Source organism: Patescibacteria group bacterium, from assembly GCA_035549555.1.
Lineage (GTDB): Bacteria > Patescibacteriota > Microgenomatia > UBA8517 > UBA8517 > Co84-156.
The window spans coordinates 1-57,671 of the sequence record DASZQR010000004.1; the positions used below are offsets into that span (position 1 = coordinate 1).

General features: G+C 36.5%; 51 protein-coding genes and 1 tRNA gene (1 of these 52 running past the window's edge). 22 read left to right on the plus strand and 30 right to left on the minus strand.

Translation table 11 applies throughout. The features are described from left to right. Positions 1 to 328: hypothetical protein (locus tag VG895_00170; protein HWA51457.1), on the minus strand; the 328-nt coding region annotated here is incomplete at its 3' end. Positions 329 to 666: 338 nt separating this feature from the next. Between VG895_00170 and VG895_00175 the strand changes: the two genes are divergently transcribed. Together VG895_00175 and VG895_00180 are read left to right on the plus strand one after the other, a co-directional pair. Beyond that, positions 667 to 1,950 (plus strand): MFS transporter, encoded by a 1,284-nt coding sequence (locus tag VG895_00175; GenBank protein HWA51458.1) that lies wholly within the window; start codon positions 667 to 669, stop codon positions 1,948 to 1,950. Positions 1,951 to 2,282: 332 nt separating this feature from the next. After that, positions 2,283 to 3,632: a hypothetical protein gene (locus VG895_00180; protein ID HWA51459.1), complete on the plus strand. Its 1,350-nt coding sequence runs from the start codon at positions 2,283 to 2,285 to the stop codon at positions 3,630 to 3,632. 108 nt (positions 3,633 to 3,740) lie between these two features. On the opposite strand, the gene VG895_00185 is transcribed toward VG895_00180, so the two are convergent. Continuing rightward, positions 3,741 to 6,170 (minus strand): hypothetical protein, encoded by a 2,430-nt coding sequence (locus VG895_00185; GenBank protein HWA51460.1) that lies wholly within the window; start codon positions 6,168 to 6,170, stop codon positions 3,741 to 3,743. Positions 6,171 to 6,358: 188 nt separating this feature from the next. Between VG895_00185 and VG895_00190 the strand changes: the two genes are divergently transcribed. From VG895_00190 to VG895_00215, 6 genes are all read left to right on the plus strand, one after another. Next, a complete protein-coding gene (locus VG895_00190) occupies positions 6,359 to 8,500 on the plus strand; it encodes an ABC transporter substrate-binding protein (protein ID HWA51461.1) in 2,142 nt (713 codons plus the stop codon). A 24-nt stretch (positions 8,501 to 8,524) separates the two neighbouring features. Next, the gene (locus tag VG895_00195; protein HWA51462.1) at positions 8,525 to 9,499 is read left to right on the plus strand and encodes an ABC transporter permease; all 975 of its coding nucleotides are present in this window, start codon (positions 8,525 to 8,527) and stop codon (positions 9,497 to 9,499) included. Between the two features lie 10 nt (positions 9,500 to 9,509). Further along, the gene (locus VG895_00200; protein HWA51463.1) at positions 9,510 to 10,853 is read left to right on the plus strand and encodes an ABC transporter permease; all 1,344 of its coding nucleotides are present in this window, start codon (positions 9,510 to 9,512) and stop codon (positions 10,851 to 10,853) included. A gap of 1 nt (position 10,854) precedes the next feature. Further along, positions 10,855 to 12,537, plus strand: a complete 1,683-nt coding sequence (locus tag VG895_00205) for an ABC transporter ATP-binding protein (GenBank protein ID HWA51464.1) — start codon at positions 10,855 to 10,857, stop codon at positions 12,535 to 12,537. A gap of 181 nt (positions 12,538 to 12,718) precedes the next feature. Next, a complete protein-coding gene (locus VG895_00210) occupies positions 12,719 to 12,973 on the plus strand; it encodes a DUF4351 domain-containing protein (GenBank protein HWA51465.1) in 255 nt (84 codons plus the stop codon). A 142-nt stretch (positions 12,974 to 13,115) separates the two neighbouring features. Continuing rightward, on the plus strand, positions 13,116 to 14,180 hold the full coding sequence (locus tag VG895_00215; protein HWA51466.1) for an enoyl-CoA hydratase/isomerase family protein: 1,065 nt from the start codon (positions 13,116 to 13,118) through the stop codon (positions 14,178 to 14,180). Here the strand turns inward: VG895_00215 and VG895_00220 are convergent. Further along, a complete protein-coding gene (locus VG895_00220) occupies positions 14,173 to 14,877 on the minus strand; it encodes a hypothetical protein (protein ID HWA51467.1) in 705 nt (234 codons plus the stop codon). The genes VG895_00215 and VG895_00220 overlap by 8 nt on opposite strands. 31 nt (positions 14,878 to 14,908) lie before the next feature. Continuing rightward, positions 14,909 to 16,312, minus strand: a complete 1,404-nt coding sequence (gltX, locus tag VG895_00225; protein HWA51468.1) for a glutamate--tRNA ligase — start codon at positions 16,310 to 16,312, stop codon at positions 14,909 to 14,911. A 52-nt stretch (positions 16,313 to 16,364) separates the two neighbouring features. Between gltX and VG895_00230 the strand changes: the two genes are divergently transcribed. Next, the gene (locus tag VG895_00230; GenBank protein HWA51469.1) at positions 16,365 to 16,739 is read left to right on the plus strand and encodes a diacylglycerol kinase; all 375 of its coding nucleotides are present in this window, start codon (positions 16,365 to 16,367) and stop codon (positions 16,737 to 16,739) included. A gap of 45 nt (positions 16,740 to 16,784) precedes the next feature. Here the strand turns inward: VG895_00230 and VG895_00235 are convergent, their stop codons facing one another. Next, positions 16,785 to 17,330: a hypothetical protein gene (locus tag VG895_00235; protein ID HWA51470.1), complete on the minus strand. Its 546-nt coding sequence runs from the start codon at positions 17,328 to 17,330 to the stop codon at positions 16,785 to 16,787. 175 nt (positions 17,331 to 17,505) lie between these two features. Then, entirely contained in the window at positions 17,506 to 17,913 is a 408-nt protein-coding gene (locus tag VG895_00240) for a cytidine deaminase (protein ID HWA51471.1), read from the minus strand. Positions 17,914 to 18,020: 107 nt separating this feature from the next. On the opposite strand from VG895_00240, the gene VG895_00245 reads away from it, so the two are divergent. After that, a tRNA-Val gene (locus VG895_00245) sits at positions 18,021 to 18,095 on the plus strand. Between the two features lie 40 nt (positions 18,096 to 18,135). On the opposite strand, the gene VG895_00250 is transcribed toward VG895_00245, so the two are convergent. The 5 genes from VG895_00250 to VG895_00270 all read right to left on the minus strand — a co-directional run bounded on the left by VG895_00250 (position 18,136) and on the right by VG895_00270 (position 22,840). Continuing rightward, a complete protein-coding gene (locus VG895_00250; GenBank protein HWA51472.1) occupies positions 18,136 to 19,119 on the minus strand; it encodes an IS30 family transposase in 984 nt (327 codons plus the stop codon). Between the two features lie 234 nt (positions 19,120 to 19,353). Next, positions 19,354 to 20,706, minus strand: coding sequence for a fatty acid--CoA ligase family protein (locus VG895_00255; GenBank protein ID HWA51473.1), 1,353 nt, complete (start codon positions 20,704 to 20,706; stop codon positions 19,354 to 19,356). After that, positions 20,703 to 21,404, minus strand: a complete 702-nt coding sequence (locus VG895_00260; GenBank protein HWA51474.1) for an SDR family oxidoreductase — start codon at positions 21,402 to 21,404, stop codon at positions 20,703 to 20,705. Before VG895_00260 ends, VG895_00255 begins: the two co-directional genes overlap by 4 nt. Further along, positions 21,397 to 21,699 carry an acyl carrier protein gene (locus VG895_00265; GenBank protein HWA51475.1) on the minus strand — a complete coding sequence of 101 codons (303 nt, stop codon included), beginning with the start codon at positions 21,697 to 21,699 and terminating at the stop codon, positions 21,397 to 21,399. Before VG895_00265 ends, VG895_00260 begins: the two co-directional genes overlap by 8 nt. A 22-nt stretch (positions 21,700 to 21,721) precedes the next feature. Continuing rightward, on the minus strand, positions 21,722 to 22,840 hold the full coding sequence (locus VG895_00270; protein ID HWA51476.1) for a hypothetical protein: 1,119 nt from the start codon (positions 22,838 to 22,840) through the stop codon (positions 21,722 to 21,724). Between the two features lie 379 nt (positions 22,841 to 23,219). Here VG895_00270 and VG895_00275 point away from each other — a divergent pair, with 379 nt between their 5' ends. From VG895_00275 to VG895_00300, 6 genes are all read left to right on the plus strand, one after another. Continuing rightward, on the plus strand, positions 23,220 to 24,089 hold the full coding sequence (locus VG895_00275) for a polysaccharide deacetylase family protein (GenBank protein HWA51477.1): 870 nt from the start codon (positions 23,220 to 23,222) through the stop codon (positions 24,087 to 24,089). A 34-nt stretch (positions 24,090 to 24,123) separates the two neighbouring features. Next, positions 24,124 to 24,405: a hypothetical protein gene (locus VG895_00280; GenBank protein ID HWA51478.1), complete on the plus strand. Its 282-nt coding sequence runs from the start codon at positions 24,124 to 24,126 to the stop codon at positions 24,403 to 24,405. Between the two features lie 221 nt (positions 24,406 to 24,626). Further along, on the plus strand, positions 24,627 to 25,877 hold the full coding sequence (locus VG895_00285) for a 2-isopropylmalate synthase (protein HWA51479.1): 1,251 nt from the start codon (positions 24,627 to 24,629) through the stop codon (positions 25,875 to 25,877). A gap of 88 nt (positions 25,878 to 25,965) precedes the next feature. Beyond that, positions 25,966 to 27,489, plus strand: a complete 1,524-nt coding sequence (locus tag VG895_00290; GenBank protein HWA51480.1) for a radical SAM protein — start codon at positions 25,966 to 25,968, stop codon at positions 27,487 to 27,489. A 72-nt stretch (positions 27,490 to 27,561) separates the two neighbouring features. Continuing rightward, positions 27,562 to 28,965: an MFS transporter gene (locus VG895_00295; GenBank protein HWA51481.1), complete on the plus strand. Its 1,404-nt coding sequence runs from the start codon at positions 27,562 to 27,564 to the stop codon at positions 28,963 to 28,965. Next, positions 28,962 to 30,029: a DUF1611 domain-containing protein gene (locus VG895_00300; protein HWA51482.1), complete on the plus strand. Its 1,068-nt coding sequence runs from the start codon at positions 28,962 to 28,964 to the stop codon at positions 30,027 to 30,029. Before VG895_00295 ends, VG895_00300 begins: the two co-directional genes overlap by 4 nt. A 6-nt stretch (positions 30,030 to 30,035) precedes the next feature. Here the strand turns inward: VG895_00300 and VG895_00305 are convergent, their stop codons facing one another. Genes VG895_00305 through VG895_00335 form a run of 7 tightly spaced genes read right to left on the minus strand, consistent with a single transcriptional unit; the run spans position 30,036 to position 38,611 of the window. Then, complete coding sequence (locus VG895_00305) at positions 30,036 to 30,698, minus strand: isoprenylcysteine carboxylmethyltransferase family protein (GenBank protein ID HWA51483.1); 663 nt, start codon at positions 30,696 to 30,698, stop codon at positions 30,036 to 30,038. Continuing rightward, positions 30,695 to 31,378 (minus strand): amino acid racemase, encoded by a 684-nt coding sequence (locus VG895_00310; GenBank protein ID HWA51484.1) that lies wholly within the window; start codon positions 31,376 to 31,378, stop codon positions 30,695 to 30,697. The genes VG895_00305 and VG895_00310 overlap by 4 nt, the downstream gene beginning before the upstream one ends. Beyond that, positions 31,375 to 32,649, minus strand: coding sequence for a hypothetical protein (locus tag VG895_00315; protein HWA51485.1), 1,275 nt, complete (start codon positions 32,647 to 32,649; stop codon positions 31,375 to 31,377). Before VG895_00315 ends, VG895_00310 begins: the two co-directional genes overlap by 4 nt. A gap of 8 nt (positions 32,650 to 32,657) precedes the next feature. Next, positions 32,658 to 35,174, minus strand: a complete 2,517-nt coding sequence (locus VG895_00320) for a pyridoxal-phosphate dependent enzyme (protein ID HWA51486.1) — start codon at positions 35,172 to 35,174, stop codon at positions 32,658 to 32,660. Further along, positions 35,164 to 35,673 carry a 3-isopropylmalate dehydratase gene (locus tag VG895_00325; GenBank protein HWA51487.1) on the minus strand — a complete coding sequence of 170 codons (510 nt, stop codon included), beginning with the start codon at positions 35,671 to 35,673 and terminating at the stop codon, positions 35,164 to 35,166. Before VG895_00325 ends, VG895_00320 begins: the two co-directional genes overlap by 11 nt. Then, positions 35,673 to 36,890 carry a 3-isopropylmalate dehydratase/homoaconitate hydratase family large subunit gene (locus VG895_00330; GenBank protein HWA51488.1) on the minus strand — a complete coding sequence of 406 codons (1,218 nt, stop codon included), beginning with the start codon at positions 36,888 to 36,890 and terminating at the stop codon, positions 35,673 to 35,675. The genes VG895_00325 and VG895_00330 overlap by 1 nt, the downstream gene beginning before the upstream one ends. After that, complete coding sequence (locus VG895_00335; protein ID HWA51489.1) at positions 36,887 to 38,611, minus strand: carbamoyltransferase C-terminal domain-containing protein; 1,725 nt, start codon at positions 38,609 to 38,611, stop codon at positions 36,887 to 36,889. The genes VG895_00330 and VG895_00335 overlap by 4 nt, the downstream gene beginning before the upstream one ends. Before the next feature lie 150 nt (positions 38,612 to 38,761). Between VG895_00335 and VG895_00340 the strand changes: the two genes are divergently transcribed. Genes VG895_00340 through VG895_00350 form a run of 3 tightly spaced genes read left to right on the plus strand, consistent with a single transcriptional unit; the run spans position 38,762 to position 41,633 of the window. Then, a complete protein-coding gene (locus VG895_00340; protein HWA51490.1) occupies positions 38,762 to 39,601 on the plus strand; it encodes a 6-carboxyhexanoate--CoA ligase in 840 nt (279 codons plus the stop codon). Positions 39,602 to 39,625: 24 nt separating this feature from the next. Then, complete coding sequence (locus tag VG895_00345; GenBank protein ID HWA51491.1) at positions 39,626 to 40,603, plus strand: NAD(P)-dependent oxidoreductase; 978 nt, start codon at positions 39,626 to 39,628, stop codon at positions 40,601 to 40,603. 13 nt (positions 40,604 to 40,616) lie between these two features. After that, a complete protein-coding gene (locus tag VG895_00350; protein ID HWA51492.1) occupies positions 40,617 to 41,633 on the plus strand; it encodes an isocitrate/isopropylmalate family dehydrogenase in 1,017 nt (338 codons plus the stop codon). Here the strand turns inward: VG895_00350 and VG895_00355 are convergent. From VG895_00355 to VG895_00370, 4 genes are all read right to left on the minus strand, one after another. Beyond that, a complete protein-coding gene (locus VG895_00355) occupies positions 41,626 to 42,579 on the minus strand; it encodes an N-acetylmuramoyl-L-alanine amidase-like domain-containing protein (protein HWA51493.1) in 954 nt (317 codons plus the stop codon). The genes VG895_00350 and VG895_00355 overlap by 8 nt on opposite strands. A 74-nt stretch (positions 42,580 to 42,653) precedes the next feature. After that, positions 42,654 to 43,931 (minus strand): MFS transporter, encoded by a 1,278-nt coding sequence (locus VG895_00360; protein ID HWA51494.1) that lies wholly within the window; start codon positions 43,929 to 43,931, stop codon positions 42,654 to 42,656. Positions 43,932 to 44,413: 482 nt separating this feature from the next. After that, the gene (locus VG895_00365) at positions 44,414 to 44,908 is read right to left on the minus strand and encodes a MaoC family dehydratase (protein ID HWA51495.1); all 495 of its coding nucleotides are present in this window, start codon (positions 44,906 to 44,908) and stop codon (positions 44,414 to 44,416) included. Further along, positions 44,901 to 46,367, minus strand: a complete 1,467-nt coding sequence (locus VG895_00370; GenBank protein HWA51496.1) for a serine hydrolase domain-containing protein — start codon at positions 46,365 to 46,367, stop codon at positions 44,901 to 44,903. Before VG895_00370 ends, VG895_00365 begins: the two co-directional genes overlap by 8 nt. 505 nt (positions 46,368 to 46,872) lie before the next feature. On the opposite strand from VG895_00370, the gene VG895_00375 reads away from it, so the two are divergent. Together VG895_00375 and VG895_00380 are read left to right on the plus strand one after the other, a co-directional pair. Further along, complete coding sequence (locus VG895_00375; GenBank protein ID HWA51497.1) at positions 46,873 to 47,637, plus strand: class I SAM-dependent methyltransferase; 765 nt, start codon at positions 46,873 to 46,875, stop codon at positions 47,635 to 47,637. A gap of 9 nt (positions 47,638 to 47,646) precedes the next feature. Beyond that, the gene (locus tag VG895_00380) at positions 47,647 to 48,414 is read left to right on the plus strand and encodes a glucose 1-dehydrogenase (GenBank protein HWA51498.1); all 768 of its coding nucleotides are present in this window, start codon (positions 47,647 to 47,649) and stop codon (positions 48,412 to 48,414) included. A gap of 233 nt (positions 48,415 to 48,647) precedes the next feature. Here the strand turns inward: VG895_00380 and VG895_00385 are convergent, their stop codons facing one another. The 8 genes from VG895_00385 to ccrA form a co-directional block, all read right to left on the minus strand. Next, positions 48,648 to 49,937 (minus strand): MFS transporter, encoded by a 1,290-nt coding sequence (locus tag VG895_00385; protein HWA51499.1) that lies wholly within the window; start codon positions 49,935 to 49,937, stop codon positions 48,648 to 48,650. A 1-nt stretch (position 49,938) separates the two neighbouring features. Continuing rightward, the gene (locus tag VG895_00390; GenBank protein HWA51500.1) at positions 49,939 to 50,934 is read right to left on the minus strand and encodes a ketoacyl-ACP synthase III; all 996 of its coding nucleotides are present in this window, start codon (positions 50,932 to 50,934) and stop codon (positions 49,939 to 49,941) included. Beyond that, positions 50,931 to 51,707, minus strand: coding sequence for an SDR family oxidoreductase (locus VG895_00395; GenBank protein HWA51501.1), 777 nt, complete (start codon positions 51,705 to 51,707; stop codon positions 50,931 to 50,933). The genes VG895_00390 and VG895_00395 overlap by 4 nt, the downstream gene beginning before the upstream one ends. Next, on the minus strand, positions 51,707 to 51,943 hold the full coding sequence (locus VG895_00400; GenBank protein HWA51502.1) for a phosphopantetheine-binding protein: 237 nt from the start codon (positions 51,941 to 51,943) through the stop codon (positions 51,707 to 51,709). Before VG895_00400 ends, VG895_00395 begins: the two co-directional genes overlap by 1 nt. Next, positions 51,936 to 53,279: an acyltransferase domain-containing protein gene (locus VG895_00405; protein ID HWA51503.1), complete on the minus strand. Its 1,344-nt coding sequence runs from the start codon at positions 53,277 to 53,279 to the stop codon at positions 51,936 to 51,938. The genes VG895_00400 and VG895_00405 overlap by 8 nt, the downstream gene beginning before the upstream one ends. 83 nt (positions 53,280 to 53,362) lie before the next feature. Next, positions 53,363 to 54,145: a helix-turn-helix transcriptional regulator gene (locus VG895_00410; GenBank protein HWA51504.1), complete on the minus strand. Its 783-nt coding sequence runs from the start codon at positions 54,143 to 54,145 to the stop codon at positions 53,363 to 53,365. An 87-nt stretch (positions 54,146 to 54,232) separates the two neighbouring features. Beyond that, positions 54,233 to 55,450, minus strand: a complete 1,218-nt coding sequence (locus tag VG895_00415; protein HWA51505.1) for a multidrug effflux MFS transporter — start codon at positions 55,448 to 55,450, stop codon at positions 54,233 to 54,235. A gap of 23 nt (positions 55,451 to 55,473) precedes the next feature. Next, complete coding sequence (gene ccrA, locus VG895_00420) at positions 55,474 to 56,658, minus strand: crotonyl-CoA carboxylase/reductase (protein ID HWA51506.1); 1,185 nt, start codon at positions 56,656 to 56,658, stop codon at positions 55,474 to 55,476. 73 nt (positions 56,659 to 56,731) lie between these two features. Between ccrA and VG895_00425 the strand changes: the two genes are divergently transcribed. Continuing rightward, a protein-coding gene (locus VG895_00425; protein HWA51507.1) for a non-ribosomal peptide synthetase crosses the window boundary here: on the plus strand, positions 56,732 to 57,671 show its 5' end (the start). 995 nt of this gene lie beyond the right edge of the window; the window shows 940 of its 1,935 coding nt (coding positions 1–940); it begins with the start codon at positions 56,732 to 56,734; its stop codon lies off the right edge, out of view.

Sequence of the window (57,671 nt, forward strand, 5' to 3'; positions counted from 1 at the left end):
TGCGGCTGCCTGGGTTGATGGTGAGGGTGGTAGGTTTGGCTAGGACGTGTTTGGGCTCGATAGCGGTATCATCGGAAACCAGTTGTAAGGTGAAGTTAAAAGGCTGGGATAGGGTTTCTGTGCCGGAAAAACTTAAGGGTATTAGTTGGTCTTCTGGTAGTAAATCCGATTGTAGGAAACGTTGGGTTTGGGTTAGCCAGGACATGGTAAACTTCCCTTTGAGATTTAAATTCTGGAGTGATGAATGATAATGGCATAACAATGTTGAACATGATTTAAAATTACATATTTTATTATTAACAATGCGAATATTAAATAATAAAAACATTAGAGCATAGAATTTAATTTGTCGCAATACAGGTTTTGAAATATTTATTCTGGCGGTGATTAAGGTGGCGACGTATCATCCAAATTGATGGCAAAGTCCTAGTTAAATAAAAAATATGACTATTTTTGTTCTGTGGTTATTTTTATTTAAACAATGAAAGAGGGGGTTACAGTGCTTAGGTCAGGGGCTATGTCATGCTATGCTAGTGCCCACCTAAGGAGATCATTCGCTACGCTCAGGATGACAGAGTATAAAGATGGCGGAGTCAGATGACAGAGCCTGGTGGTTCAAACTTCAAATCAAAAGCGTGATAAAAAAAATAACTAAGGAAAACCCCTATGAGCAGCTCACAATTTCCCCTACTTAAAACCCGGCGGTTTTTGCCGCTGTTCCTTACCCAGTTCTGGGGAGCCTTCAACGATAATGCGTTTAAATCGACGATGGCGGTACTAATTACCTACGAATTAATCACTAATATCAGTCATGCACAGTTATTGGTTAATTTAGGCGGAGGTGTGTTCATTCTGCCATTTTTTTTACTATCGACTCTGGCAGGTGAACTGTCAGATAAATACGATCGGGCATTGTTGGTGCGTATTTTGAAGTTGCTGGAAATTCTATTTATGGCTTTGGGTTTGCTGGGTTTTTATCTTGGTAATGTAGCAATATTAATGGTGACTTTATTTTTAATGGGTGTGCATTCCACTTTTTTTGGTCCAATTAAATATTCCGCATTGCCGGATTTATTACAGCCGCATGAATTGCTGGCAGGTAATGGTTTGGTAGAGGGTAGTACCTTTATTGCCATTCTAATTGGTACGATTTTAGGAACGCAGTTGGGAGTAACCAGGACAGGGGCATTATTGGCATCTAGCATTTGCATTGGTGTAGCGGTGTTGGGTTGGATCAGTAGCTTATTTGTACCGCGTGTGCCTTTGGGAGATCCTGGATTAAAAATCCACGCAAATATTTTTAAGGCCATATGGCGCTTGGTGCGTTTTACAGCCGAGAATCGTCCTGTTTATCTTTCTATTTTAGCTATGTCGTGGTTTTGGTTTATGGGGTTTATATTTATCACGCAATTTCCAGTTTATTCTAGGGCGATTATTGGCGGTGATGAGCATGTGGTGACTTTATTTCTGGTGATGTTCTCAGTAGGTATCGCGGTAGGTTCTTTATTGTGCAACCAATTTTTACGTGGGACGGTACATGCAAGATATGTCCCAATTTGCATGTTGTTGATGACGGTATTTACTTTAGATTTGTGTTGGGCAAGTCACGGGCAGGTGCCGCTTTTACCACATGGTGGCGGTGTAATGGCTTTTTTATCAGGATTGACCGGCTGGCGCATTGCCCTAGATTTATTTTTACTTTCAGTGGCCGGTGGTTTTTATATCGTACCGCTTTATGCTTTGATGCAAGTGAAAAGTTCAGCGGCACACCGATCGCGGATTGTGTCATGCAATAATATTATTGGTGCCTTATTTATGTTTGCGGCAGCATTGATGGCTATGGGATTGACGGAAATTGGTTTTTCTAGTGTACAACTATTTTTAGTGATTGGCATAGCTAATGCGTTGGTTGCATTTTATGCTTGGAAAAAATTGCTGCAAATAGTTTAAGGGCACCTCTAGAAATTCAGATTTTTGTTCAAGTCAAGGCGGATTTGATTTTAAAACCGGAGTTTACATGCGAGTAAATGAGGATTTTAAAATCAAATCCAACGCGGAATTGAACAAAAAGATAATTTCTAGAGGTGCCCTTAAGATTAATTTCGGGTATTTTTCTAATGTATTATGTAGGACGATACCATTTATCTTTAAAGCTAAAATTTTTCTTGATTTTTAATATTCTCTTAAAATTAACTTGTTACTTTTCTGTTGATAGAAGTTGATAAAACAGAAATAACATTAATAAATACTTAACAGTTTTATAAGTTAATTAAGAGAAAATTATGCGAGAAATAGACGAAATCCCAACTAAATCTAGTAACATACTTAAAGAGTTAAGTGTTATAAAATTAAAATTATATCCTCCTAAAAAGAAAGATCATCATTTTGGAACTAGATATACACTTAATGAACTGCCTAAATTATTAGAAAAATTAAATCTAAGTGCAATTGAAGATGAATTCGCATCTCTAAATCGTGCTCGGTTTGTTTTAACAAAAAACTTTGAGATATTTTTTTCACCAGAGGGTGAGCCAGATACCAATATTTCTTCGCATGCTGGTTTGTCTCGCAATGATTCTGTTTTATCAGCAGGAACAGTATATTTTCAAAAAAACCAAGAAGGTGTTGTCAAGATTTACCAAATTGATAATAAGAGTGGTCACTTTTATCCTGATTTTAGATCGCTAAACCTGGTTCTTCCTATTTTGATAGAAAATAATCTTCTGGATGAGAATATCGCGCTTGAAGAATATTCAGATAAAAAATATATCGCAAGTCAATCTGTTCCTCTGAAAGATTTAACAAAACTATTAAGTCATGCTAAATTATCTGAAAAATTATTAAAAAGTATTTCCATTCAAACTCAATCTTCAAATGGAGCTACCAGCAGAAAGGAAAGTGTACAAGATATATGGACATTAACTGCATTAAAGCCAGAGTTATTGGTAAAAGAAAGCAAGCAAACCAGCCCAACATTAAAGTATGATACATATTCTCCACCTTTGCATGTTCAAGATACGTGGTTTAGTGATTCTCCCAAAAGGAATTTAGTTAGCCCACAAAAATCCCCACCTCCAGCAACCAAAATGGGTGCGGCGCTAAAATTAGCATCTGCTTTGGTAAAAAAGCGAAAGGCAAAAGAGTTGCAACTACCTTCTCCTTCTCCAACTGATAAGACTCCTCGAAAAATTTTAACGCCTAAAAAGAGCATCAGCAAAATTAAAGTCTCTGATCCTGCTCTAGAAAACTTTGATCCGAATAAGAGAAGAACCAAACAAAATTCCGAAGAAGTAATCACTGTGCCATCATCGAGGCTAAGAGCCCGGTCTTTAATAAAAGCGATGAATACTTTTGATCCATTAAAACTTACCTCAATACCGTCAGCACCTAAGAAAAGTCCAGCTAAGGAAAGTACGCCGCTTGGATTATTAGATGAAGAGGAGAAAAGAAAGCCATATAGGAGATTGGATTTTTCTAGAAATTATGCACAATACAAAGCAGAGGCATGTACTTCCACTTTTTTTAATCATTCTAATTCCCCAGAAATTCCAGTTCCTTTGAAACAAGAAGAGATTGGAAAGATAAATAAGCAAAAGGACATAACTGCTAAGATTACAAGCTTAGCATTCTGATGAATACTTGAAGTGGAATAATACCTAGAACGTAACTTTCACAAGTGGAGAGGGTCACCGTAGTTAACCGGACCACTAGTGAGTTTTTTGCTGTCATGACAGAATATTTTATCCGTTCGATTCTACTGATATTGATTGAGAAGGGGGGCGCGGTATAAAACGGATATCCTCATCGCTGCTGGTGGATAGACTACTGCCTAAGAAGCTGTGGCTGTCTCGACGTTTGAACTCCCTCTTTGCTTTTTTCTCAGGAGAAAATGAAAAATGCTTGAAATCTAAATTTTCAGTCATGGGGCCAGAATTAGAACGTTTTGCCGAGCTTAAGGGTGATGGAGCTTGGCGCGCAAATAAATAATAATTCTCTAATTCAGTTTGAGAAGCTTTGGCTAGAGAGGGTTTGGTCTGTTGCTCTTGGTTATCTAAATGTTGTAATAATCGCATGGTGGCAGATTCGCTATCATCTTTTCCGGGAGATAAATTATCCTTGGAGGTAATTGCCGCGACACTACTAGTGAAATATTTTATTGCCAATCCTGCACCCACCGTGGTGTCAATTTTATCACCTACGTTTTCATAGGTTCCGAGTTTAGTCGTAATGGTCTCATCAAGTTTATGTTTAAATTTTTCAGCTTTATCTGCTAATGAGCCGAAAAAGTCTTTAACTTTTGTAAACACACCTGTAGTGGGTTTGGTTTTCTTATCCTGTAATGCGGCTAATTTTGCTGTTGTGACTTTTAGGGCTTGCGTCTGAGCTGAAAGCTCCTCTTCTGCTTGCGTGGCACGTTTTTTTGCCTGGTCAGCAACTTCTTTAAGCTTAGTGAGCTCAGGGCTTTTACTAATTAAATCACTTATAAATACTTCTTTGTCAGGGCTTCTTGATGAAATATATCTTTTATAAGCGCGTGATTTCTGAACTTTAGACGAAAGAGCGCTTTGTTCTTTCTTGGCTTTTTTGGCTAATTTGCTATTAGCAGTGGTTTTTTCCTGCAGTGTTTTGGTTTGTCGTTTAACCAATGCTTGTAAGCGCGGTTCTTCTGCGGCAGTCTGGGCATCATTCACCATGGCGAGAATTTCTTCACGTTTAGCAAGTGTCAGCAGTATGGCGAACTTTTCCAGCCAGGCCTGGTTTTTAATATGTTTAGACCAATTTAGCATTTTTCCAAATTTTTCTTCCTTGAGTACATCGCAGACATATTCTTTGATGCTATCTATAAAAGAACAGGCTGAAGTGATTCCTGGAATAAAATCCAGTTGCCCCACAGCTGCGATCACATAATCTGCATAAGTTTCTTCATCACTGGGTGTTGTCGCCAACAATTTTGATTTTGCGCCTTCTGCGCCGGTAATTAGGCAACTAAAGGAGCTGATGATTTCTTCATAAAAAGCTTCCAGTGCAGGATTTAGCCTTATTAGGTTGAGCGCTTCAGCGTGACGCACATTCTTTGCATCTTTTGCACCTTGCTTGAGTTTAACCTTCGGCAAAATATCGCGATAATCGGCAGTGAGTTTGCCAACTTCACCGGCAATGGCTGAGTAAGCAGGATTGCTGGGTAAAGTTTGCAATATCGCTAAAGTAGTTTGATAGGTATCGTCAATTTCATTAATCAAATTATCTTCTGCATCTGGGTCATCTGAAATTTCATGGGAGCATTTGTATTCAGGGATGTCAGTTATGCCCAGGGCATTGAACATAGAACGCAATTGATTTTGCAAATCACGGAATTCTTGGCTGCGTTGTGCTAAATATTGCTTAGGATCATTGTGGGCTGATAATTCCGGCAGCTGCGTATTATCATATGGTTTTGTGTCATCTGCTTCACCAGTAAGTACTTTGCCTTTTTTTAATGCGTTGCTTTTAAGCTCGGCTAATTTTAGGGCGACGCTATCTAGTGCTTTTTGTGGCTTGCGTAATTGCTCTTCTAAAGCAGGTTGATGTTGTTTGAAAATTAATTTAGTGCGTAATTGGCTATAATTCGCTTGGAGTATACGGAGTTGTTCTGTGAGTTTAACTGCTTTGCTATTGCTTTCAATCATCTTCAGCATTTCATTGTGCACTTTTTCCATAAAATTCAGCTGATGAGTTAGGCTATCTTCGCCTTGGCTGGCGCAGGTTACGTATTTTTCAGTTATTTCTTTCAAGAATTCAAGATTTCTACATTGGGATAAAAATGCATTAAAATTGGCGTTAACTCTGGATAAATCAGTTAAATTCTGGGATTTTAAAGCAGTTTCTACCTCTGAGCCGAGTAACGTTAATTTTGCAGAAACATAATCCCAGGCATCCATGTCTGAATTAGAAACTTTGACCTCTTTTGGTTCAAGCGAGAATTTTCGACTGATAGGGGGCGGTGTAAAGTGTTGTGCTGGTGGTTCTTGTGCTTGCTTGCCGCGTACGACGCAAAAATAGTAAATACCAAAAGAAGCTATGCTTTTAGCCCAGTCCCAACCAGTCATTTTATAGGCGCTAGGTTTCACTTGAGGGTTTTTGCTTGTAGGAGCAGTATCATTGGATTTTTTGCGGAAGAAGGTAAATGCCATAACGCCTCACTATCACCTGATTTTATCTATGGGATTCTAGTTTTTTATAAGATATAGTATAAATCTTAGACATTAAGGGACTATTAAGGATTTTATAAAACATGGGTAATTCGCGGCATTTAGATAGAAATGAGGTAGATTTCCACCTTTCGCAGAGATCAAGAGTAAGGAATGGTTTAATACTGCTGATGCTGCTGCTATCTGGTTGCAGGGATCAAGTATGGAATAATCCTCACCCCCTTAAGGAATATGGCGAAAATGTGCGTTTTGGTTCTTTTGACGCGCCTCCAAAAACCTTAGATCCCGCACAATCCTACTCTGTAGATGAACAGATGTTTATTGCTCAGGTTTATGAGCCACCGCTGCAATACCATTATTTGAAGCGTCCCTACACTTTGATTCCACTTACGGCACGCAGCATGCCGGTAGTGCGTTATTGGGACACCAATCATCAGCCTTTGCCGTCAAATGCGTTGCCTCAGCAGGTTGCTTTTACTACTTACGATATCACAATCCAGCCAGGGGTGTTTTATCAGCCGCATCCGGCTTTTGCCAAGGATGCTCAGGGCAACTATCGTTACCACCATCTGAGTGAGCATCAATTACGTGGCATCTCGCAACTCGGCGATTTTCCTTATAGCGGAACCCGCGAATTAACAGCGGATGACTATGTTTACGAAATAAAGCGCCTAGCATTGCCGGATGTAAATTCGCCAATTTTGGGATTGATGTCCGGGCATATTCTGGGTCTTACTGATTATGCTGCTACATTGCGTGCCGCCTATGATAAACAGCGAGCAGAAAAAGTGATGGCACCTTGGCTGGATTTAAGAAACTATCCGTTGGCTGGGGCGCAAGTACTGGATAAATATACTTACCGTATCACGCTCATAGGCCAGTACCGGCAGTTTATCTATTGGTTAGCTTTGTCCTTTTTTGCACCTGTGCCATGGGAAGCGGATTATTTTTATTCTCAACCGGGGATGGCGAGAAGGAATATTAATTTTAGTTGGTACCCCATTGGTACCGGCGCTTATATGTTGACCGAAAATAACCCGAATAAACAGATGGTGCTGGAACGCAACCCCAATTTTCATGCGGAATACTATCCAACCGAAGGGGAACCTGGCGATAAGGCAGCTGGATATTTAACCGATGCAGGGAAGCGGTTGCCCTTTGTGGATAAATATGTTTTTAGTTTGGAGAAAGAACCGACACCGCGTTGGAATAAATTTTTGCAGGGCTATTACGATCAGTCGGCTATCGGTTCTGATAATTTCGGCGAAGCTATCGCGATGGATGCATATGACAAGCCGCGGCTTACTTCTCAATTGTTAAATAAAGGTATTCAGCTACGCACCAGTGTGGAGCCTAGTAGTTTTTATTATGCTTTTAATATGCTAGATGATACGGTGGGTGGCTATAGTAAGCGGGCGAAAAAATTACGTCTGGCTATTTCTATTGCCTTAAATGAAGAAGAGTTAATTAGTATTTTTCTAAATGGCCGGGGAATTGCTGCCCAGGGTCCTATTCCTCCGGGTATTTTTGGTTACATCAGTGGTGCCGCTGGGATTAATCCTTATGTCTATGATGAGGTCAATGGCGAGCCGGTGCGTAAGTCTCTTGAAACTGCGAAAAAATTATTGGCAGAAGCCGGATATCCCAATGGTCGAGATGCACAAACCGGAAAGCCGCTGATTTTGCGTTATGACACAACCTCAACTTCGCCGGTCGATAAAGATCAGTTTGACTGGATGCGCAAGCAATTCGCGCGTTTAGGCTTAGAATTGAATATTGAAGCAATAGATTATAACCGCTTTCAGGATAAAGTGCGGGGCGGTGATGTGCAGTTCTTTCCTTTTGGCTGGATAGCCGATTACCCTGACCCGGAAAATTTCTTATTTTTGCTGTATGGTCCAAACAGCATAGTCAAGAATAATGGCGTCAATAATGCGAATTATGCCAATCCGCAGTTTGATGCGTTATTTAACCAAATGAAAGGCCTGGAAAATACGCCTCAGCGTTTAGAGATTATTCAAAATATGGTGGGCATAGCGCAGGCAGATAGTCCCTGGGTGTGGGGAGTTTTTCCTAAGACTTATATTTTATCACAGGCTTGGATAGCACCGATTAAACCTAATCCGGTGGCGAATAATATTTTAAAATATCAGCGTGTGGATCCGGCATTGCGAGTTAAATTGATTGTCAGTTGGAATAGGCCTGTTGTTTGGCCGTTTCTGTTGTTGGTGTTGGTAGTTTTGGCATTAGTGTTGCCGGTAGGTATTGGCTATTGGCGTAAGATACACAGGCCGGTTAAGTTGTTACCCTAATTACTTAATTAAAGGACGCCTATCATGTTTGCCTACATAATACGTCGCATTTTATATGCCATCCCGATCTTAATCGGTGTGAATTTAATTACCTTTATACTATTTTTTATGGTCAATAGCCCGGATGATATGGCTCGCTTTCAGTTGGGACAAAAATATGTCACACCGGCCGCCATTGCACAATGGAAGCATGCCAATGGCTATGACCAACCTTTGTTTTTTAATGCACAAGCGGCTGGTGTTGGCCACTTGACCCAGACTTTGTTTTTTAAAAAATCATTGGGACTGTTTGCCTTTAATTTTGGTGTATCACAACGTGGTCGTGATATTGGTCAGGATATTCGCCAGCGCATGTGGCCAAGTCTGGCTTTAGCCATTCCCAGTCTATTCATTGGATTGATAGTTAATATCACTCTGGCGTTGTTCATCACATTTTTTCGCGGTAGTTACTTGGATATCTGGGGAGTCGGCGCTTGTGTACTGTTAATGTCTATATCTGGGCTATTTTATATTATTGGCGGGCAGTATCTATTTGCTAAAGTACTAAAAATAACCCCAATTTCTGGCTACTTGGGAGGGCTTTCAGCGATTAAATTTTTGCTACTTCCGGTGGCGGTCAGTGTCATAGCGGGTATAGGCGCAGGTGTACGCTGGTATCGCACGATTTTTTTAGAAGAAATTGGCAAAGATTATGTGCGGACGGCACGTGCTAAAGGCTTGGGAGAAAATGTTGTGTTATTTCGACATGTGCTGAAAAATGGCATGATCCCCATATTAACTGGCGTAGTCGTGATTATTCCAACATTGTTTATGGGTAGTTTAATCATGGAGTCTTTTTTTGGTATTCCAGGGTTAGGGAGTTATACCATTGACGCCATTTCCCAACAGGATTTTGAGATTGTGCGGGTGATGGTATTTTTAGGAACTTTGTTTTATGTGGTGGGATTAATATTGACGGATATTTCTTATACTTTGGTAGACCCGCGGGTGAAGTTTTAAGGATTAATACATGCATTTCCAACTTGCACTTTTATGGACTGACATACTTATTTATATCCTGGCGTTAGCTTGCATGTTGTTTGGTATTTTCGCTTGGCGAAATCCTTTGCTGCGTGAATCCTGGCGGATTGTATTGCAGAGGCCTTTGGCCATGGTGGCGCTGGTGGTTTTAATCGCCTATAGCCTAATTGGGTTATTGGATTCTGTGCACTTTCATCCAGCATTGCCGGTGGTATCTCTTGGTCAGGTCTTTTATTCCAGTCGTGTAGAAAGTCTATTCGACGTGTTAATCAGTCCGTTGGGTCAGCGAGAGGAGCAAACTTATACTGCGCCATTTGCCATTGCTGCGGTGCATCCGTCTGGGTATTTGATTAAGGCATTGTTTGCAGCTGTTTTAAAGGCACTGGTCATTTGGGTGTTGTTGGCGCAATTTTTCGTACTGTGCTCAGCAGTAGGTGCAAAGCAAAAAGTCAGCAAACAATTCGTTTTGATGTTACGTGGTAAGACAGTTATCGCCTGGCGGAGTATTTTTATCACAATGGCACTGGTGCTGTTGGTGGTATTTATTAGTTTAGCATTATCTACGATCTATCATGTCATGGGTACAGACAAAGTAGGGCAGGATGTTTTTTATCAAACACTGAAAAGTATTCGTACGGGTTTATTGATAGGGACATTGACAACATTATTTATGCTGCCGTTTTCTATTTTTTTTGGCACGATAGCGGGCTATTTCGGCGGTTGGATTGATGATGCGGTGCAGTATATTTATATTACGTTAAGTTCCATTCCCGGAGTGTTGTTGATTACTGCGGCGATACTATCATTGCAGATTTTTATTAAAGATCATCCGAGCTTATTTCCTAATTTGGCGGTGCGTGCGGATGCACGCTTGCTGATTTTGTGCGCTATTTTGGGTGTTACCAGCTGGACAGATCTCTGTCGGTTGTTACGTGGTGAAACCTTAAAATTGCGGCAAATAGATTTTTCGCAAGCGGCGGTGGTGATGGGAGTGTCGCATTATAAAATTATTCTCAAACATATTCTGCCGAACGTGATGCATATCATTTTAATTACCGTGGTTTTGAATTTTAGTGCATTGGTGCTGGCTGAGGCGGTTTTATCTTATGTTGGCGTGGGTGTAGATCCATCGACGATCAGTTGGGGTAATATGATTAATAGTGCGCGTTTGGAGTTGGCGCGCGAGCCGGTGGTGTGGTGGCCGTTGTGTGCAGCGTTTATTTTTATGTTTATGCTGGTGTTTTGTGCGAATATTTTTGCAGATGCGGTGCGGGATGCGTTTGATCCGAGATTGCGTGGTGTTTTAAAAAGAAGTATCAGCTTGAGGATTTAAAGTGGATTTTCAAAAAACCCACGAATTAAAAACAGAAAATTTACTGACCGTAAAAAACTTAACGATTCGTTTTTCTACGACATCAGAAGAATTTGTTGCGGTAGATAATGCCAGTTTTTCTTTGAGGCGTGGTGAAACCTTGGCATTAGTTGGCGAATCTGGCAGTGGTAAATCGTTAACAGCGCTAGCTATTTTGCAACTGCTGCCGGGTAACGCACGAATGACGATGCATAGTCAAATTTTTTTAGCGGGGCAAAAAACATTAAACGCACCAATCCAAGATTTGCTCTCGTTACCGGAAGTGGCATTGCGTAAAATTCGTGGTCGGCGTGTAGGAATTATTTTTCAAGAAGCCAGCACTGCGTTAAATCCAGTACTGACCATTGGTGAGCAGATCAATGAAGTATTGCGTCGTCATTTTAAATTACCGCGTGGTGTACGCCGTCAGCGTATGCTCACCTTGCTGGCGAAAGTAGGTATTACTGATCCTGTGCGTTGTTCTGCATCCTACAGTTATGAACTGTCTGGTGGACAGCGGCAACGTGCCATGATTGCCATGGCATTGGCTGGCGAGCCGGATTTATTAATTGCCGATGAGCCGACCACGGCATTAGATGTGACCTTGCAAGCGCAGGTGCTGCAATTGTTGCGAGAAATACAGCGCAATACGGGTATGGGATTGTTATTTATTACGCATGATCTGGGGATTGTTTACCAGATTGCCGATCAGGTTGCAGTGATTCATGCCGGCAAAATTGTCGAGCAGGCGAGCGTGGCGACTTTTTTTAAAGCACCCCAGCATCCTTATAGTCGACGGTTATTTGCAGCCTTGCCGAGTTGGGAAAATCGTGTAGATAAAAACGTATTTTTGACTGCTGAGAAAGCGAACCCCTTATTATCTATTCATAGTTTAAAAGTTTATTTCCCGATTAAAAAAGGGATTTTTCAGCGAACGGTGGATTATGTGAAGGCAGTGCAGGACGTTAGTTTTAATGTGCGAGGCGCAGAGACTTTTGCTTTAGTGGGAGAATCGGGTTGCGGTAAGACCACGATTGCTAAAGCCGTGTCACGTTTGGTGCAGCCTATGGCGGGGCAAGTGATGTTTCTTAATCAAGATTTAGTGCATTTGCAGCACGCCTCTTTGAATCAATTGCGCGGTGATTTGCAGATGATTTTTCAGGATCCTTATGCTTCGATGGATCCGCGTATGCATATTGGCGGAATCATTGCAGAAGGTATGTTGGCGAGAAAAATGGCTAGCAGTTTGGCTGAATGTTATCCTGTTATTAGAGAATTGTTACAGCGTGTCGGTTTGGCACCTGATTGTATTGAACGTTTTCCACATGAATTTTCCGGTGGGCAGCGCCAGCGAATTTGTATTGCGCGTGCCTTGGCAATGCGTCCTAAGCTGATTATTTGTGATGAACCGACGAGTGCCTTGGATGTGGTGGTGCAGATGGATATTTTAAAATTATTGCAAAGCCTGCAGCAGGAGTTAGGATTATCATATTTGTTGATTACGCATAATTTTGCGGTGGTGGCTTATCTGGCACATCATGTGGCGGTGATGCATCAAGGTAGGATTATTGAACAAGGGGGAGTGGAGCAGGTGTTGTTTCAGCCTAAAGAAGATTATACGCGGCAGTTATTGGCTGCTGTTCCTCGGGTGGGTAGTGTGATTTAAGGTTTTGTTCTTAGACAAGCTCTAAGTATCCTGTCATTACGGTATTGTTGTTTTGTAAATTATAATTTAGTTTGTAGATCATCGAGATAACAAACTTTTATTTATGACTACAATAATGCCGTAAAACAAATTGAGGAGGAAGATAAGATGAAAATTAATTATGTGACCACCGCTGAGCAGATTGGCAGACGAGAAGGTTACCAGGAAGGGTTGGCAACAGGGTTTGCAAGAGGGTTTGCAGGAGGGATTGCAGGAAGGATTACAAACAGGATTCTTACAAGGAGAGGTTGCTTTATTAATCCGTATACTAGAACATCGTTTTCACATTATCCCTCCAGAATATTTAATCCGTATTAATCAAGCTCATGCAAATACGCTACTGCTTTGGGCTGAACGTGTACTTGATGTTGCTACTTTAACTGAAGTGTTTGCCTAGGGTCTGTTGTCAATTAGGCGCAAAACGACGTAACAGGGCTAATTGACAAAACATTTAGCACTATAAAATTTTATCTAATTCTTTTTTTCAAAAATCTAGGAATTTACAAATTAGGCTTATTTCTTCAAGGGCTAAACCCATCATGGAACCAGAAATTTTATTCACCGAACTTGCTGGCCGGCATGGCCATATGGGTGAAATTATTCTTAACCGTCCCAAAATGTTAAATGCATTGACTGAGAGCATGTGCATTGCTATGCATGCGAAGTTGCACGAGTGGGAGCAGGCTAGTCATATTAAAGCCATTGTGATTCGTGGCGCGGGAGAGCGAGCATTTTGTGCCGGTGGTGATATTCGTGCTGTCTACGCGTTGCGGGAGCAACCGGAATTGGCACAGCAATTTTTCTGGCATGAATACCGATTGAATCATTGCATTTATCATTTGCAAAAACCGTATATCGCTTTGCTCGATGGTCTGACGATGGGCGGTGGTGCTGGTTTGTCTATCAATGGCCGCTTTCGTATTGCTACTGAAAAATTAACATTCGCTATGCCGGAAACGGGCATAGGATTTTTTCCTGATGTCGGCGGCAGTTATTTTTTACCACGTTGCCGTGATTACATCGGTTGGTATTTGGCGTTGACTGGAACTGTGATTACTGCTGTGGATGCACTTTTTGCTGGCATAGTTGATATTAGAATTGAAAGCAAGCATCTGTCTGAATTATTGCAAGAGTTGCTTGCTGTGCCATGGGATGACGCTGATCTGAATGCAACTGTACAGCAGGTGATTAAGCTTTTTGCTTTACCATTTAGTCCATCTGAATTATCAGAATATGCCCCGATTATTAAGCAATGTTTCTCGCAATCTTCAATTGAAGCGATACTCGTCGCTCTGAAGCAATATCACGAACCTTGGGCGCATGAAACGATGCAAATTTTGGCTACACGTTCGCCATTGAGTTTAAAAGTCGTGATGGAGCAATTACGTCGTGGTGCGCAATTGGATTTTGATGAGTGTATGCGTATGGAATACCGCATAACTCAACATTTTTTGCAAACAGCGGATTTTTTTGAAGGCGTGCGGGCAGCGGTGATTGATAAAGATCGCAAGCCGCATTGGCAGCCAGGTGATTTGGCTGCGGTGACGGCAGAGCAGGTGGCAGGATTTTTTACAACATTAAAGAAAGAATTGAATTTTAAGTAAATTGATGAAAATCTTCTTCTGTTGTTGTAGATATTGCCTCTTTAGGTTTTTCTAATGCATCATCATCATCGTCCAAAACTAGAACAGATTTACCAAAAAAATCAGATAAGCTGGCAGGACTGCGTGGGAAATTTTTGCGAGATAATGTTGTATAATCGCGAGTAAGCATAGTTTCAAGTTCTGTGATCCTACTCTGTTCTAAAGCAAGATTTTTTAAAACATCGTTACTTTGTCTAACGATTTCTTTAGCTATTTTTCCTAATTCTCGATTTTTAATAGATAAATCACTAATGCTTTTTCTTAGAGCATAAATTTGCTTTACTAAATAATTTTGCAAGGATCTTAAATTTTTAATTTTATTTAAACTGTTATCCATGTCATTGAGATTTTTACTCGTGTCTTCGTTTTGAGTAGTAACTCTTTGAGTAACAAATTTTTTGTAATCAGATGTTAATAATTCTTGAAGTTTCTTGATTCTAGTTAGCATAAATTCCAGAAATTGGAAATAAAATAATACCCCATCTTCGTAACTGAGTTCAGTTGATTCAGTATTTGTGGTATCGGGTTTGATATCATGATTATTTTTTGATGAATTTGATTTATTTTGTAATCCTTCTAGAATAGAGCCAATATGCGCTATTTGTAGTTCTTTTATATATTGAGAGCTCTCTGCTTGTTTTTTTTCTTCGCCAGCCATGTTACATACTCCAGAAATTTTATGTTTATAATTATTTTTTATTAATGAATGTAGCTGCTTTGTCAAGTCGTTCCAAAACTTTGGTTTTTCCAAGTAATTCTAATGTGGTATCAATCGGTGGTGAGACTGTGTCGCCGGTTACTGCCACGCGTAATGGTTGTGCGACTTTACCCAACGCTGATCCGGTTAAGTTATCAGCGACTTTTTGCACGGCAACGTGTAGAGAAATTTTATCCCAAGTAGTGAGGTTTTTAAATTGTTCTGACAATGCTGCCAGAATTGGTGCAGTTTCAGAAGTGAGATTTTTTGCTGCTGCCTGAGGTGCGTAATTTTCAAAATTTTGATAAAAAAATCGGCTCTTAGCAGCTATTTCTGCCAGGGTTTTGCAACGCTCGCTCTGTGATGTGACTAAGACACTTAATGCGGGTCCTTGCGACACATCAATTCCGAGTTTTTCCATATGCCAGGCTAAATGTTCTGCTACGTATTCTGGATTCAACGTTTTTATATAATATTGATTTAACCATAATAGTTTTTCTGGATTGAAAGCGCCGGGGGCGCGATTGATATCATGCAGATCAAATAATTCGACCATTTCTGGGCGTGAAAAAATTTCCTGGTCACCGTGTGACCAACCCAGGCGTACTAAGTAATTGAGCAGTGCTTCTGGCAGATAGCCTTCATCGCGGTACTGCATCACGCTGACAGCGCCATGCCGTTTAGATAGTCTTTTACCGTCAGCGCCCAAAATCATAGGCACATGCGCATATAATGGCACAGTGGCGCCTAGTGCTTTGAGAATGTTAATTTGTCGGGGCGTATTATTGATATGATCGTCACCGCGGATCACATGAGTAATGGCCATATCCCAGTCATCGACCACTACTGTGAAATTGTAAGTTGGGGTACCGTCAGTTCGAGAAATGATTAGGTCATCGAGTTCACGATTGTTAAAACTGAGCAAGCCGCGTACCTGATCGTCAAAAGTGACAGTGCCATCATCAGGATTGCGAAAACGCACGACAAAAGGCTGATTGCTTGACGCGGACGTCAATTCACGGCAATGGCCATCGTAGCGAGGTTTTTCTTTATTGGCGAGCTGGGTTTCGCGCAGTGTTTCCAGGCGTTCTTTAGTGCAATAGCAACGGTAAGCCTTGCCTTCAGCTAAGAGTTGTTGTATCACAGCGTGATAGCGATCAAAACGTTGGGTTTGATAGAATGGACCTTCTTGGTAGTCGAGATTTAGCCAGGACATGGCGTCGAGGATGGCCGTAACGGATTCTGGGGTAGAGCGTTCTAGGTCGGTGTCTTCTATGCGTAAAATGAAAGTACCTTGATGTTTATGAGCATATAGCCAGCAATATAGGGCGGTGCGTGCCCCGCCAATATGGAGATAACCGGTAGGGCTGGGGGCGAATCGGGTGCGGACAGTCATAGTTTTTTCTCTTTAATTGAAGAATGTATATAATAACATAATCAAATAATGGATGATTAAGACCATGCTATTTAGATTTATTGTTAAGGATATTAAACGCACGTGGCTGGCCGTTCAGTACTCATTTGCTGGGTTCCGGTCAGTTTGGCAAGCGCAGTGGGCATTTCGCTGGGAATTGTTGTTATGCGTTATTGGTATGCCAATGGCATTCTGTTTTGGTAAAACAGCAATAAATAAGGCGGTATTAATCGCGGTATTGATTCTGTTATTGATTGTAGAAATTCTGAATTCAGCGCTGGAAACGGTGGTAGATCGGATTGGCTTTGAGCATCACACATTATCAGGACGTGCTAAGGATTTGGGATCGGCAGCAGTATTTTTAGCGGCGGTGAATGTTGTAGTCGTCTGGTTGATTGTTCTAATATAATCGTAAATTTTAGTCCTGATTTGTTTGTAGTGCTGTTTTGTGCTTTTAAACCATGGTAGGGGAGTTGGAAAGTGGATCTGAGTTTGCTATATGAGAAATAATCTCATATTGATTCTGTTCAATATTGGAATTTATAGCTACCGGTTTTTCATCCGTTGGCGGTACAAAAAACGAAATAGAATTCTGTCTACTTCGGGCTTTAGTTTCTTTTAAATCTTGTAGGTCTACTAGTATGCAATCTTCATCTGGATGTTCTATAGCTGTTTCATTGGTTCCTATGGAAAAATCTTCTTTTGCATCCAAAGGAATATTCTCAATCCCGTTATCCGAGGGGGTAGCTACAGAAGTTGGAGGATCAATCACTAAATGCTGAATACCGGCAGGACGAGTAGCTCTAATTATTTTAATGCCACAAAATGCCAAGCATAACATAACACCTCCTGCTGCAATTTCAAGGCCTGCGCTCAGTTTGTTGGTTTCGCCTAGCTGAGGATGATTCCGCATTGCCATCGAGCCGGTTATGACAAGGATGGCTCCCAGTGGAAATGTTAATGCCACGCCTAACTTTATTTTCTCTCGAACTCTTTGCATTTTGCGCTACCTTTATGGGTGTATGAATTTTACGTTTCATATATTTCCAATAGAGTAGCTGGGCAAAATTAACCGAATATTAACATGTCTATAAAAATTTTTTAATTCTAGTAGTGCGAGGAATTTTTTCAGAATTACTTCTTCATGATGTGTTTCATGTGTAAGGTTCACGAAGTCATTTTTTCGAGGTATCAGTCAGATGAAATGGATAAGGTAAAAATTCACGTAACGGGGCAGACAGTTGAATGCCCTGAGTTGTTGCCAGATGAATCATAGTATGCTCTGTTGCAAATTCATAAATCAGTTGTCTGCAAGCACCGCAGGGAGTGCAAAGATTGTCTGTTGGACTTAAAATCAGGATTTCCTGAATGTGACGTTCACCGCCAGCAACCATAGTGCCAATGGCATTGGCTTCAGCGCATTGAGTAAGTCCATAAGCTGCGTTTTCCACATTGCATCCGCTAAAGTACTGCTCTGTATCCGTTCTGATAACAGCTGCGACTTGGAAATGACTATAAGGGGCATAAGCGTTTTGAATCACCGCTTTGGCATGATTGAGCAGGATTTGGGTGGTGTCAGACATACGGTGTTTCCGAGTAGAGTGTTAAAGTATTTAGTTTATCAGAAAATATGCGAGGTGGCATTGACCTGTTTAGATTAAAATTTTAACATACTCACCCATCTTTAAATGGGCGATTAGCTCAGCGGGAGAGCACTGCCTTCACACGGCAGGGGTCAGTGGTTCGATCCCACTATCGCCCACCAATAAAATCAATGACTTATGTCTAAAAAGCCTTGGCGCATTCTAGCTCCAAATGCGACAATCATTTTTATATTGCTGTATAAACATCTCATATGGCGTTTTATAGCCAATACATTTTCTAGGGCAATGGTTCATTTTACTGGCTAATTGATCTAGCTCCTCCTGGGTAGTATTGGCAATATCTGTTGACCTAGGTAAATACCATCTCAAACGACCATTCATATTTTCATTGCTTCCTTTTTGCCAAGGAGAATGAGCTTCACAGTAATACACTTTGCATTTAATTTCTCGTTCAAGATGCCGGTAATCCGCAAATTCACTACCTTGATCAAACGTAATCGTTTTACACATCTTTTTGGGCAGTATCTCAAATTTTCCTTTTATCTTATCCATAACGCCACGAGAATATTTGCGATCATTCTTTATCAGATAGACCAGTCTGGATTTGCGTTCTACTAGCGTAGTGACTGCTCTTTCTCTTGTGCCGCTAAATGCAATCGTATCCCCTTCCCAATGACCAAAGCGTTTTCTTGTTATTATATCCTCTGGCCTTTGCGTAATTAATCTAATCTTTCCATAGCGGCAAGGCTGCTTTTTCCTACCATAACGCTTCCGTCTCTTCGGTTTTTTATAGGCTAAATAATGATATAGCTCTTTTTCTTTGGAAGCATAAATAAATTGATAAATCGTTTCATGGCATACATTGAAACTTAGCTGTTGATGCTTCATTCGTCCTGCAATTTGTTCTGGGCTCCAGCCTTTCTTCAAACCCTTAATGACATAATCTCGTAAAATCCCATTCCTTTGTAATTTCTTTAGATAACTTCGCTTTCGCCTTTCTTGTCTTTTTTCCTCAGCCAATACTGGAAAATAGCCTTCTGGCTCTCGGTTGCGATTTAGTTCTCGGTAAACAGTTGACCTATGTTTTCCTACTTTTTGACAGATTTCTGATACAGGCATACCCATTTCTAGATATACGTATATACGACGTCGATCTGTAACTGATAATTGAGTATACTTCCCCATGCGGCAGTCTCCTTGCTATTTTTATTCATGTTTTCGTAGAACATTGAATATACAGCAGTTTTGACTGTCGCACTTCTAATTAGAATTCGGCCTTCGGTTTCCAAAATGACAGATTCAGTGAAGTGCAAATGAAGTGTAAATGAAATGAGTCCTTTCCAATGCTCTGCATAATGCATGGCGAAGCCGTACCCAACTAATCGCACTTTATTAGTTTGATTCATATAGATTTTGATATCAGTTTGTTACTTTTCGAACATTTTTAAATCTTTCGTTATGAAAAAATTTTTTGGATATCTCAATTTTTTGAGGAATTTTATAGGGCGCCAATTTATTTTTACAAAATTCTTTTATTTCTCGATGAAAATACTTAATATTGTTTATTGAATCGTCTAATACAATGCGTGCTTTTACAATTTGTCCTAGTATTTGGTTGGGCTCTGATACAACAACAACATCTAAAACACCGTTCATCATTCGAATAACATTTTCAATTTCAGAAGGATAAACTTTTTTACCTCCTACATTAATGATTTCAGATACTCGTCCCAAAATACGTAAGTAATCACCCTCAACTGTTACTTTATCTTCTGTTTTAAACCAGCCATCTTCAGTAAATGGACTTTCTGCATTAAGATATCCTAGCATTGCAGATTCTGCTTTTATTTCAAGCATTCCATTGATTATTCGAGTTTGGTAGTTTTCTCCTTCTATTTTCATATAAAGAGAATTAGAAGATTTGGATTTGGTATTTAAGATACCAACTTCGGAAAGACCATAGTTTTGTGATAGTCGTATTTGAGGAAAAAGTTGATTAAATCGTGTTAATACACTTTCCGACATAGGTTCAGCGCTGTAAGTTACTATTTCAAGGCTACTTAAATCATATTGGGTATGTGCAGCACTTAGTAAAAATAAATTAATAAAGGTGGGTGTTGTCGGTAAAGCTTGAGCTTTATATTGCTCGATACAATAACAAATATGCTGTGGGGTGCGATTTTTTACAGTAATCACACAGCCGCCATTTGATAGGGTTTGCAAAAGTGTATTCAGTCCTCCGATGTGATCAAATAATAAAAAGCAGATAGTTTTTTTGGCAATACGAGGTTTTTTAAACTTTTCTAATAGTTTTGCAAAATTGTGAACCACTCCTTTTGGATTGCCGGTTGAACCTGAAGAAAAGAGGATTAGACCAGGTACTTGTAATTCGCGAAGCTGGGTAATTAATGGATGTTTTGTTTTTGTTACTTTGTCAATTAGAAAAAAATTATCATGTTCATCCAGCTGGATACAAAACTCAACTTCGGTTAGTTGCAAAGGGTGTTTCTGTTCTTCTTTTGAAGATGAAGTTGTAAGGATAAGGATACATTGATGCTGTATTAAAGCTAGTAATAAAGCAATCGTAGCGGGTGAAAAATCTGAACATAACTCTACTACACTGCCTTTTTTTATCGGACTATTTTTTAACCAGGTTAAATAAGTTAAAGTTGTTTTATGTAGGTGTGCATAATTATAGGATTCTCCATTCCATATCATGGCTTCTTGATTACTATTATTTTCAAATTGCTCTAAAAGAAAAGTTATGCTCATGATATACCACCCAAATAAATTATTTGTCCAGTAATGAAAGAGCTTGATTCAAGTAAAAAAAAATCAACTACATTTGTAATATCTTCAAATTCAGCAAAACGTTTGATGGCTTGCCGCTGTAGTACAGCATCCAGCTTTTCTTTGGGTACATTACGAATCATGTCTGTATAAATAGGATTTGCACCAACAGCGTTAATGGTAATGCCAATATCAGCTAATTCATAAGCCAATATTTGTGTCAGTGAATTAACGGAGGCTTTAGATGCAGCATATATTGCTTCACCACTAATCTTCAACGGAGTTGCAATGGATGTAAAATTAACAATTCGGCCAAATTTATTTCTTGCCATAAGCCTTGTTGCTTCGCAACAAAGTAAAAATGTACCTAGTATATTCGTATTTAAAATATTACGAACAGAACTCATAGGAGTTAATAAACTATGATTCATAGCGGCAATACCAGCATTGTTAAGTAGGTAATCCAAACGACCATATTCTTTCTTAACGACCTGGAACATCTTTTGTATGTCTATTTCGTTACTGACATCTGCAAGAAAATGTTGGTAGTTGTTCAGTTCCCATTCGGGTTGCTTTTTACTGCAACCAATGACTTGATGGCCTTTTTGAACATAATAGTGTGCTAGAAATTTTCCTATCCCTTTACGTGTGCCGGTAATTAGTGTCACAGGTTTACTCATGGAGTAACTCCATTTCACTCATGACATAATCTGCTAAAGTTCCGACAGTTGAAAAAGGGCTGTGTTTAGCGGAAAAAGCTTTTTCACTTGCAAGAGTTAAATTTCGATTAAACTCTTCCTCGATACCTCGTTCAACATGCATTATTAGATTTACTAATGATATCGAGTCTAATAAACTTTCTTGGGCATACAAAATAATGCTTTCGCCTTCGGATAAATCAATTTTGTTAACTAATGAAACATTAGCTTCTATTATAGCGTCATGAATTATACTAATAACTTTATCTCTAGACATGCTTTCTCCTAAAAGATTAATATCATGATGCCCAATATGGTGGGGATAAACTGCCTGTAATTACCATGTCACGCTGATTTAAAACGAAATTAGGAACTGTTTTTGTAACGATGGGTGAAAGAAAGGATTCTTGTTGAAAACCACTTTCTAAAAAATAAGTTGTTAAATTTTTAAGATACATATTGTCTGAATTAAAACAAAACAACTTGATTTTTTTCGCCTCCATTTTTTTAACAAAGGAGATTAAAGTAGGTAATATTATGTTCATGTCGGTTGGGTCAGATAACATTATGTCATCTATGTTAATATCGCCAAGTTTATTTTTTCTTATAATGGCATATCCAACGAAGATATCAGCCTTATAAAAGCTTATAAATTTTCTAAAAATAAATGGATTGTCATCAGCAATCCAGTTGGCTATTTCTTGGTTATAGAAAATAAAATAATCGGTGGGGTTTTCTTGAGAAATTTTGCAGATTAGTTTTTGTATATTATCTGAATAACCGAATTCAATATTAATTTCTCCGGAAGGCTTGAAAATAAATTTGTCTATGTCATCCAGAACAAGGGTAGATAAGGCATCATATCGTTCATATCCAATGATTGTAAAAGGGTTGGTTTTTGGGGTTAGTCCACAGATAAATTTAACTTCATTGTTAACGGTCATTTTTTCAAAAACTAAGGATTCTAAAGTAGGAAATATTTCTTTTCCCCAAAATCGAAAGTTAACTAGTAATCGTTCTAGTAATGCAGCTTTAATAATAACGTTATTCTTTATGAAAAAAAATCCTATGGTACCTAATGCACCAATAATTTCATTATTAGATGAAGCAGTAAATATTCCGCCAATATTGGTTGGATTCTTTGCGTATTCATAATATAGTACCTTACCAGTTAAAAGAGGATTTCCCCCCGTGACTGAATAAAAATTAGCCAGATTTTTAAATTTATCTTCAGGGTCATTATTTGAAAACTGGTAATCAATATTGCTTTGCATGGGAAATTGTTCCTCGATGTTCCTACATTTTGCCGCCAAAGTCAGCATAGCAGCATGCGGCACAAACACATGCTCTGGTTGCTCTAGCTTAACCACAAAATACGAATGTACTGATGATAACATAACAACTAGCATTATTGGCATAATTTCCCAGCCGCTTCGCTAATGTTAACTCTATTTCTAAAAGCTTGAAAATAGTTTTTTGCTAATGTATCCTTGCTCTATAATACTAACATACTAACCTCTTCGCAAAGACTTTAAAATGGATTCACTGGCTTTAGCATCATTAGCGTTATCACGAGTTAGTTTAAATGCTACTAACTCGCTGCGTTCATAATATCAAGTTGAAGTTTAAAGCCAAAAAACTAGCAAGTTGAGATTCATCCATCATCCATGCTTAGCAATAGCCTCGAAAATTTGGTGCCTTGTAAATTGTTTTATATGGCAGTGTGTAGCAGCTGGATTTGTGCAGATAAAATGGTTTTTTTTAAATTCTAATCAAAAATAAAAGAGTGTTCCAGGTATGAACATAGAATTGGCATTGACGATAGATGATATTCCAAGAAATGGCCACACTATAATCCCAAATAGTAATTTGAATGTTGTTCAAGGCTTAACGAATATTTTTAAACTATACAAACTACCTCCAGTTTATGGCTTTGCGAATTGTAGTTTAGCTGAGAGTAGTTCAGGCTATGAATTATTACAGCATTGGTTAGAAACAGGTAATAAGCTAGGTAATCATACCTATAGTCATCTTGATTTAAGAAATGTGAGCTTAGAAGAGTATTTAAATGATATTGAAAAAAATGATATTTTTCTGTCTAAGATTTCAGGTAATAAAGATTATAACTACTGTAAATATTTCCGTTACCCCTATCTACTCGAAGGTGAAACTAAAGAAAAGTATCGCGGGATAAAAAAGTATTTAAATGATAATAATTATAAAATCACCCAGGTTACGATTGATTTTCTTGACTTTGCATGGGAGCAACCACTATTAAACTGTCTTAGAGCAAATAATGCCGAACTGCTTGATGAGTTAAAAAAACTCTATGTTGATACAGCAATTAGTAAACTTCTAACAGCACACAAAGCCGCGAATGAAATATTTCAAAGAAATATTAAACATGTTTTAGTGGTTCATTCCTGCTTAGCAACAGCCATGTTTTTAGAAAAAGTTATTCAGGAATATAAAGAGAATGGCGTTAAATTTATATCATTATCTGAAGCGATAATGGATCCTGTGTATGAAACAGAGATAAATGTTATTAGCGATATTGGGCCAAATTTTTTAAGAAAAATTGTGATAGAAAGAAAGCTTGACCTGCTCAATAAGCCAACAGTGCCCACAAAACGACTAAAAGAGATAGAACAATACTCTTCTGTTTAGGAGGTTGAAAGATAATGCTGTCATCAAGCACTAAATGAAATTGAAGCATAAAGTTTATGGAAGAACAAAAATTTTGGAGGCTGTCATGGTAAAATCAGTTGAGCTTGATGTGTTTGGACGTCGGATGGTGGTGAAATTTGTAGATTCACACTGGGAGCTTTATACCTCTTCAGTAGAAGGTAGACAGCGTAGAATTGATGATGTTATTATTCCTGACTTTATTGAGATTGATGAACTCCCAACTTATTTGGGGGATATTTTTCATGAAGCGGCAACTCACTTACACCCCGACGTTAAAATCATAAAAACAAACTAATAATTTTTTAGATTATCTTTGCTTTTCCAGCTAAATTACTACCTTCAACCAATTATTTGGGAGGGGCTTTTCTCAGTGAATCGTGCAATAGTAATTACTATTGATCATTTTCCGCAGCCTAATTAATTGATAGCATTTCTTTAGAATTTGTTTTTGCTAGTTACTCAGCTTCCAAAAATTTTCATTTTCTGGCATATACGGATTTATAAAATTGCAATATATTGAAGATATTACCTGTTAAACATGTAGAAGAAATTTGTTTAATTGCAAAAGCAAGCCGAGGATTCAAAATGTTTGAACAAAATCTCATTAAACGGCAAAACCCTTTAAAACTTTTACCAGGCATCAAAATTTTAGATAATACTTTAAGAGACGGCGAGCAAACTCCCGGTATTAGCTTTTCATATCAGGATAAATTAGATATTCTAAAAGCTTTATGTGAGTGTGGTGTTAAGGAGGTTGAAGTTGGGTTTCCCGCTAGTGCTGAATCGGAAAGGACAGCCATAAAAAATCTAGTTTCCCATGATTTACCCGCCAATCTACATGGCTTATGCAGATTATCGAAAGAAGATATTGATTACGCCAGCCAATGTGGATTGAAAAATATTACTCTTTTTCTTCCAGGTTCAAAAAGATACATAGAACAAAACCTTAAGTTAAATCTCAACCAACTGACTGAAACTATTAAATCAATGGTTTCCTACGCAACTGAGAAAAATATTTCTGTTAAGTTTAGTTGTGAAAATGCTTCTCGTATGGATTTAGAAACTTTAATTAATTATTACCAAGCTGCCATCAGTGCAGGGGCTTCAACTATTTCATTTCCTGACACATCAGGTGTAATGACTCCATTTGATACTTATCGATGTGTAAAAATCTTGAAACAAGAATTACAGGCCAATATTTCTATACATTGTCACAATGATTTAGGCTTAGCAACAGCAAATACCCTTGCAGCAGCTGAAGCAGGAGCTATTGAACTTCAAGTGTGTGTTAATGGTCTTGGTGAAAGAGCTGGTAATGCTGCTCTTGAGGAAGTTGTTTTAGCTCTTGTCAGCCAATATAACTACAATCTCGGTATAGATCTTACAAAATTACACCTACTGTCTGAATTGGTTTATGAAAGATCTGGTCTTTGTGCGTCTTTTAATAAGCCAATTTTTGGCCAAAATGTTTTCAGACATGAATCTGCCATACATGCTACCAGTATCTTAAGAGGAGAAAATCTCTATGAACCTTTTTCTCCATCATTGGTAGGCAGATCTCATGAAATTATACTTGGAAAACACTGCGGATTGCCAAGTTTGGAGTATTATTTAACCCAGGTAATGAACATAAAGCTGTCATATGATGATACCAAAAAATTATTGTCTTATATTAAAGAGCATAGTGAACAAAAAGAATTGATAGATTTAAATAAATTTATAAAAAAACTAGGCTTATCTGTTCTCAATGCAGAAGCGGTATGTTAAACAGACCCTAGTGAACAACCTCTTTTTTGTATAGTATAAAGGAAAAGGAAAGAGTACCTCATTTAATTTTATTAAAAGGAGAAGGCGCATGAATAAAGTAAATATTTCTAGATTATTTTTTAATAATCGGCATGCTGCTTTATTTGAGATTGAGCAGCAGAAGCCAGTTTTATTCGATGTTGTAACCTCATCCACTTATGAACTAACTCTAGATGAAGCAGAAAAAATCAAGCAAATGAATAATCTTGAGGAAACTCTGAAACAATCTTTTGTGGAAAAACACTTATCTCGCTTAAATGGTTTTATTTCACAAGGGTTGCTTTTTGGGCCAGATTATCGCAGGCAAAGACCCAAATATGAAAAACGATTAATGTTGCAGGATGTTGTTGTGCAAATAGCATACACTTGTAATTTTGCTTGTACATACTGTTATGCTGATGAAGGTGAATATGGAGGCGGGAAAGCCTATACCATGACAGAACAGGTTGCTCGAGATCTGGTGGATTTTTCGTTTAAAAATAGAGCTACCAATTCGCTGGGTTTTTGCTTACTAGGTGGTGAACCTTTATTAAATATGAAGGCAGTTAAAGCCTTGGTTTCCTATGCTCGCGAAAAAGGGCAACAAGAAGGAGTTATTGTTGAATTTCTTTTAACTACAAATGGCACTCCTGTATCCCCCAATACTATGCAGTATTTTAAAGATAATGATGTTGCAATTAGATTAAGTGTTGATGGAACAAGAGAAATTCATGATCATTATAGACCTACCAAAAAAGGAAAACCCACATTTGACATGGTTAATAATACCTTTGGTAAGAGTATGAAAGATAGTGGTGTTGATTACTCGGTACGTGCGACTCTTTTTGGTCCATATGGCGAGTCCATTCAAGAACAAGTAAGAACATTATTTGAAGATTATAACTATGAAAATGTAAAGGTTGACTTTATTTGGGGAGTTGAGGGTACCCCTGGATTAATTACAGAGCAGAATATTGATTCAGTGTATAAAGGTATTGATACCCTTGGGAGTTGGTTTAAAGATAAGGTGATGAATAAGGAATTAAATTGGTATGATTTAGAACCTTTTTCAAAGTATATTGGTCGCATCAGAAAAGTACCTAAAGTATCTCCTCTATTTAACACTGATGACATTAAAAGCAACTATGTGGGTGGCTCAATACTAGAAAATAATGGAGTTGAATGTGGTGCAGGTATTAATGTTATCTCCATCTCGGCAAATGGCGATATTTATTCCTGCCATCGTACTGAGGGCAAAAAAGAATTTAAAATGGGCTCTATTTATGAAGGCGTATCTATGCAACACTTAGATTATTGGGGTACGCATTGGCGCCTTGAAGATGAAAATGCAGATTGTAGTAAATGTTGGGCGCGTTATATCTGCATTGGTGGCTGCCCAGCATTTGGATTTGATAAACACAAGGATCCTATGAAGTGTGATAGAGTCAAGTGTAATGTACGACGTCAATTTATTGCAAACTCCGTGATTTTAAATCATGAGATGAAAAAGATCGAGAAAGAGCAAGGCATATCACTAGACCCACCCGCAAAAAGTTGTAATGTTAACAAGAACTGTAAAAATTGCACGGAATGAAAAAAATCGTCAGGGGGGAAGCACTTGGAAGAGATTGCAGCTTCAAGTAATCGATTGGGTTATGTATGGGTATTGTTTACAGGTGAGTTTTTATTAAGGTTTGCATTTTGGACTATACAATCCACAATAATACTTTATTTCTCACGGATTAGTGGCATTAATTTGAATTCAGCTTATGCAATATTTGGCTCGTTTACAGCGTTATCATTCATAATGCCTATATTAGGGGGATTGTTTAGGAATATCACCGGGATTGGTTTTAGAATATTGGTTATATCAGGGCTATGGGTTGTCTTGCTGGGTGCAATTCTTTTAGTCCTACAACTGAATATGGGTTTAACCTATTTAGGTTTAACAGCAATAGCGGTAGGTGCTGGTTTATACCTGCCCAATGCGACTTTATATTTAGGGGAATTATTTACTGATCAAGATAAGAAAAAAATTCGTGGCTTTGCCTTCATTTATTTAAGCAGCAATATCGCAGGCGTTACTGCTCCAATTATAAGCGGAATTATCATCCAGCATTATAATTGGGCTTTTATTTTTATTCCTACTGTTCTTGGAATTTTGGTGTGGTTAGGGCTAGTATCTTTTACAAATTTTTTTCCTAAAAAAGATGATACATTGAAAATTAATTTGAGAAGCAAGATTTTGTTTTTAGGTCTTTTATTGTCCATGTTTGTATTTTGCTATTGTGATCTTGTATTCGCTAAATTAATGTCTTCATCAATACCCTTCATAGTTATTTTTTTTATCATATTACTCATATATATCATCTCAAAATCTCAAACTAAGCATAAAATTAACCTTATTAGGTTATTATTATTGAGTCTGTTAGTGATCGTCTATTATGCATTTCTTTATCAATTACAGAGCTCGTTGTTAGTTTTTATCAAAAACTATGTTAATTTGGATTTTTATTCTTATTCCTTACCGGCTAATGTATTTGTTTCGTTTGAGCCAGCTATTATTATTTTAATATTCCCTATTGTGATGAGATTTCTTAACAAAATAGTAAGGCAAGATCATTACCTTAGTAATCCAACTGGAATTATAGTTGTGGGTGGAATGACAGGGGCAATCAGTTTTCTTGTTTTTTACTTAATCATTACTTTTAATATTTACACCTTACATTCTGCTCTTGGGATTTTATTTGTCGGGACCATAGGTTTAGCGATAGGAGATTTAATGATCCTACCCGCTTTTAATGTTGCTATTGTTACTTATTCGCCACTAGAATTAAAAGGTCTCATTGTTGGCTTGTCTTCACTTCCTTTTGCCTTCTCTGGTTATCTATCTTCACAAATAGCCAGGATAATCCAACTAGAACCGCACAGCACTGTTTCTAATCTTAGCAAATTTTCTGTAGCCTATTTGTATATGTTTTTATTTTTAATAGTATTTTCGTCCATGATAGGATTTATAGTTTTTTCAATAAAGCAAAAGTTTAACAGAATAGAACAGGTGTTAATATGAAAATTATCGCTTACTTTGAGGGGGAATATAATCCATATAGAGGTAAATTCCTAAATGCGATCAGGCGCTATAAAAAAGACTGCTTGATAGGAGTTGTATCCTATATGCCCTCTAACACATTACAAAATTACCTTCATGAACATAACATTAATTTATTTACATCGTTAGAACAAATTAAGGATAGTTTTACACATTTTGTGATCACCTTATTAGATTTTAATCATCTAACTGAAATGTATAACATATGTAACGGGATAGAGAATTTACTGGCCTTTAGTAGAAATAAACATATCAGAATTGTAAACGGCACTTTTAGATATTTAGGAGATTATTTTCCTGGCTATGCTGATCTTATATGGGATATTAGAAAAATTGATCCAGAATACCAACCAGAATATTTTAAAGATGAATTAAGGCATAAAAACGCTCAATTAAGAATTTTGACGGTTGGTACTGACAGTAATATAGGGAAAATGACAGTTGGCTTAGAGTTAGAAAGAGTGCTTTGTAAGAAAAATTATGATGTGAAATTCATTGCAACCGGACAAATAGGTATTTTTCTTAAAGGAGAAGGCATTTCCTTAGATTCAACTATCATTGATTTCTCAAGAGGTATGTTAGAGGAGCATATTCTTAATTACGATAACGAAATTTTGATTATTGAAGGTCAGGGAAGTATTTTTCATCCCGTTTTTTTTGGTACTGCAACGACCTTATTAAATGGGGCAGCTCCTCATTTAATGATCATGTGCTCGCGAATGGGCCAAAAATATAATAGGACGGTTCCAGATTGGCCTATCCCAGTCTATCCGGAAGCCATTAAAAAAACCGAAGAGGTTGCAAGAAAGGTAATTCCCGATTCAAAAATTATCGCAATGACAGTGAATACATCGGAAATCAACCACGACGAGGCCGCTTTATTTGAATTACAACAGCTGGAATATCAATTAGAACTACCTGTGTCAGATGCGGTTAGATTCGGTGTAGATAAGCTAACCTTAGCAATAGAAAAAGTTTTTGAAAACAAAATAAGGTCTGTTTACAATTCTACTTTGCCTACATAGAAATCATTAGTAGATAAAAGGTATTAGTTTGTAGGTTTTCTTCATGTAGGCTTCGTAATCATCATTTTTTAAGTTTTTTAGAAGCGATTCTTCCAGCTTAACTCGATAGAAAACAGCTGCACTTGTCAGAAATAATATGATAATAGCTAACCACCATGAACCAGCAACGAGCGGAAAGCCAGTGAAAAGCAGTATAACACCCGTATAGCTTGGGTGACGTATATAGTGATATAAACCATCTTGTATCAGGTATTGTTTATCATCGATATTAAGTGTCATTGTAAAAAATTTTTTCAATTTCACAATAGCCGAAAATCTTAACATACTTCCGCACAAAATAAGCAGAAAACCAACCAATAGCAAAAGAAGATTTTCATTATTTTTTGTATGGAATAAAATGTAAGCTGTGCTTGACCATAAACAAAAGTGACGACATAAAATTATGTAGGCACGAGAATGCTTATCAAAAGGTTTTTGTGCTGCGACAAGATTACTTTCAGTATTTTCGATGATGAGTTCAAGACATGACCAAAATAGATATAGGCTAGTTAGAAAAAGTAATTTGATATCTGGTTTAAAAAACAGAACTATTATTGCGGGCAGGATGCTTATCATAACAGACAATGTTCTATTTCTCATTAATATTTTTTCTGAGGTAGTTTGAATCATAAATTAGCCTTAAGAGTATTAACAATTGCTGAGGCATATAATTGGCTTGAATCTAAAAACACAAAATCCTTGCTTAGTTCGCTTTTAGTTAAAAAAGTAAGTTCTGAACAAGCCAATAATATGGAATCGTGACCCGTTTGTTTTGTTAAAATTTTCTTTAATCTCAAAAGTTGGGTTGTAGTGAGTTTTTTATTTAATTTAATTTCTGTAATTATTTCATCAAGCAGGTTGTTGAGAGTTGCATTAGGATATTGGCAATCGGGTAGATAATTGCTATACAATTTAGCTTTATTGGTTATATATGAGCCAAGAATTAATGGATTATTATAATGTGACTTCAGCTGTAATGAAACCATTTGTATCATGTGTAGCCAAGGTATTTTTATTTTTTCTGAAATATCATGATAAAAATAATGGACTGCATTACAAGGTATTGAAACAAAATCTGCGCCAATCTTAGCCAAATTATTGATGCTAGTACTGATATGATCAGCTGGTGATGGACCTTGCTTGTTAAATGCTTGAATTCTATTCGGAATTTGTGGAAAGTTATCAATTAAAATTCTAAAGTGGTCAGTTTCTTTTTGGGCCTCGGTGAAATTTAATATATATTCAAAAAATTGAGAGGTTGCATAAGATCCCATACCACCTACTATCCCTAAAGTTTTGAAATGGTTCATACATAATGCTCAATAATATTTTTAATATAATTAAGTATGTTCAATTCAAGGTTATCAATGGTTTTATTATTTATATAATAAGGTGGTGCCAAAGGAAAGTTTTTGCTGGGCATACTCCAAAAACCATAAGGTGGTTGTTCAATTATTTTTTTCTGACCGTTATGTATCACCCAAGATAATTTAGGGGGGCTAATATTGAGTAATCTAAAGCCGTGTTCATAAAGGAATTCTTGTATGCTTAAATGCGAATGGTCCAATAAATTTAATCTTACAACTTTACAGGCGCTATCATTTTCTAATAATAAAGAAAATAATGTATCAAACGATGAAATAGAGCTTTTAGGTAGGTCTTGATTATTGTCAGAATGACAAATTAATGTTTCATGATTAAAAGCTCTGAGCTTAGTATCTGTAGATGCTTGCATACTGGCTGAAACTTTATGAAAATTTATCTTAGGTGGTTTTGCAGAAGTGATAATTGTAGGTGCGTATTGAAAATTAAGTAGACATAGTGTTTTCACATAATCAGCTTCAGCTAGATTAGCAATATACCAAGGGATTTCCTGCATAATGGCTTTTACTACATCATTGGTATCCCTATTTATTTCTCTAAATTCAAGAAACTCAAGCATACCACCCTGCATAACATACCAAGGTGCATACCCCCAAAATCTAGAGCGAATGAACTCGGTATGGATTTTTTTGACTGCTTCTCCTCCCCGAACATTCTCTGTGGAAAAACGAGTTCTTGGCACCAAAATAAAAGTATGATACCTATCATATAGGTAGGTTTCAGCTTTGGTTAAGAATTGTAATACTCGATAAATAATGGCAGGTGAACCTTTGAAGTTTCTAGCAGAACTTCCGGCTCTACATAATTCAGCTGTTCCCAAACTAAATTCATCAAAGGCAGAAATGGCTGTTACTGTGCCTAGTAGTGGAAGAATGAATGCATTTTTTTCTTTAAAATAATTTCTGAGTTTAGTAATTTCAATTTGATCACCCCAGAACCATATGTGCTCATCATCTTCATGAATTCTTTGTGCTAAACGTTGGTAATCAAAACAGTCGGTGTGATAATCATTTTGATAGACACTTTTTAGTATATTTAGCCTCACATCTAGAGCTTGGAGTGCGGCAGATTTAGATTCTATAGAGGAAATATAATTCTTCTTGTGGCAGAAATCTGGATATTCTTTTAATTTTTCACTTAATCGAGATATCGATTTTTCCTTATTTTCATATGGGTAACATAATAGGGGTAATGTCATAAATCTCTCTACAGGTTTAAAAGAGCTTCTGCAAAAATATCCGCTAACTTCACGTTTAGGTTTTCATCAAGGTCTCCAACGTATAATCGTAAAAATGGATATTCGCTTTCAGCAATGCTGGAAGCAGCTGAAATTCTAGGAAAGGTATAACCAAAGCTTAGCCCTTTTATAAGTGGAATTTGTTGATTTTTGGCAAAATGTAATAATTTGGTTATAAATGCTTCGAGAAAATTATTATTATTTTTTCCACGTTCTTTAAACTGAAAAGTCACACATCCTCCAGCGTAAGGTAAATTAATAGCTATGTGATAGTTTGGATGCGAAGTAAGAGTGGGATAAAAAATATCAATTATTTTTAGTACTTCAGGATCTTGGTTTAACAAAAGGGCTAAAGATGAAGCGTTCTTGCAAATTCTATGTATGCGGTTAAAAAATTGTTCTCGTGTAAAGTAAGGATATGAGATAGCTTGATTTTTGTATAAAATACTTCCCATATTTCGTCTTAGTCTTTCAAAGTTCGCTTGATACTTTATCGGATATATGACTATTCCTGCTAAGCATGACTCTAGACCCATTTGTAAATATTTTGAACAGCTTTCATAATATATGATCTCAATTTTATCTGAAGTAGTTAAAATTTCGGGCAAGAGCGCTCCCGATACCATGGTGCCATCGATAACTAATCTAATCGGTTTTTGTCTATTTAATTTGGCAAGTTCTGAAATGAGATATTTCATATCTGTTACGGGCTGTTCAACGATATTTGATAATGGGTCAGCAAAAATCACATCAATGGATGAGTCTTCTTGCAAAGCTACTAGCAAGTCTTGTGCACTAAACCCTTTTGCCTGCTTCAATTTTATCAATTTTAGGCTTTCTAACTGCTCTTTAGCTTCAAAATAGATATAAGGTGTCATTAGAAAAGTTGAGTTGGAAGTAACACAATAGCGTAATATAAACGACTCAATCAATGAAAATGCCGCCATACCTGATGATGTTATTGTTATCCCACACAGGTCTCTTGGTATATTGAATATCAAGCTTAACTGCTCTTCAATTCGCTTAAGCTGTGGGCAATTATATCGATCGTAATTAACTCCAGGATTTTCTTGTGAACTTAGACTAAAAAACTGCGTTATGTGTGACTGATCATAGGCTGCAGCTCTCCAATCAATGGCAGAGCTCACGTGAGACAAAGCCTGTAATAACCATCTTATTTTATTTTCTATCAGGTTTAATTCTTTGAAATCATAACTTTGGGGCAATGGGTAAAGTTGATCAATCTGTTGGTCAATTTGTTCTAAATAATTTTTTAATATCGCTGTAAGCTGGCTATCATAGGGTAAGTTTTCAGAATCACAAAAGTGAAGGTGGGCATCTATTTCCTCCTTAATGGATTGTGCTTCTTTTCTTATTTCGCTGATTTGATATTCAATATTGTCGCATTTATTATTTACAGTAAGAGGTTTACTGATCTCATTTTGCCCAGAGTAGGACTTACTAATGGGGGTATGTAAAACAGACTGGCCTTTGAGATCCAGCAAGTATTTATAATGAGAATTTGAAAAATTGAATTGAAGAATGCGATTTAAAATATTTTTTTGAATATTACCTCCACACAAAACAATTCCTATGCTGCCTGTAAATTTTATTTTATGGCTAAGTTCAATTAATGCAGCTATCCCTGCACAGCCAGAGGGTTCTATTAATAAGCTTTCTTTGTTAAGGAGCGCAAAAACACTAAATGCAAGTGCCTCTTCATCGAGCATTACCATGTCGTCTACATATTCTGCAATAAAATTTAGTGTGTGAGCGTTGGGCTCTAAGTTGACAGCAAGGCCATCTGCAAATGTTGGCATGTTAGGTACTTTTACCGCTTGTTTAGCAGCTAATGATGCTATTACGGAAGCATAGTTCTTTGGTTCACAGCCAAAAATCTTTACCGAATGGTTTATTTGTTTGCCGGCAATTGCCATGCCTGAGATTAATCCGCCACCACCAACAGGAATAATCAAATATTGAAGATCAGAGACTTGGTTGAAAAACTCTTGTGAAATACTTGAATTAGCTGCTATGACACCAAATTCATTATAAGGTGAAATAAAGCGCCAACCATTTTTATTGGCTACATCCTTTGCATATAAGATTGCTTCATCTAAAGATGATCCATATTCAATTAAGCCAGCTCCTGTTTCTAAGATTCGTTGTCTTTTAAGCCGACTTGCATTAGAAGGTAAATATATATTTGCCTTAAGTCCTAACTGCTGGCAGACCTGGGCTACAGCTAAACCGTGATTTCCCGCTGACGCAGCAAGCACCGGGATTTCTTTCGGATGACTATGAAGGCTATATAAAGCACCACGATACTTAAACGAACCGGTATGTTGCTGGTTTTCAAGCTTCACCCATACTGGAACTCCAGTAAATTCTTCAAGCCACTTTAATCTCCGAACAGGTGTTTGGACGACTTTATCTTTTAGGAAAGTACAAGCAATTTCCATATGGGTAAATAATTCATTCATCATGTAGTACTAATCCACCATAAATTTTATAATATTCCAATAAGCCGGTAGCTTCATAAATTTTAGTAGCAACGGGATTAATTTGGTCTAACATAAACTTTTCTTGATTAGCATTAATTAAGATTGATTCTTCTGTGTTCACTATTATTTCACTACCATCAGAAAATTTGTCCCAATAATTTTGGGAGAACGTAGCTGCAATAATGCCGTTATTAATGCAATTACGAAAAAATATTCTGCCAAATGATTTGGCAATTACGGCTTTAATCCCGCAACATTTTAATGCAATGACAGCTTGTTCTCTGGATGAACCACAGCCGAAGTTTTCACCTGCAAATATAAATTGTCTTTCTAAAATAATAGATGCGATTTGCGAATCGAGAGTTTCGAATACATGAGATTGCCACAATGAAAAATCGTTGGTACGCAGATACTGACCTGCGATTATATCGTCTGTATTAATATTGTTGCCAAGTTTTAAAATTTTTCCTTGCAGAATCATTAAATATTTCCCTCAACTGCAATTCTTGCAGCAGATGCAGGAGAGCAAAGATAAATTGAAGCATTTTTATTGCCCATCCTTCCTTTATAGTTGCGATTGCCTGTAGAAACACAGGTTTCATTGTCTCCAAGTACTCCCATATTTTGTCCAAGACAGGGGCCACACGAAGGTGGGAGAATAGTTGCTCCCAATTCTAAAAATTGAGTGATAAGACCCAGCTCAATTGCTTTTTTGTAGGTGGCAATAGAAGCTGGGTTAATTAATAGTCTTGTTCTCAAGGGTCTTTGCATTTCTGAAAATACCTTCGCTGCACTGATTAGGTCCTCTAATCTTCCTCCGGTGCAAGTGCCTATAAAGACTACATCCACTTTAATGCCAGATTTTTTTTGAACAGGATAAACAATATCAACTTGGTGGGGGTACGCAATCAAAGGAGTTATCTTATCTATGTTGATATCAATTATATCATCAAAATCGTTGTCGCAATCGCTAATTAAATCTTGGGTATGTTTATAACGTAAAGGATCTTCAGAATAATAATCACTTGGTTCAAAAATAGCAGTTACTGCTCCTAACTCTGGACTCATATTACATAAAACTGCTCTCCAATCATATGTAAGAGAATGCTCGGCTTCATATACTATAAACTTCTCATTCAAACGTTGCGGAGAAATATTTTTTGCAATATACAGAACAATATCTTTAGCTGTAATTTGATCTGAAGGTACACCCCATAACTTAATTTTAAGCGTTTGCCCCATAGTGAACCAAGTAGTTCCGGTTAACATTGCATATGTCATATCTGTTGCACCAGAACCCAGCCCCAGTACGGAGTATGCCCCTATGGTTGGAGTATGTGAGTCGCCACCTAAGAGGATTGAGCCACCTGTTATTTCTGGATTTTCTAATAAAAGCTGATGGCTTATTCCTTGTCCACCATCAAATAAAGTTTTAATACCATATTTTCGTGTAAAGTTTCTTGCTTTTTCGTGTAAGCTTGCTGTAATTGCATTGTTTGCAGGATAGATATGATCGAAAACAATGATAATTTTTTCCGGATCAAATACGTGATTAAAGCCATGTTCTTGATAGTAGCGTTCTACCATCATAATGGAACCGTCATGCAGCATAAGCCAATCAAGATTGAGTATTATATTTTTGCCAGGCTTTAGGCATTTTCCATGTTTGTTATAAATAATTTTTTGATAAATATTCATATCGCAGTTTTTTCTACAAGAAATTTTCCAATAACTAAACAATCCAATCCAGTGCTAAAAAAACAACGAATAGCATCAGAGGGAGACATAACAATAGGTTCGCCCTTGACATTAAAAGATGTGTTTAATATCAAAGGAATACCTGTTAATTTGAAGAAAGATTCAATTAATTGATAATAGAGAGGGTTTTCTGATGGCTTTAAGGTTTGGAAACGACAAGTTCCGTCGATATGTACCACGGCTGGAATCAGTGCCTGTTTATCAAGTTTGACTTTTGAAACAAAACTCATGTACGGGCTATCAACAGGTTTTGTAGTAAAATCATTCATTTTATCGTAGAGAATGGTAGCGGCAAAAGGTCTAAATTCTTCCCTAAATTTGACAGCCTGATTAATCTTATCTCGCATGCTTTTTATCCTTGGGTCAGCAAGTATGCTTCTATTGCCAAGTGCACGAGGTCCAAACTCCATTTGTCCTTGGAAAAAACCACATATCTTTCCTTCGGCTATTTTTTCTGCAATCAAATCTAAGCTAGGGTATTCACTATATAACAATTTATAGTTATCCAAAGTATCTTTAATCTGCTCATTAGAATAACTAGGTCCAAGATAAGGTGATTGAATGTTTGGGCGAGTTGTTGCGTGGTTATATTTATAATAAATATACAGAGCTGAACCAATGGCGCAGCCTTGATCAGATGGAGCAGGAGGAACAAATATATTTTTAAAATTTGACTGCTCAAAAACTATATTATTACAAACAGAGTTCATAGCTACTCCGCCACCAAGTACTAAGTTCTCATTTTTCGTGATATTTTTAATTCCAGAAACAAGGGTTAAAATAGAGTGTTCTAACTTTTTTTGTAAAGCAAATGCTATATTGGCATGGTGATCTGTAATTTCTTCGTCAGATATTCGGGAAGACCCTAAAGAATTTATCACTTCATTGTTAAACCAGGGTGCATCTAACTTTTCATTGTATTGATAATTACAATATTGAAGATTAACGCCAATATGAAAGGGATGTTTACTTTGAATGAGGCTATCAAAAAAAACTTGTAATTTCTCATCAGGTTTTCCATAAGGTGCTAACCCCATTATACGGTATTCGTCAGAAATGGGACGAAAGCCCAAATGTTGTGTTACTGCACCATATATATATCCTAAGGAATGAGGCATATTAATTTGGTAAAGTTTTCTTAAGTTCTGCTGAGAGCAATCAAAACCAGTGATTGCTGCATATTCTCCTCTGCCATCTATTACCAGGCCTGCGCAGCTTTCAAAGTTGGAAGAATAGAAAGAATGAGCTATATGAGATGAATGGTGGTCAACAAAAAAAATGGTAGGAATGGAGCAATTTTTTTGATGATCGCAAATTTCTGCTATAATCATTTTCTTTATTTGGTTTTGAAAAAAAGCCGCACGTAGACGTGAGGCAATTCGTCGCAAAGTGGGTATCCGTTTATTGAGTGAATTTTTTAGTTCGTACAGGATGGCTGGCCATAAGGCAGATTGGTCATTCCAATAAAAACAGATAATATCCAATTGGTTTGCATTGATATTAGCTATTCGCAATGCTTCCTTCACAGAATTTTTCGGGAAAGTCCAAGTATTTTTGATTCGGGTTACTCTTTCTTCCTCAACGGCAGAGACCACTTCGCCATCAACAATAACAGCTGCTGCAGCATCATGAGCCATACCACTTAAGCCAAGTATTTTCATGACTTTGATATCCGTATATTTATAATGTTAACAATTAGAACAGGTAGTTGTAGTTTTCACTATTAATCTATTTAGTTTTTATGATAATATCTGGCCGTTAAAGTTTTGTAAATACTAAAATAATTATATATTTATTTACTGGGTGCATATATGTATTCCGTTAAAATGAGAGCGTCCAGAAAAACTAAAGAAGATGAAAAGCCTCAACATGTATCTGGAGCTGAACGTTTAATACCCTCAACAGGTGGAATTTATCCATGTCTTAAGCTGATGCTTGATAGAGCTTTAAATCATTCTTTAGGGCCAGTAGATGCTGTTAATTTCTCTATAAATAAAATTGATACTGAAATAAATGTAATTAAAAGCTTGCCAATCGTAACAGTAAAAGTTACAAATAAACAAGAGGGGCTACATATAGCTAAAATAATTTTGGAAGAATTAAACATTAATCAAGAGGTGATTAAAAAATCTATGAATTGGCTTGCTGTTGGTGGAGCTCCAGGAGGTTACAATATGCGCGGTGCCATGTTATTCGATATCTATACTTCACGGCGAGTAGAAGATGATCCATTTGGAGGTGTTCGTGCTACAAATTTTGATATGACCGAAGCTTCAGAAAAAAAATTAAGCGAAGAACTCAATAAAATAGGCGCTTACAATTCAAGAACACGAGATGCGCTTGTATTAGCAACTAAAGTTTGTAACTTTCCTGGAATTATCGCAGAACTGTGTTGTGCTGATGATCCCAGCTACTCAGGAGGTTATGTCGCAAGTAAACAAAGAGGATATATTAGGATAAATCATATGAAGTCGCCTGACCATAATCGTGGCGGTAGAATTATTTTTTTAGACTCTAGGAAGTGTAATATAGAACAGTATAAGCATTACCTCAAAAATACAGTTGTACAAGTGAATGACATTGGTAATGTTAGCAGGGTTTATCTATATGAGGAGCTAACCAATGGTTTAATGGAAACTGCTGAGAACTAAGAATCACGTGGACTATCTATCTGTATGATTTGTTTAATTGCACTCTACCATCGATATCACTTTTGGCGAGTACCGCAAAAATATAAAGAAATTCTTAGCGCTCAATTTCCTAGTATTAACTTTATTTTTGTTTCAAATAATCAAGAGCTAGATCAAAAGTTATATCTGGCGGATGTTTTATTTTGTTGGGAAATTAATGAAAATCAACTAGATAAAGCATCCAAGCTTTCCTGGATACAGTTAGCAAGCTCGGGGCTAGATAAAAGAATTCCTCCCAATTTTTTTTCGCAATATCAACATGAATTAACGGTCATGAAGGGAGTCGCAGCTTCCGCGGTGGCTGAATTTGTTTTAGGTATCATTCTTGGAGTGAACCGCAGAATTTTCGAAGCGATAATAGATTCAACTGCTGGGATCTGGAATAGAGAGTCCTATGTGGATAATGACTCTAATATAAAAAGTCTCAATGAAACTTGTGTGGGAATTTTAGGTTACGGCGCCATTGGTTCGAAGTTATCATGCTTGCTAAATTCTTTGGGTGTTCGAGTTATTGTCTGTTCCAAATCGAAGCCAGTAAACGATGATTATTTCAGCGCGTATTTTAGTGCATCTGAGATAGACACATTTTTAGTAGACTTAGATTTTTTAGTTTTGACTCTACCTCTCAATGCGGACTCAAGTGATCTACTTAATGAAAATAAGTTCAAATTAATTTCAAAAAATACCTTTATTATAAATATTGCACGAGAGAGTATTATCAATCGGGAAAGTTTGATTAACGCTATAAATGAGAAAAAAATCAAAGGTGTATTAATCGATGTTTTAGATATTGAACCCCCCGTTCCTGAAAGTAGATATCCTGTTTCACCCAAGATATTTATTACTCCGCATATTGCAGCATTAAGTAATAATTATTGGAAAGATAGTATGGAGATCTTTATGGCTAACCTTAATGCACATCTTAACAAAGAGCCAAAAATTAACAGAGTTTATCATTTCTAACCGATAAGATAACATGACCAGTAAACCCCTTGTTGCTGTTTTAAAAGGCGATGGCATTGGACCTGAAGTGGTAGATGCTGCAATTAGTCTTATCCCCAAATTAGAAAATTATGTGGAACTCGTGCATATTCAAACAGGAGTGGACAAGTATTTAAAATGTGGATTTCTTTTTTCTATCGAGGAACGCAAGATTTTAGACGAAGCCAAGGCTTTTTTTGTTGGCGCTTTTACTACTCCGCTTATTAAACCTAAAGGATTTAATTCAGTCATTGGATTTTTAAGAAAGACTTATGATTTGGCAACAAACATTCGACCCGCAGTCAGCATAGATAATTTAAGTAAAGCAAGATTTAATATTACTATTTTTAGACAAAATACAGAAGATTTATATTATCAGAAACAGTATTTTAGAAAAGAAGATGAGGCGGTTGGGGAAAAGCTTGTAACTTTGAAGGCAACACAAGCTATTTCCAGTGATGCCTTTCATTACGCCAAGAATCAAGGGTATAAAAAAATTACGATTGTTACAAAAGCCAATGTTTTGCCATTAGTTGATGGATTCTTTAAAGAGACAGCAGAAGCGGCTTTGCATCAATTAATGGATGACCACAATTTTCAACTTGAGGTCAACCATGAATACGTAGATGCTGCAGCTTATAAGCTGATAAAATCACCCGAACAGTTTGAGCTTATCCTTACTATGAATATGTATGGAGATATATTATCTGATGTATTGGCAGGGATGGTAGGGAGTATTGGTCTTTGCCCTTCTGCAAACCTAAGCAAGAATAAAGGGTTATTTGAACCAATTCATGGTTCAGCCCTCGATATTGCAAATAAAGGTATAGCAAATCCTGTGGGTGCTATTCTTGCTTTATCTATGATGTTGGATTGGCTGAGCTTTCCTAAAATTGCTAGCTTGGTCAAAGAAACCACCTTAACCATCTTGAGAAATAATCAGTATACTCAAGATTTAGGGGGAGATTTAAGTACATTAGAGTTTATTGATAAATTTCGAGGGTTTATTTAGCTCTAAGAAAGCATGCTCCTTTAAAGTTATTTTCCGCATAAGTTATCAATGACTGTTTCTGTTCCTTTAAGTAGCCATAGTATGTTTTATTTCCCACTTTTTGCGTGTAATGATCTCCTGCGAATTTTAAGCCGTAATTAACGCCTATTTGTTGGTGGATAGGATCGTTTTTTTGTATATTTAAATCAACGATGTAATTTTTACTTGAATGGATAAAAAAGAGTTCATTATTTTCTTTTATTACAATTGCTAAATGAGAAATTAATGAAATGGCTGGTTGGCCTTGAGAGTCTTTCTCGCCTTTGGATAATAGAATAATATCTCCTGAATTTAAATATTTTATATCTATTTCACTTAATGAACTAGTAGGAATAAAGTCCCACCGTGCTTCATAAGCCTGAAGATATTTTGGAGTGATAATTAAAGTTTTTGAGTCATGAGCAGCAGGCCGAGTAACCGGTTTAATTTTTACTTTTATCTCTATTAATTTATTTTGGCTAATTAGATGTTGTGTTATATCATCCAGATAATTTCTTTTTATACAATTGTATAAAATTGATTCTTCAACAAAATCAAATATGTTGCCAGATTTCGGGTCATTATCGAGAAAAAAATCTTCAGAAAATTTGTATCTAACTTTACATAATTTTTGACAAAAGTCAGAAAATGAGATTGAGCTTGATAATGCAATGACTGTGTACAAAAAAGTGACGCAATCAAACGATTCAAATCTAACTCGTAACCATTGTTTGGGGAGAATAGGCAGTTCAGATTCAAAATAAAAAGGTGTGCTTATCAGTTGTTCGGCAAGAAATTTTATTCTTTCAAATGGAAGTTTGAATTTCCATTGGGCTATGATCAAGTCATTTTCTAAAGAATCAATAGTCCATTTGCCTAATTCAAGCTTGCAGGTGATCCCATTAATATCTACTTTTTGATAAGTCATTTAATTTTGCCAAAGTTTGAGGGAAGATGAACCGCTTCCGCTAAAAACAATTTCCATCATATGCTTCAATTTATTTAATTTGATACATAAATAATATTGGTTAAATATTTTCGCAGGTATACATAGAGTCCGAAGATCAACTCAATTAAACCGATAGTTGTTAATATAAAGATCATTGCCCCCGTATTACTAGTTCCATAAACAAGTGTAAATAAAGATTGCGTGTCATGAGACTCTTGCTGCAAGAGGGGAAAGACTATTTTATCAACTAATGGTCCAGCAACTAAAAAAACAAGAGCACTGGTTGCTTGCAGCATTATCCCTTTTATCGCTAATAGTTTACCATAACGTTCATTCTCTAAAGAATTTTCCCACAAGGCGTAACTACACCCTCGTTGCCAAGGACTTATAAAAAAATATATAAATAGTACTAGGCCCATGATGACAATGTGAAAACTAAATGACCCAAGAAGAAGGATAATTCCCTGAAAAGCTACACTTAATGGAATAAATTTTTCAAAGCTTAATTTTTTGGGAGGAAAAAAAGCAACTAATACCCCAGCTAAAACAGCCCCTATCCCTCCCATAGCAATGACTTTGCCTGCAATCTCAGGAGACGTTTCCAGAAGCGAAATGGGTAATATATATACTCCAATTAGGTTTATCGCACAAAGCGATAGCATAAGACAAGATAGAGACCACAGCAGTTGTGGCTTATCCAATAATTCTCTAATGCATTCTATATATTCTGCTAAAAACTTTGACCACGGCTGTATAACAGATGGAACAAATTGATCTTTAATATATAGCGTCATAACAATTGAAAACAAAGAAGAAGCTATATCTAGCATGAAAAGCACAGAAGTGCTGCCGTGCATTAGCCAAAAACCCGCAAAAAGCGGGGCGATTAATCGTGGCACAACTTGTCTCAAATTTAATAAGGTATTAAATTTCATTCGTTTGTTGGCAGAAACATTAATTCCTACCAAAGTTATGGTTGCTAAACCCTGTAAAGTTCCAAATGTGGAACAAATTGCAACATAGGCGTACAAATCTGTTTTCGTTAGATTGTGATTTGAAACTTTAAAAATTAGATAACTTAATGTGAGTACGGAAATAGCTTCACTCAGGATTATAAATTTTTTTTTTGAATACTTATCTACGATTAGGCCGGCGGGTAATAGAATCAACAATACGGGTAGAACTTGGAAAAAATAAAGCATGGATAAATCCGTTACTTTATTATTCATTTGAAACAAGATAATACCAAAAGCAAACCCAGTCAGAGAGCTTCCCAACTGTGAAATAAATTGACCCAAAATAACTAATGTAATGCGCATAGAATCTTTCATAAATGTTTTCCGGCATCAAAAAATGGATTTTACCGCTTTTTTCTCGGCGTTCCATTGTTCATCGAAGGACCATTATTAAAATCCAATCAATTTGGTATCTTGAACATCATAGAGTTTATTTTTAGAGTTAGTTGTTGTATTAACGTAGGGTTGATGTTAGGTTTTAAGTTAAGTTTCTTATTAAACTGAAGTGTAAATGAAGTGCAAATGTAATGCACGAGAATAGTACACCATATACAATCAGCAACAAACTAGTATTGTACAATCATCTGATTTAAGGCAGATATTTGTTTATCGTGGTTCATTGTGGTTTACTGGTAGTTATGTCACAATTGCCTTCACACGGCAGGGGTCAGTGGTTCGATCCCACTATCGCCCACCAATAAAATCAATAATGGCCTCGAAACTGGCAAACTCTTAGGGACCAAGGCATTGGTTGAAACACATGATTTGTATGAAGCCAAAAACACTTGTAGTTATAATTACGGGTGAGTTCGTATACGGGATTTTGCCGGATCTATAAGGCATTCATCTATGGGAATTTTTATTAATGGCGGGACTACTTCCGCCTCTCCTATGGAAACTATATCTCCTTTCTGGTTAGTGCATTGGCAGTCAAAAATAAGTGTTTTTTGGTTTTCATTTTTACTTTTAACAGTTATGGTTGCTTGGATTACGTCTTCACAAAAAATAATTTTTTTGAAAATTAATTGTTGTTTTAAGTAGATGGTGCCAGGCCCAGGAAGTTGGGTTCCAAGGATTGCTGAGATTAATAGATTGCTCCATTCGCCTTGGGCAATAGTATTGTAAAAACCACGTCTTTTTGCATATTCTACACTCAAATGTAGTGGATTAAAGTCACCTGAGAGAGTTGCAAATTGGTTGATTTTTTCCTGTGATATCCTTTTTTTTAAAGAGGATTTATCACCAATAGAAATTTCTTCAAAAATATAGTTAGAAAAAATTCTCTTACTCATTAATAACAAAATCCTGTGTATCTATCCATGCTAGATGACCGTGTTGATCATCCATATTTATCGTTAACGTCAATTTTTTTCGGGTATCTTTAATTTCTAGTAAAATTAACTTAAACATCGTGCCAAAATTGAAGTGTTCATCAATTAATTTGAAAATATTATTTCCAATATATTCAATTTTGATGATTACAGCTTTAGGACCTAAAATAATATAAGATAGATTTTCATCTACGTGAATGACTATTTTTCCATATATTGGATTAAAATAGCTACCATTTTTTATTTTTAAATAAGAAGGGATCGCTTCCTTTTTGTAAACACTTAAGTCTTGATTTAAAGAAAGCCTAAATTTTATGCATTGTTGTTTGATAGCTTCCAGCATATTTGTATAATAGTTGTTTATCAATAATTCATAGTAATTCATTTTAAGCATTTCTAAAGGATACCAGATATCACTTTTATTGCTGAGTAAAATGATCCCTGATTTTAGTTGAGGAGAAAAAGAAATGTTGCTCATGTAACCAGAAAATCCTCCCATGTGCTCAAAAAAAGTATATTTATTAAAACATGCGCGGTACCAACCCAGTGTATATGCATCTGCGCAAATTAGACTGTTAAATAAATTAGTTGATTTTGGTGTTGATATTTTAATTTGTGACTTAAAGATTTTTTTATACTGTTTTAAAGCGGGATCATCAGTTGTAGTGATTTTTAAATTAAATAATAGCCATTGAGCTAGATCAGCTGCAGTACTATTAACATTACCACCTATGCTAATTGCATCTCCAAATGGGCACTGTGGAATGGCAATACTCTTTCCATCGTGATCAACATGCGGTACTGCTAAGGCAGGTTTGTAAAGTGTATTAAGAGAAGTATAGGTATTATTCATTCCTAAAGGCTGAAATAACTTTTCTTTGAAATAATCTTCATTCCTTATGCCTGTAACTTGTTTAATAAGTTCAGCAGCAACTACATATAAGCCATTATTGTATTGAAATGATGAGCGGTATGGTTTAACTGGCTTAAAATGTTGATAGCAGTTAATGATGTCCTGATGAGAATAATCCAGGTAACACATCATTGATGCGGCATATTTACTGACTCCTGTGGCATGGGTGACTAAATCAACTACCTTAGTTTCATTAGTCAATTCTTTTGTTCCCATTTTAAATTTAGGGAGATAGTTAATTACAGAATCCTCTAGAGAAAGTTTTTTTTGATATTCTAAGTCGGCTAAGATAGCACATGCCATTGCTTTACTATTAGAGCCAATCCTAAAAATTTTGTTATTCACATCATAGGGATAAAATTGATCTAAAGTGTATGAATTTAGTCCTATTATTTCATTTTGAGAAATCAAGGCATACGTTAGATTGGGAACTTGCCAATGTGTGCAGACCTCCTTCACTAACGTATGAAATTGTTTAATTAATGAATTATAGTAATGCTGGTTCATAATACCTCTTCCTAATATATACTCATTACACTTCAAACTGCGAACAACAGTGCATGCAATATTTGAAAGTTATCAGTAACTCGTGCGCTTAAAATAGTTTTATTTCTACTAACTCTATTAAAAACTCTAGGGTGTTGTTTCATCACCCAGAAATAGAATACGAAAATTTCTGAATAACTATAGCCATCCTCATAGGCAAGTGCTGCTTTTATACGAATGCGTGCACACTCATCTCGTTCCTTACGATGTTGGTTAATTAATTTTTCTCTTTCCCATAAAGACTTTTTACTATAATTTGCAGTTTAATGCAGCAAATTTCGCATCTTCATTGGTGAAAGGTTTGCTTCATCTTTAATCTTGATTGTCTTAAATAATTTTATATTAATCTACCGTTGAAAACACGGTTGGATAAATTAAGAACATGTTTTAAACTATATATTTAATAATTAAATGAGGAAAAGATATGAGTTATCCCGTGGTCAGTGGGAAAACTGATTTTATAAGAATGTCAATTTTAAATAGTATATATAATCCTTCTAGTTTTGCTTTCATAGAAAAATTTGGGATCGATAAGGCTATGTCAGTACTTGAAATTGGTTGCGGATATGGTAGTACAGCCATTTGGTTAGCTAAAAAAGTAGGTTGTAAAGGTCGAGTTTTGGCTATTGATCAGGACTGTCGTCAAATTAAATTTTCTATAAATCGTAGCAAAGGATTAAATTTAACTAATTTATCTTTTACGCAGGCTTCTTTAGAAGATTTATTTCCAAGGTTCTTAGATAGTTTCGACTTTATTTATATTCGTTGGACATTAATGTTTATAAATCAACCCTTGAATTGGTTGCGACTTATTTATCAACTCTTAAAATCTGGAGGAAGCTTAGTGTGTGAAGATATTAGTGTCATCAGCAATGGTATTTTTACCTGTCCAAAGTCTGATATTGGGGAAAGATGGACTAAAATGATGAAAAATAATTTCCAAGCGTTAAATTTAGATTTAGATTTAGCGGGCTCGCTTTATAGTATGTTTATGCAAGCAGGATTTGATTCATTGGATGCGGAAATTTATCAACCGCTTTTAAAGACTAAGAAAGAAAAAAGTATTTGCCGGCTCGGAATTGCTTGTACAAAATACAGCATTCTTGAAAATAACTCTGTTACACCTGAAGAATTTGAAGGTTTAGTGAAAGATTTAAAAGGGTACGAAAATTGTACTAAGAGTATTATTGGTTACGTAAGAACGTTTATGATTAGCGGTAAAAAACAATAGGAGAAAAAAATGCAAGAATTTGTCAATAAGGTAGCGTTGATTACTGGAGCAACTTCTGGTATCGGTGAAGCCACTGCAATTGCTTTTGCTAAAGCTGGCTCTCATGTGGTCATAGCCGGTCGACGAAAAGAGGAAGGGATGGCAGTAGTAGAAGCTATCCGAAAATTTGGAGGAGACGCTATCTTTTTACAAACAGATGTAAGAAAAGAAGATGATATAATTGCGATGATTAATAAGACGCTCAGTCGATTTGGTCGCTTGGATTATGCATTTAATAATGCAGGCGTAGTAACAAACGATTCTATAATTAACGAAACGGAGGAGTCTTATTATAGAGTGATGGACACCAATACCAAAGGAACTTTTTTCTGTATGAAATACGAACTAGTTTATATGATTAAAAATAAAGGTGGAGTGATTATAAACTCTTCGTCGGTAGCACCTTTTTTACCAGTTCCTAAGCATAGTCTTTATAACGCCAGTAAAATCGCGATTCTTAGCTTAAGCGAAGCTGCAGCAAGCGAGGCAGCATGTCATGGAGTGAGAGTAAATGTTGTTTGTCCCATTGGTATTGCTGGAAAAATGGTTGAAGATTTTCTTGAGAAAAATCAAATGCAGGTGGAGCAAATCATTCCACCGATTGGAAGAATGGGTATGCCGGAAGATGTTGCTAACGTAGTACTTTTTTTATGCTCAGATACAGCATCATATATCACAGGCGCAGCTATTCATATGGATGGGGGTATGCGGATAAAAGCAGCCTCCATCCGGGATTAAATACACATATTTTTTACAGTCTTGTGCTTAGGCTAGGTAGAATGCTTTTCTATAATTTTAACAGAAAAGGTGAAACCAAAATGAGCTGAATTTTTCCAAGATTGATTGTTTGCGTTTTTGAGAATCATATGGAATTAATTTAAAGAAAATGGGAATCTGATCGGTAGGATCGCTTTTAAACTTGAACGCATGATTTTTCTCCTTGTAATTTAATCACAATACTTTTTCATTTTTTAAAAATTTAAATAAGTTTCCTTTACAAAAAAACTTAATATTAAAATGAGTAAATAGCACATTGGCAGTATCAATAAAGCATGATGATAGCAAAAGGTAGAATATAGCTTGGTAACGCCAAAATATCTTCCATCCCAGAATTTATCCAATAAATAACTGGCTATAAAATCAAAAAAGGCATTACCAAAGCAAATAATCGTGTTGTTGAATCCAAAAGCTGTGGCAGAATCGCGACTTAGATGCCGATCATGCATGATACCAAAGGTGAGCACTTGACAAGCACTGGCTCCTCCCATTAAAAATAAGGCTATCAATAAAATACCTACCCACCGATTAGCGCCCCAAAGGATTACTATGGAGCTGATGAGACCGATGCTAGCACCAATACGAAGAGGAAGCAGGCGTTTCTTAAGATAAATTGATATCCAACCCCACAGTGGGCTCACTATTCCAATGCCTAACCATACCATAATTAAGAAATCAGCTGCTGAAATTTTAGAAAGATGGTACACCACGCGCAGAAATGGGATACCCCATAAGGCAGCAAAAATTGAGACAGGCGCCCAAAATAATGCACCTGTAATAGCAATTACCCAATTTTGTGTAGATAAAAAAATCGTTTTAAATGCCTCAAAACGAATAGTGAGCTGTGTTTTTTTAATAGAAATATTGGAGGGATAGTCCTCTACAAATAGATAAGTGAGTATTAATAAAATAACACCCAGCGCTGACATCAATAGGATAATGGTTTCTAGGCGAAGAAAATTAGTTAAATAAGATATGAAAGAGCTACCAAAAACTGCACCGATACATTCAATAAAAACTACTCCTCCTGTTAAAATCACATAGAGACGATGAGGAAACCAGCGAACAATTAATAGCATAGGGGCCAAGTATCCAGCGGCAGCTCCGACAGCAAGTAGCCCTCTGGCGATGCAACTAACGACAAAAGAATTAGTAAAAGCAAACAGTAATAAAGCTCCTGTGCAAATAAATGAACCTATTATTATTATCTTGCGTGGGCCAAAACGATCTAATATATAGCCACAAGGTAACTGCAGGGGAGCATAAAAATAAAAATAAATGGCAGCAAATAACCCAATACCTGTGGCAGCAATGTGATATTTAAGACTAAGTTGGTTAATTAACGCTGCAGGGAATACCGCAAACATAGAATCAAGAAAAAAATATAGTGAGCCAATAAAAATCACGATAAATGCACGAAGAGAAAGTGTCTCAGAATGTGTGTTAACAGCAATTGAATTTAATTCAACAACATCACTGTTCATATTATTCTCCTAGAAAAGGATGAACGATAACGCTACCCCATGAATAACCCACCCCAAAACCAACTAGCATGATTTTCAAATGGGATGATAATTTTTTTTCGGCTTGAGCGCAATGGAGGGCAATGGGAATACTGGAGGAAACCGTATTACCAAAATTTTCAATTGAAATATAGAATTTATCTTTAGGAATTTTAATTTTTTCTCTTAAGTGTTCTAAAATAAATTGATTAGCTTGATGGAAAATAAATAAATCAATTTCTTCAATTTTTAATCCTCCTTTTTTTAAGGTATTGTTAATTAACTGAGGAATATTATTTATAATAAATAGAAAAATTTCTGATCCATTCATATATAAAAATTCATTTGCAAAGGATTGCCTTTTGTAATAGCGCGTTCCTCCTTTCTTTAGGATTAAATTTTTTGCTCCTGAACCATCAGTTCCAAAAAGTGGTTCACTGATGTAATTATCATTTTGGATCGATTTTTTTTTACTAATTAAGGTAGCTGATGCTCCATCACTAAAGATAGTACGAGTACTGACATCTGTTGGATCTAAGTATTTGGTATAAGTATCGGCAGTTAATAATAAAATATTGGTGGCTTGATTGGTTTCAATTAAGCCTTTAGCTAGCCCTAGCCCATATATATAACCTGAGCAGCCTAAATTAAAATCTAATGCGCCACAGAATTTAGGTAAATTAAGTCTATCCTGAAGAAGACAAGCGGAGGTGGGAAGAAGATAATCGGGAGATTGAGTGCAAAGTAAAATAAAGTCAATTTCTTCTCGAGAGATAACTTGCGTGGCAAAGAGCTTTTCAGCTGCCTTAAACGCCAAGTCCGAAGCGCAAATATCATCAGACGCAATATATCTGACCGAAATCCCAGTTTTATTTTTTATTTTATCCGCAGGCCATTCAGGAAAAATTGCGCTAATTTCATTATTTTTTAACACTGTTTCTGGCAAATAAAATTCAATAGCTTGAATAAATGCTTTCATGATTCAATAACCTTGTGCGCGGAAAATCCACCGTCCACAATAAAAGATGATCCGGTGATCCATTTACTGGCATCAGCAATTAAAAAAGCAGCCATATTAGCAATATCAATCGGTTCACCTATACCTAATAGGTGCGATGCTTCCCAATTTTTTCGTTGATTACAAGACATTTGCTTTAAAGCATTTTGAGTCATCTGTGTATTTACCAGTCCTGGAATAATGCAGTTCACTCTAATTTTTTGTCGAGATAACTCGACAGATAATGATTTAGTTAATGAAATGATTGCTCCTTTAGTTGCTGCGTATAATGCTAGACCGGATTGACCGAATAGTGCGGTGACTGAACTCATGAGTACACAGGCGGCAGGTTGAGCACTAATATTTTTTTGGCGAAAAAATTTCATTAATAAGCAAGAAGATATTAAATTAGATTGGAGGGCAGCTTGGATAATTTCCAAACTGGTAAATTGCAGAGGAACAGTAGTTTGTATTCCCGCTGCGTGTACTAAACCATCCAATGGTTTCGTTTTATTACATACTTTTGTGAGTGTATCAAAGGCCATGTCGTAATTCGTTAAATCTAATTCTAAAGTGATATGTTCATTATGTTGCATCATACTTTCTGTTTGTTTCAATCTTTTGCTATCACGGCCAATTAAAATAGCTTTAGCCCCTAATTTACTAAGCAAAATCGCAGTTTCTCGTCCTATACCTGAGGAAGCCCCGGTAACAAGAATAGTTTTTCCAGCTAAGCTTAAAGGATTATGGCTCATTAATTAGTTCCCACTCTTTCAGAGACTTTAAAGTAGAGATTATTAACAGTTCCAATTGAAAGCATTTCACTAAGGGTCAGATTTAGGCCAAAATTCTTATCTAACATAGCGATTAAGCCTAATAAAGACAACGAATCTATCAAAGTTGATCCTACTAAATCCTCTTCGCCTTTAAGCGTATTAGCCGGTAATTCACAGATTTCTTCTATTTTAAATAAAAAATGAGTTTTATTCATGGTTGGCCTCTGAGTTGTTAATAAAATTTGGTAAATTTGATTTTAAACGTTTATAACCTGAATCAAATTTCTTCCAATCGATCGTAATGCCTTTAATGTATAGCTCACATAAAGCATTTCCTAGACTTTTCCAGTCCGGTTGGCCCATATGTAAACTAGACAACCAGGTTAATTGTGTTTCACTGAGAGACTGTTTGCCTAAAGTGATTAGCAATGGCTTGGATCCAATTTCTACAAAAGCATCTATATTATTTTCTTGCAAAGTTTCTAGTCCTTTACTGAATTTAACTGTTTCGCAAAGTTGCCGGCACCAATATTCATTTTGGATAGGAATTTCAGGAGATATAAAATTGCCTGTTAAATTAGAGACTATCTTGATTTCAGGTAGTGAGAAAGCCACGGTATTTAATGATCTTCTAAAATCAGGAAGGATTGGGGCCATTTCCGCTGAATGTCCGGCTCTTGTGATATTCAACATTTGTACTTCTATTCCTTCTTCAACCAAACGCTTTTTAGCGACTTCGATAAATATTTTGCGTCCAGAAAGTGTGGTATTATATGGGCTGTTCTCAGCTGCAATAGCTACATGATCTAGTAAATTTTTTAATACCTTCTTGATAGTCGTTATATTCGTTAAGGCGGCAACCATCGCTACATTTTCAGGGAGTTTTTGCATTAACCCACCGCGTTCACCGACAAGCTTTAAACTGTCTTTCAGATTAATCATTTTAGCTTTATATGCTGCGGCATACTCCCCAAGGCTATGACCCATGACTGCATCTGGAATAATGCCCCAAGATTCCCATAAACGAGACAAAGCCACTTCGATGCTGAATATACTGACTTGAGTATGGAGAATTTCGTTGATTGATTCTCCATTTTTTAAATACAAGATATCAATAAGTGAAATATTGAATAGTTCTTCTAAAATTTCATGACATTGGTCTATAGTATGACGGAATATGGAATTACTTAAGTATAATTGTTTGGTCATCCCTGTATATTGCGAACCAGCTCCAGTGTATAAAAAAGCAATTTTCTTGAGTTGTGGAAAAGATTTTAAATTTTGTTTCTGTACATGTTTTTTTAGCAATTCGCCACATTCAGTTCCTGTTTGCGCACATATTGCTAAGCGATAAGAATAATGATTTTGAAGTAAATTAGAGTTATAACAAAAATCAGCGAAATTGATCTCGGGATGTGTCAACAGATAATTCATGTATTTTTCTATTACTTCCAACAAGTTCTGTAGGGATTTAGCGCTAATCGTTAAAACGTGCCAATCTCTATCTTCCTGAAGAGGCAATAAAGAAAGATTTGTTATAGGTTTACTCATTACTCTTTACCTTCAATGAATTTGTAGAAATTATTAATTACTTGAGTAAGGAGTGCAACCGTGAAAAATACGGGGTGAAAAGATTAATCGATCAGCAAGATGTGAGGCATGACGGATTCAAGTTTAGGGATGATGTTAGATTTTCGGTAGCACCCTAATTTTTCTCGAATCATATTCAAACGATCTTCAACTGTACGTGGAGAGAGCGATAAAGCTTTAGCAATTTCTTTAACAGTAAGACTTTTTCGTAAATATTTGATGCACTCTATTTCTTTTAGGGTCAAATGTAGCTCTGTTTTGTTTAAATTAGGATTTTTATCGAAAGTGTCTTTATAAACTAGATTAGAATTAATTTCTAGAGGATAATGATCACTAGGAGGGACTATTAATTTTTTTTCCATTGACCAAGCTAAATTATTGGCTTTTTCTTTAAAATAAGCCGCAAAACTTCTTAAAGCGTCTAAGTTATTAAGATAAAAACTGATAGCTTGATGGTTCTCTCGCATGGAAGTATAGGTAAAATATTCCGTAATGAGATTAATTTTATGAACAAAAGTAATGCCGTTAGCCATTCCAAAGTTGTTGTACGCGCTGGAAACAACTGGTTGGGATAAAGCTTCAGACCAAAGATAAAAATAACTTTTCTGGGATGGATCTTTTGCGGTTGGTATAAAGATAGGGTATTGCGCGCTAACAAAATGCTGATACCATTCTGGGTTAGTTAAAAAGCATCGAAAATTCCCTTTTTCATCTAGGGAACCAAAACTAAAATAATTTAAACGATTTTCAATAAAAAAACGAGTACACACTGACTGTGCAAATTTTGCATTTTCGTTAAAATTTTTTAATCGATCCTGATTCTCCATTTGAATCCTTCATCAATTTATTAAACCTCTTATAATTAGAAAGAATAGTCAACTAAGGATTCCAAGTCAATTAGTTATTTAGGTTTTTTAGTTGTATGGATCTGAATTCATCTTTAATTGTTTTTTTTCAGTTTTAAATCTGATTACTTTTAATAAAATAAGGGTTGCTAAGCTGAGTAAGATAACCATAAATATGGCTAAACGAGAAACTGAGCCATGCGTTAAAATATTAACTAGGGCGGCTGCAAGAGAAGCAGCTATGAGTGGGAAAAAACCAATTAAACTAGATACGGAACCAGATTGACTCGCTGGAAATTGAGCCATGGCTTCGGTCCAGGACAATGAACCAGTGAAACCATATCCTGCTGTCATGATCGCTGCAGGTAGGATGATCTGAAGAGCGTAATAATAATGAGTTATACCGATCAAATATAACACAATTCCGCCAAAAATAGAAATGAGCAAGCCTATGAGCATTAATAGATCTTTACTGTATTTATCCATTAGGCGCTTCGTTAAATAAGCGGCGCCAACAAAGCTTATAATCGGAATAATATAAAAATTGCCAATTTGAATAGTTGAATAGCCTAAGGTGTGGAATATAAATGGAGAAGCAGTGATATAGGCAAAATAGGAAGCATCGACGGCACAACGGGTAAGCAAATACCCAGAAAAGCATTTGTTGCGCAATATGTCTAAGTAATTTTTAATTATTTTAAATGGATGTAAATCCTCTTTAGCTGGGGAGCTAGTTTGTTTTACCGCGAAAAATTTCCATATTCCTATTAAAATCAATATTCCTAAAATAAAAATGAAGATAAATACGGATCTCCAACCCAAAAATTTTGATAAATTTCCGCCGATTACTGGTGCAATTGCAGGCGAAACTGCTAATATAGGACTCATAATCAAATAAACGTGAGCAGCTTTTTGTGAATCGTAATTTTTAGTAACAGCGGCGCGAGAAATGACTGCTGCAAAGCCTGCGCCGCAAGCTTGAAAAAATCTGGCTATAATCATGACTTCGATAGAGGTTGTTATGGCGCAAATTAAAGTTGCGATAAGGAAAATGGTGACAGATACTATTCCGATAGCTTTTAGATTATAAAAATCAACAAATGGGCCAATTAAAAATTGTGAAGCTGCGGTTCCGAGCAAAAATACGCTAAGAGTCATTTGAATCAAAGAGGTGCTACTATCAAAGTATTGCTGAATGAGGGGTAATGCTGGTAAATAAATATCGGATGGTAATAAGCATAACATTCCCATTGCAATACTTAGAGTAATAAAAATTGCTGATTTCATAAGTTTTCCTCAAATAGAGCATTTCAAACACTAACTTCTACAGCCATGCATCCTGAAAGCTGTTGATTGTCTTTCATCAGTTGATGGGCCAGAGGCAGATCTTGCCATTTATAAACTTTTCCGAGATAAGGCTTGATTTTCCCTTGACAGACTAATTCATTAGCGGAAAAAGCTTCTAAAGTGGAGGCAAAATGTGAACCTTGAATCCGTTTCTGATGCATCCAACCATAGGCTGCATCCATACTTAAATTAAATCCCGATGTCGCTCCACAGTAAACAACTAAACCACCTTTTTTAGCAATGTAGCAACTTACTGGAAAGGTTTTCTCTCCTACATGCTCAATCACTATGTCTATTTCATTGCCTGTACCAATAATGTCCCAAATAGCTTTTTTAAATTTTTTTACCTTACTCATATAAGTTAAATAATCGCTTGATCCTACATTAGGCATTATTCCCCAACAGTCAAAATTATTCCTATTGATAAAACTCTTAGCGCCGATTTGTAAGCAAAATTGTCCACGCTCCTCTGAAGACACTACTGCAATTGGATTGGCATTCGCATTTTTAACAATTTGAATTGCCATTGTTCCTATACCCCCTGAAGCACCCCAAATTAGCACATTCTGTGAAGATCGTAAGGTATGTGGGTAATGGCCTAATAACATTCTCCATGCGGTTGCTAGCACCAACGTATAACTTGCTGCTTCGGCCCAACTCAGCTCCTTGGGTTTGGGTAAAATTTGATAAGGCTTTACCACTGTAAATTCTGCGAATGATCCATAAGGGGTTTCATACCCCCATATTTTTTGGTAGGGGCAAAGCATAGGGTCTCCACCATTACATTGAACACAATGGCCACAATATTGACCACAGTGTAAAACGATATGGTCACCCTCTTTAAAATGTAATGTTTTTTTATCCAGTGCTTCTCCGATTTTCCAAACAATTCCAGAGGCATCGCTACCCGCAATATGAAAATTTTTGCCATGAAAGAACGTAGGCGAGTAAGGACTACCTAATGCGGCCCATACGCCGTTATAATTAATTCCCGCAGCCATGACCTTTATCAATACCTCATTAGCTCCTAATGGAGGAAGATCAACGCGTTCTTCCTTAAAAGCATTAATGGGTTCTCCGTGATGAGCGGGTCTTAACACATAAGCTAGCATTTGAGCAGGGATGGTTTTGTCAGATATTGTAATCATAACGTATATATTACATTCTTTCTCAATGAAGTAAACCGTAGTTTTCACGGTTAAAAACTTTTAAATTTAAGGTATGATTATTTCTAGTTTTTCGATTCAAGGCACAGGAGCATCTATGAGAGGTTCAGAGAAAATAAACGAACTTTCACTTGCTGAAAATACTGTTTCAGAATTATTTCACTGGCAAGCGAAACGTAATCCTACCGGAATTTCTGCAGTTTACAAAGGAAAATTTCTAACTTATGAAGAACTAGATCAAAAATCTACTATTCTATCAATGATAATCCGTGATTATTACGATCCTAATCAAGGTGAATTTATTGTAGCTATGCTTATGGAAAGAGATCTGAATATGATAATTAGTATCTTAGCTATTTTAAAGGCAGGTGGTGCTTTTTTGCCTTTAGATACTGAATACCCATCTGATAGAATCAGTTATATTCTTTCTGATGCTAAACCACATTTATTGCTGACTCATAAAAATTTAATTGATAAATTAAAAGGAACTATCTGTTGTCCTATTTTAAAAGCTGATGATATTGCTAACATAAAATATAATTCAAATTCTCAATTAGAAAAATTCTTTTCTCAGAAGTTAAATTATATTATTTACACTTCTGGTTCCACCGGCAATCCAAAAGGCGTAATGGTAGAGAAAAGAAGTTTAATGAATTATTTGAAATGGGCGAATAAATATTTAAATGTTAAGCTAGGAGATAGGTTTGATTGCTCTTCTTCATTGGCTTTTGATTTTACAATAACAACCCTCCTGCTGCCTGTGATATCTGGTGCAACTATAATATTTTGTGATGAAAAAACAAAGCGTGATCCCTGTAAGTACTTAAAGCATTTGGAAAAATATAGAATTAATATTGTAAAACTAGTGCCTACTTTTTTTAATTTATTGTGTGATTTACAAAACAACTGTTCTTTAGTGGCATTACAATCTATTGTTTTGGGTGGAGAAAATGCAAGTTCAACTCATGTTAAAAAATGGTTGCATAAATATCCTT

Bases quoted from the DNA above. Each gene is read 5' to 3' on its own strand.
- VG895_00280 (HWA51478.1), top strand. From the start codon at position 24,124: ATGAAATTGAAGCATAAAGTTTATGGAAGAACAAAAATTTTGGAGGCT.
- VG895_00355 (HWA51493.1), bottom strand. From the start codon at position 42,579: ATGACTTATCAAAAAGTAGATATTAATGGGATCACCTGCAAGCTTGAA.
- VG895_00305 (HWA51483.1), bottom strand. From the start codon at position 30,698: ATGATTCAAACTACCTCAGAAAAAATATTAATGAGAAATAGAACATTG.
- VG895_00290 (HWA51480.1), top strand. From the start codon at position 25,966: ATGAATAAAGTAAATATTTCTAGATTATTTTTTAATAATCGGCATGCT.
- VG895_00195 (HWA51462.1), top strand. From the start codon at position 8,525: ATGTTTGCCTACATAATACGTCGCATTTTATATGCCATCCCGATCTTA.
- VG895_00200 (HWA51463.1), top strand. From the start codon at position 9,510: ATGCATTTCCAACTTGCACTTTTATGGACTGACATACTTATTTATATC.
- VG895_00220 (HWA51467.1), bottom strand. From the start codon at position 14,877: ATGGCTGGCGAAGAAAAAAAACAAGCAGAGAGCTCTCAATATATAAAA.
- VG895_00300 (HWA51482.1), top strand. From the start codon at position 28,962: ATGAAAATTATCGCTTACTTTGAGGGGGAATATAATCCATATAGAGGT.
- VG895_00235 (HWA51470.1), bottom strand. From the start codon at position 17,330: ATGCAAAGAGTTCGAGAGAAAATAAAGTTAGGCGTGGCATTAACATTT.
- VG895_00370 (HWA51496.1), bottom strand. From the start codon at position 46,367: ATGAACCAGCATTACTATAATTCATTAATTAAACAATTTCATACGTTA.
- VG895_00185 (HWA51460.1), bottom strand. From the start codon at position 6,170: ATGGCATTTACCTTCTTCCGCAAAAAATCCAATGATACTGCTCCTACA.
- VG895_00310 (HWA51484.1), bottom strand. From the start codon at position 31,378: ATGAACCATTTCAAAACTTTAGGGATAGTAGGTGGTATGGGATCTTAT.
- VG895_00345 (HWA51491.1), top strand. From the start codon at position 39,626: ATGATTTGTTTAATTGCACTCTACCATCGATATCACTTTTGGCGAGTA.
- VG895_00330 (HWA51488.1), bottom strand. From the start codon at position 36,890: ATGAATATTTATCAAAAAATTATTTATAACAAACATGGAAAATGCCTA.
- VG895_00230 (HWA51469.1), top strand. From the start codon at position 16,365: ATGATTAAGACCATGCTATTTAGATTTATTGTTAAGGATATTAAACGC.
- VG895_00190 (HWA51461.1), top strand. From the start codon at position 6,359: ATGCTGCTGCTATCTGGTTGCAGGGATCAAGTATGGAATAATCCTCAC.
- VG895_00365 (HWA51495.1), bottom strand. From the start codon at position 44,908: ATGAGTAAGAGAATTTTTTCTAACTATATTTTTGAAGAAATTTCTATT.
- VG895_00360 (HWA51494.1), bottom strand. From the start codon at position 43,931: ATGAAAGATTCTATGCGCATTACATTAGTTATTTTGGGTCAATTTATT.
- VG895_00275 (HWA51477.1), top strand. From the start codon at position 23,220: ATGAACATAGAATTGGCATTGACGATAGATGATATTCCAAGAAATGGC.
- VG895_00325 (HWA51487.1), bottom strand. From the start codon at position 35,673: ATGATTCTGCAAGGAAAAATTTTAAAACTTGGCAACAATATTAATACA.
- VG895_00410 (HWA51504.1), bottom strand. From the start codon at position 54,145: ATGGAGAATCAGGATCGATTAAAAAATTTTAACGAAAATGCAAAATTT.
- VG895_00405 (HWA51503.1), bottom strand. From the start codon at position 53,279: ATGAGTAAACCTATAACAAATCTTTCTTTATTGCCTCTTCAGGAAGAT.
- VG895_00335 (HWA51489.1), bottom strand. From the start codon at position 38,611: ATGAAAATACTTGGCTTAAGTGGTATGGCTCATGATGCTGCAGCAGCT.
- ccrA (HWA51506.1), bottom strand. From the start codon at position 56,658: ATGATTACAATATCTGACAAAACCATCCCTGCTCAAATGCTAGCTTAT.
- gltX (HWA51468.1), bottom strand. From the start codon at position 16,312: ATGACTGTCCGCACCCGATTCGCCCCCAGCCCTACCGGTTATCTCCAT.
- VG895_00175 (HWA51458.1), top strand. From the start codon at position 667: ATGAGCAGCTCACAATTTCCCCTACTTAAAACCCGGCGGTTTTTGCCG.
- VG895_00380 (HWA51498.1), top strand. From the start codon at position 47,647: ATGCAAGAATTTGTCAATAAGGTAGCGTTGATTACTGGAGCAACTTCT.
- VG895_00400 (HWA51502.1), bottom strand. From the start codon at position 51,943: ATGAATAAAACTCATTTTTTATTTAAAATAGAAGAAATCTGTGAATTA.
- VG895_00255 (HWA51473.1), bottom strand. From the start codon at position 20,706: ATGAGCATAACTTTTCTTTTAGAGCAATTTGAAAATAATAGTAATCAA.
- VG895_00250 (HWA51472.1), bottom strand. From the start codon at position 19,119: ATGGGGAAGTATACTCAATTATCAGTTACAGATCGACGTCGTATATAC.
- VG895_00270 (HWA51476.1), bottom strand. From the start codon at position 22,840: ATGCCAATAATGCTAGTTGTTATGTTATCATCAGTACATTCGTATTTT.
- VG895_00265 (HWA51475.1), bottom strand. From the start codon at position 21,699: ATGTCTAGAGATAAAGTTATTAGTATAATTCATGACGCTATAATAGAA.
- VG895_00350 (HWA51492.1), top strand. From the start codon at position 40,617: ATGACCAGTAAACCCCTTGTTGCTGTTTTAAAAGGCGATGGCATTGGA.
- VG895_00240 (HWA51471.1), bottom strand. From the start codon at position 17,913: ATGTCTGACACCACCCAAATCCTGCTCAATCATGCCAAAGCGGTGATT.
- VG895_00260 (HWA51474.1), bottom strand. From the start codon at position 21,404: ATGAGTAAACCTGTGACACTAATTACCGGCACACGTAAAGGGATAGGA.
- VG895_00180 (HWA51459.1), top strand. From the start codon at position 2,283: ATGCGAGAAATAGACGAAATCCCAACTAAATCTAGTAACATACTTAAA.
- VG895_00390 (HWA51500.1), bottom strand. From the start codon at position 50,934: ATGAAAGCATTTATTCAAGCTATTGAATTTTATTTGCCAGAAACAGTG.
- VG895_00395 (HWA51501.1), bottom strand. From the start codon at position 51,707: ATGAGCCATAATCCTTTAAGCTTAGCTGGAAAAACTATTCTTGTTACC.
- VG895_00385 (HWA51499.1), bottom strand. From the start codon at position 49,937: ATGAACAGTGATGTTGTTGAATTAAATTCAATTGCTGTTAACACACAT.
- VG895_00375 (HWA51497.1), top strand. From the start codon at position 46,873: ATGTCAATTTTAAATAGTATATATAATCCTTCTAGTTTTGCTTTCATA.
- VG895_00340 (HWA51490.1), top strand. From the start codon at position 38,762: ATGTATTCCGTTAAAATGAGAGCGTCCAGAAAAACTAAAGAAGATGAA.
- VG895_00415 (HWA51505.1), bottom strand. From the start codon at position 55,450: ATGAAATCAGCAATTTTTATTACTCTAAGTATTGCAATGGGAATGTTA.
- VG895_00315 (HWA51485.1), bottom strand. From the start codon at position 32,649: ATGACATTACCCCTATTATGTTACCCATATGAAAATAAGGAAAAATCG.
- VG895_00320 (HWA51486.1), bottom strand. From the start codon at position 35,174: ATGATGAATGAATTATTTACCCATATGGAAATTGCTTGTACTTTCCTA.
- VG895_00215 (HWA51466.1), top strand. From the start codon at position 13,116: ATGGAACCAGAAATTTTATTCACCGAACTTGCTGGCCGGCATGGCCAT.